This window comes from Streptomyces sp. NPDC085900 (genome assembly GCF_044540925.1).
Lineage (GTDB): Bacteria > Actinomycetota > Actinomycetes > Streptomycetales > Streptomycetaceae > Streptomyces > Streptomyces gilvifuscus.
Window position 1 is genome coordinate 56502 of sequence record NZ_JBITSP010000009.1, and the last position, 57671, is coordinate 114172.

Sequence of the window (57671 nt, forward strand, 5' to 3'; positions counted from 1 at the left end):
GTGCCCTCGCTGCAGGGCGGCGCGAAGGCCGAGACCGAGCGGATCCTGCAGAGCCCGGAGTGGCGGACCGTCCAGGACATCGAGGACCAGGTGCTCGCCGCCCGGCCCGGCGCCGACGGCAGGGCCGCACTGCCCGACGCGCGGGACCGGTGGGCGGCCTCCTTCGCGACGGTCGGCGACGAGTACGGGCGGATGATCCGGTCGCAGACGTCGGTCCTGCTCGACCGCAGTGCCGACAAAGCGCACAACCTGCTGCTGACCGCCGCCTCGCTGAGCGCGGGCGGGCTGATCGCCCTGCTGCTGTGCGTCGGCATGTCCTGGCGGATCACCCGCTCGCTGTCCCGGCGGCTGCGGGGCCTGCGGGAGGCCACCCTGAGCCTGGCCGAGGAACGGCTGCCGGACGTGGTGGCGCGGCTGGACCGGGGGGAGAAGGTCGACGCGGACGAGGCGACGCCGCCGCTGGACTACGGGCGGGACGAACTCGGCCAGGTGGCGCGGGCGTTCAACAAGGCGCAGCGGACCGCGGTGCACACCGCCGTCGAACTCGCCGACACCCGGCGCGGGTTCCAGAAGGTCATCCTCGGCATCGCGCGCCAGTCGCAGAACCTGGTCAACCTGCAGCTCACCAAGCTGGACACGCTGGAGCGGGAGCACACCGACCCTGACGTCCTCAAGGGTCTGTACGAACTGGACTCCACGGCGAGCCAGTTGCGGCGGTACGAGGAGAACCTGGTCATCATCAGCGGTGAGCAGCCGCGGCGCAGCTGGCGGGAGCCGGTCGCGCTGATCGACATCATGCGCAGCGCGGTCGGCGAGGTCGCCGAGTACGCCCGCGTGGAGGTGCACACCGACGAGGACGTGTACCTGGCGCCGCCGGCCGTGGCCGACGTGATCCACCTGCTGGCCGAGCTGATCGACAACGCGACCGCGTACTCCCCCGCGCCGGCCCCGGTGTCCGTGCGGGCGGCGCTGGTCGCCAAGGGGCTCGCCGTGGAGATCGAGGACCGCGGGCTCGGCATGTCAGAGGAGGACTACGCCTCCTTCAACGAACAGCTCGCGGTGGAGCCCCAGTTCGACGTCGTGGCGCTCGCGGACGACCTGCGGCTGGGCATGTTCGTCATCGCCCGCCTCGCCACCCGCCACGGCATCGCCGTCACCCTGCGCCCGTCGCCGTACGGCGGCACGACGGCGATCGTCCTGATTCCGCACGACATCGTCGTACGGGAGGCGCCGGAGCCCGGTACCGCGGACGCGGCCCCCGGCCGCGCGCGGCACGGGAGCACCGGGACCGACACGGCGTACGACCAAGCCGGCTACGCCGACGGTGAGCACACCCGGGCGACGGAGAGCGGCCCGTCGGCCGAGCCGGACCACATGGCGCCCCCGTCCCCGGGCACCGCCCGCCCGGCAGTGACGACCGACACGGGCACCCGGCACGCCGAGGCCACCGGATACGCGGATGACGCCCGGCATGCCGAGGCCGCCAGGCACACGGAAGGCACCCGCCACGCCGAGGCCACCGGATACGCGGAAGGCACCTGGCACGCGGGAGGCTCCGAGCACGCGGGCACGGCCGAACGCCCGACGACCACCGGACGGAGAGCGAGCACCAGACCGACGGCGGACGCCGCGCGTTCGGGAGACCCCGACAGCGGGGTGGACGCGCGCGCGGAAGACGCCGATCGCGGGCATTTCGGCGAGCTCGGTGACCTCGGTGACCTCGGTGACCTCAGCGAACTCGGTGCATTCGGCGGCCTGGACGACCCCGGCGATCTGAGCGACCGCGCCGACCGCGCCGAGCGCGGGCCGCTGGGCGCGCACGACGCGGACACCGAACCCGGGCGGGACGCGGAAGGGCCCGACCGCGGGCGTCTGGACAGGCTCACGGCGTACAGCAACCGGCTGGCGAGGACCAGACGGATCGAGGAAGCCGTATGGGCGAGGGACGGCCGGGCCGCGTCGGGTTCCGGCCGGACGGAAGCGGACGACCCGGGCCGCGAGGCCGACACCCACCGCGCGGGCGGAGCCGACGGCAGCGACGGCACCGGACCCTGGCGCGCGGACGGAGGCACGGGCGGACGCTCTCCCGGGCGGAGCGGTGAGGCCGAAGCCGGCCGTCGGCCCGCGTGGCCGGGGGGTTCGGGGCGGCGTCCGGGGCTCGCCCCCTTGCCGCGCCGTGTCCCGCAGTCCAGTCTGGCGGCCGAGTTGCGTGAGGACCTGTCGGGTGAAGAGGAGGGGCAGGCAGGTGAGTTCACCGCGGAACGGGCCGCCTCCTCGCTCGGCGGCTTCCAGCGCGGCACGCTCCGGGCGCGTGACGACGACGCCGGGGCCCACGACGACCGGGAGGAGAACCCCGTACCGCAGGACCAGGCAGAACCGGACGCCGGGCCCGCCGACACAGGCACCGGCACCCATACGCCCTCGCCCCCGCCCGCCGACCGCTGACGAAGGACACGTCATGACACGCCCCATCCCCGCCACCCACACCCAACTCGATCAGTTGCTCACCGGACTGGTGGAGCGGGTCGCCGAGGTGAACCACGCCGTGGTGCTCTCCGAGGACGGCCTCGTCGTCAGCAAGTCCACGGGGTTCCTGCGCGACGACGCCGAGCGGCTCGCCGCCACCGCCTCCGGGCTGATGAGCCTCAGCAAGGGCGTCAGCATGGACTTCCGCGGCGGTCCGGTCCGCCAGGCGCTGATCGAGATGGCCAACAGCTTCCTGATCCTCACCTCGGCCGGCCCCGGCGCCCACCTGGTCGTCCTGACCAGCGCGGGCGCCGACGTCGGCGTGGTGGCGTACCAGATGAACATGCTGGTCAAGAAGATCGGCGAGCACCTCAGCGCGGCGCCGCGGGCCGGCATCGGCCCCACCGTCGACTCCGGCGCGTGAGGTGGCCGGAGGCGACACGGCAGGCCGTCTCGTACGACCCTTCGCGCTGACCGGCGGACGCACCCGGCCGAGCCGTGCCGACTTCACGCTCATCACGACGGTGACCGCGGTGGACCCGCCGCCGACCTGGGCCACCCGACCGCAGCCGGAGCAGCAGCGCATCCTGCGCCACTGCGTCGAGCCGATCGCCGTCGCCGAACTCGCCGCTCTGCTCGACCTCCCGGTGAGTGTGATCGTGATCATGCTGTGCGATCTGCTGGAGGCGGGCCGGATCACGCTCCGCCCGCCGCGCCCGGTGTCCCAGAACCCGGATCTGGACCTGCTGCAGAAAGTGAGGGACGGCCTTGGCCGACTCTGACACCGTCACCCGGGCCGCGCCCGACACGGTGAAGATCCTGATCGCCGGCGGCTTCGGCGTCGGCAAGACCACGATGGTCGGCTCGGTCAGCGAGATCGCTCCGCTGCGCACCGAGGAACCGCTGACCGAGGCCGGCCTGGGCGTCGACGACCTCGAGGGCATCGAGGAGAAGAAGGCCACGACGGTGGCCCTGGACTTCGGCCGTATCACCATCGGCGACGACCTGGTCCTGTACCTCTTCGGTACGCCGGGCCAGCAGCGGTTCTGGTTCATGTGGAACGACCTCGCGCTGGGCGCGCTGGGCGCGGTCGTCCTGATCGACGTCCGCCGCCCGGAGTCCAGCTTCGCCGCGATCGACTTCTTCGAACGCCGGGGCATCCCCTTCGTGGTGGGCGTCAACGGCTTCTACGGCGAACACCCGTATCCGCCCGAGGAGATCCGAGACGCCCTGGCCCTGCCGGACGACGTCCAGGTCCTGCTGTGCGACGCACGGGAGCGCGGCTCGTGCCGGGACGTGCTGATAGCCCTGCTGGACCAGTTGATCGCCGCGGCCGTCAACTAGCGCTCGTCATCGCCCTGTTCACTCGTCGGGCCCGGCTCGCGGCTCGTCCGGCGGGGCGATGACGCATGCCGTCGGGTCCGGGACCGACGAAAACCAGCCAAGCGCGACCGTGTGATTGACGCACACGCGTCACATCCCTACCTTCTGATCGACTTACCGAACTGCGTTCGAAATACCGAAAGTCGGCCACCCCCCACTCCCCCGCTCACCCCCGCCCGCACGCACTGGAGCGCACATGAACGCCAGACCGTCGCACCCCCTCCCCCACCCCTCCCGGCGCCACTTCCTCGGCATGGCCGCGACCGTCCCGCTGGCGGCGACCGGCGCGCTCGCGCTCGGTGCCGGGACCGCCCGCGCGGCCACCGACTCGGCGTACGTCATGTGCTACTTCACCGAGTCCCCGGACATGCTCGCCGCCGACTACGGCCTGCATCTGGCCGTCAGCACCGACGGCCTGGAGTGGACCCCGCTGAACCAGAACGCCCCGGTCGCCACCCCGACCGCGGGCTCCACCGGTCTGCGCGACCCCTTCGTCCTGCGCAAGCAGGACGGCACGTTCGTGGTGCTCGCCACCGACCTCAAGGGCACCGACTGGACGTACGTCAGCCAGTACATCCACGTCTGGGACTCCACGGACCTGCGCACCTTCACCGGCTACCGGCGGATGAAGCTGCACGACATGAACACCCACAGCTGGGCGCCCGAGGCCTTCTGGGACGCGGGGCGGGGCCAGTACGGCGTGATCTACTCGGCCGTGAACTCCAGCGGCCACAACGTGATCATGATCAACTACACGAGCGACTTCGTGACCGCCGGCGCCCCGCAGGTCTTCTTCGACCCCGGCTACGACGTCATCGACGGCGATCTGGCCGTCGGCGTGAACGGCGTCAACTACCTCTACTTCAAGAAGAACTCGACGCTGGTCGGCGCGAAGTCCACCTCGCTGGACCCGGGCAGCTTCACCGAGTTCAGCACCGCCGTCTCGCACGGCGGCACCGAGGCGCCCACCCTCGTCAAGTCACTGACGTCCGGCTCGACCTGGTACCTGTGGGGCGACACCTGGTCGCCGAACGGCGTCTTCTACGCCTGGCAGACCAGCAATCCGGCCGCCGGCACCTGGACCGCCCTCGACCAGAAGACGTACACCCAGCCCCTCAACTCCAAGCACTGCGGCATCCAGCCGATCACCGCGACCGAGTACGCCAACCTGGTCGCCAAGTGGGGCACCCCGGCCTGGAACCGGCTCAAGTCCTACAACTACCCGGCCCGTTACGTCCGCCACGCGGACTACGTCGGGCGGATCGACGCCTACGCCTTCGACCCCTACACCGACTCGATGTGGAAGCTCGTGCCGGGCCTCGCCGACTCGTCCGGGGTGTCGTTCCAGTCCGTCAACTACCCGACGCGCTACCTGCGGCACTACGACTACCAGTTGCGGCTGGACGTCAACGACGGCACGTCGACGTTCGCCGGTGACGCCACGTTCTACCGGACGGCGGGCCTCGCCGACTCGTCCTGGTCGTCTTTCCGGTCGTACAACTACCCGACCCGCTACATCCGGCACTCCGACTTCGTCCTGCGCATCGACCCGATCTCCAGCGCCACCGACCAGCAGGACGCGACCTTCCGCGTCGGGTACTGAACGGTGTGGGTGCCCTCCGCCGAGGAGGGCACCCACACCGCACCGGTCAGGAGGCCAGGCCCGCCGACTTCAGCCACGCCTTGGCGACGTCCAGCGGGTCCTTGTTGTCGATCTGGACCTGGGAGTCCAGGTCTTGCAGGGTCTTGGTGTCGAGCTTGGCCGAGACCGCGTTCAGGGCCGAGACGCCGGCCGAGGACAGACCGCTCTTGTATACGAGCGGCTGCACGTTCTCGAACCCGAAGAGGTTCTTCGGGTCCTGCAGGACCACGAACTTCTCCTTGGTGATGTGCGCGTCCGTGGTGAAGATGTCCGCGGCCTGCACGGTGTTCTTCTTCAGCGCCGCCAGGGTCAGCGGGCCGCCCGCGTCGAGCGCCTTGAAGGACTTGAACTCCACGCCGTACACGGACTTCAGGCCCACCAGGCCCTGCTGCCGGGTCTGGAACTCCGGCGAGGCGCCGATGGTGAGGTCCTTCGCGACGGCCTTGAGGTCCGCGATGGAGGACTCGGAGGTCAGCTTGTACTTGTCGGCGGTGGCCTTGTTGACCGTCACCGAGTCCTTGTCCTGCGCGGCGGACGGGTCGAGGAGCGTCAGCTTGGAGTCCAGCTTGGCCTCGATGGCCGCCGTGGTGGCCTCCACCGTCTTCGGCGTGGCCTTCGGGTCGAGGTAGGCCAGCAGTGCGCCGTTGTACTCCGGCAGCACGGTGATGGAGCCGTTCTTCAGCAGGCCGTAGGTGGTCTCACGGCTGCCGATGTTCGGCTTGTAGGTGACCTTGACACCCTTGGCCTTGAGGGCCTCGCCGTAGATGTCGGCGATCAGGATGCTCTCGGCGAAGTTGTTGGAGCCGACGACGACCGTCTTGCCGTCGGACTTGCCCCCGTCGAGGGGGTTGGAGGACTTGTCGTCGGAGGAGCCACATCCCGCCAGCAGGGCCGTGGTCGCGGCGAGCGCGACGGCCGCCGCGGGGTAGCTCTTGATGGACCTGCTGCGTGGGGCGTTGGAAGTCACGATTCCCGTTCCGGACTCGGGGGATTGATGAGGAGCAAGCACTGCAACTGATCCAATCCAGCCTGTTCTCACTCAGTCAAGAGCACCCTGGTCACCAATTGGCCTCAATGAGTGATCGGTTGTGAAGGCTGCGTGAACGGATGCAAGTGGAATCGGAGGCGCTTTGTAACGGATTCTTGACGTAGGGCGACGCGCTTGATCGTTCGAAGAGGCGGTAGTCTCACCGAAGTTGGCGTCGGTCACAGCGGTTTACGGGGGCCGCTGCGGTGTCATCCGCACCATTCTTCACGATCCAGCATCGACCAGAATCGGTCATGCGCGTCTCGCGCGACCGAGGATCCCGTGTAAGGAGGCTCGGTGTCCACGAACGAGGTGGACGCGCCGCCCCGGTCGGCTCCGCCGCGGCTCAGGCGCGGTCGTCTCCGGCACTTCGCCGACCGGTGGCCGTTCCGACGGAAGCTCAATCTGCTCGTCGGCATCCCGCTGGCCGTCGTGGCCGTCCTGCTCTCCTACCTCATCGCCGACCAGGTGGGCCAGGCGAGCGACGCGGCGTCGGCGGCCGACCTGGTGCGCAACAGCGAGCAGGTGGCCGGGCTGGTCAACGACCTGGAGAGCGAACACCAGCTGGCCATCCTGCTGTCCGTGCGCTACGAGGCCGGCGGCCGGGGCGTGGAGTCCACGCTCGCCGGCTACCGCAAGGCGCAGGACAAGGTCGACGCGCAGATCGACAAGGTGCGTGAGACCTTCGGCGACGGACTGCCGGACGGCGAGGCACAGGCGCTGAAGGAGGTCGAGGGCCTCACCAGTCTGCGCGGGACGGTCGAGCAGAGCTACCTGCCCGCCAGCAACATCGACCCCGCCTACAACAACGCCGCCAGGACCGTGATCGGCGGGCTCGGCCTGGATCGCAACTCCGAGCTCGCGGCCACGTTCACCGGCAACCTGCTCGACTCGCTGCTGCGGGCCGACGCCGCGCACGGCTCCTTCGAGACCGGCGTGTTCTCCGCGACGACCGGCGACACGAACGCCCAGATCGAGTTCACGACCGCCGTCGGCGCCTACGAGCTGTACAACAACCAGGTCGAGCGCTTCTCCCGGTTCGCCACCGAGGCACAGGCCGACGAGCTGTCGGGCATCGAGCACACCGACGCCCAGCGGGACATCGCCGAGGCGTACGCCGAACTCCAGGTGGCTCCCAGCACGTTGCAGGCCGCGTCCCCTGCCGAGGTCAGGACGGCGTTCCGGGACGCCCTGGGCGACTACCCCGCCTATCCGCGGCAGGCGGAGGCCCGGCTGAAGATCACCTCGTCGCTGATCGGCCAGATCGCCGACCGCGCCGACGCCGCCCGCAGTGACGCCGCCTGGCGCGCCGGACTGCTGCTCACCATCGGTCTGCTCGGCTTCGGCCTGTGGATCGTCTTCTCCGTCATCGTGCGCCGCTCAGTGGTACGGCCCGTGCAGGCCCTCACCGGTGCCGCGCAGGAGGTCGCCGAGGTGGCCGGCCGCGAACTGGCCCGGGTCGCCGACGACGACGAGGACGACAGCCCGCCGATGCTGCGCGAGATGCCGGTCACCGCGGACGACGAGATCGGTGAGCTGGCCGAGGTGTTCAACCGGGTGCAGACCACCGCGATCGCGCTCCTGGAGCGACAGGTGCTCAGCAGGCGCAACGTGGCCGAGATGTTCGGCAACGTCGGCCGCCGCGTCAGCAACCTGACGGCACGTCAGCTGTCGTTGATCGACGCGGTGGAGCGCGGCGAGACGGATCCGGCGCTGCTCGAACGCCTCTACTCCATCGACCACATCGCCGTACGTCTGCGGCGCAACGCGGACAGTCTGATGCTGCTGGCCGGCATCCGCGAGACCGTCCTCGACTCGGGGCCGACGGCACTCACCAACGTCGTACGCGCGGCGCTCGGTCAGATCGAGGGCTTCCGGCGGGTGCAGCTGCACGCGCGCACCGAGGTCATGGTGGAGCCCGACATCATCGGCGACCTCACCCTGATGGTGGCCGAACTCCTGGAGAACGCGGTGTCGTTCTCGCCCGCCGGCAGTCCGGTCGAGGTGTACGTCCGTGACACCTCCGCGGCGGAGGCCGCGGGCGGCGCGACGATCGTCGTCGCCGACCACGGCCTGGGCATGGGCGCCGACCGGCTCGCCGAGGAGAACGCCCGTCTCATCCGCCGCGAGCGGCTGGACGTCGTGCCGACGAAGGTGCTCGGCCTGTTCGTGGTGGGCACGCTGGCCCGCCGTTGGGGCATCGGCGTCGCCCTGTCCCGGACGCCGGGCGGCGGAGTGACGGCGGAGGTGTCGGTGCCGCCCTCGCTGCTGCTGGCGATGAGCCCGGTGGGGGCCGCCGCCGCGGGTACGGCGAGGACACCGGCAGCCGTCGACCGGGCCCCGGGCTCCGTGACGGCGACGGAGCCGGCAGCCGCCCGTACGGCGGTCGCCGAAGCCCCGGACGCCGCCCACGGGTTCGCCGAACCGCCGCTTCCCGGCACCGCCGCAGGCCCGCGCCCGGCGGCCGTCACCCGGGACACCACCACCCGCGACGGCCACCCCGGCCCCCTCCCCCGCCGGGTCCCCCGGCGGGACCCGGACCCCACGGACGCGGCGTCCGCGGACACGGCGTCCGGCACGGAGCCCGCTCCGGCCCCGACCACTCACTCGGTGTCGGCCTACACCGCGCAGGACGAGGAGAGGCCCTTCGTGCCGCGGGCTCGGGGGGAAGCGGAGGCCGGTGTGGTCCACGCCCGGCCCGACGAGTCCACCCCCGCCCGCCCGGGCGAGGTCGGCCGGGAGGTATCGTCCTTCGAGGTCAGGCCCGACGAGACAGCGTTGTCCGACCGGTCGGCCGGCGACTCCCCCCGTCCCCTCCGCCGTCGCGTCCGCGGTGCCACCCTGCGCACGACCGTCGACGCCGCCGCCCAGGCCGCGGCCCGGCAACCCGCCCGCCCCGCCGACGCGGCAGCCGTCCGGGACGCACTCGACGAGTTCGAGGCGGCCGTGGAACGCGCCAACCGCGACAGCCGCGCCTCGGACGACGACGACCGCCCCGGCGGACCCGCCCCGCGTCCGACCACCGACCCGCACCACCAGAACCACCTCCCGGAAGGAGCCGAGCAGTGAGTACGTCGACAGGTGACACTCCCCCCGCGGGAGCCACCACGCCGGCCGAACTGCAGGCCGCCGCAGCCGACTTCACCTGGCTGCTCAACCGTTTCGCGACCGAGACCGCGGGTGTCGTCGACGCCATCGCGGTGTCGTCCGACGGGCTGCTCATCGCGGTGTCCGAGCTGCGCGAGCACGCCGACTCCGAGCGGCTGGCCGCGATCGTCTCCGGCATCACGTCCCTGGCCGCCGGCGCCTCCGGCAACTACGGTCTGGGCGGCCTCAACAAGGTCATCATCGACCTGGAGGGCGGCCATGTCCTGGTCTCCGCCATCGGCAGCGGCGCCGTCCTCGGCGTCGTCACCGACAAGGAGGCCAAACTCGGCAACATCGCCTACGAGATGACGCTGTTCGCCAACCGGGCCGGCAGCGCGCTCAGTCCCCAGCTCGTGCTCCAGCTCAAGAACAACGTCGGCGCCGCTTCCGCGCGCTGACCGGTCGCCGGTCCGAAGCCCTCGGCCGAGGGCGCGGTCGAGGAGGAAGAAGACACCCCATGCCGGACGGCTCCCCACCGCCGGACGGCCCGGAACCGGTCGGTCCCGCCCCCGCCGTACGGCCGTTCCTGGTCACCGCCGGCCGGGTCGCGCCCACCGCGTCCGGCCGGCCGGTACCGGTGGAGACCCAGGTGGTGGCCACCGCCGAGGGTCTCGCCGAACTCGACGACCTCACCTTCGAGCAGCACGACATCGTCGCCGCCTGCCGGCAGCCGCAGTCCGTCGCCGAACTCGCGGCCCGGCTCAGGCTGCACCTCAACGTCGTACGGATCCTCACCGAGGACCTGCGCGCCGCCGGACTCCTGGTGGTGCACGTCCCCGACACCGGAGTCATCCACGACGCCTCCGTCCTGCGCAGGGTCATCGACGCCCTGCGTGCCATCCCCGACTCCCGAGGGGTACTCCGTGACTCCGACTGAACCGGCCGCCCCCGTCGCGGCCGCTCCGGTGGCCGCCGTACGACCGCCGCTGCCGGTCAAGATGGTGATCGCGGGCGGCTTCGGCGTGGGCAAGACCACCGCCGTGGGCTCCATCTCCGAGATCGAGCCGCTGACCACCGAGGCCGCCATCACGGAGGTCGCGGCGGGCGTGGACGACCTCAGCCACACCCCGAGCAAGACCACCACCACCGTGGCGATGGACTTCGGCTGCATCACCATCGACCCGACGCTGAAGCTGTACCTGTTCGGCACGCCCGGCCAGGAGCGGTTCGGCTTCATGTGGGACGACATCGTCGAGGGCGCGGTCGGCGGCCTCGTCATCGTCGACTCCCGCCGCCTCGACGACTGCTACGCCGCCGTCGACTACTTCGAGCACCGGCAGATCCCGTTCGCGGTCGCGGTCAACGCCTTCGACGGCAAGGTGCAGCACAGCCTGGAAGAGGTGCGCTGGGCGCTCGACGTCGCCGAGCGGGTCCCGGTGCTCGTGTTCGACGCCCGCGAGCGGGGCTCGGTGCGGGACGCGCTGCTCGTCGTACTGGAGCTGGCGCTGGCCCGCACGGAGGGCTGACGGACGGGCCCGGGGTCACCGACTCCCGGGCCCCGGGCGTCAGTTGCCGCGCCGTACCCCCGGTGACACGGTCAGCCGTGCCACCGCCCAGAAGAACCCGAGCGTGACCAGGGCCAGTACGGCCACCAAGGTCGCGCCGCCCACCACCTTCTCGTAGTTGAGCTGGTAGAGACCGTCCACGATGTACCGGCCGAGGCCGCCGAGCGACACGTAGGCGGCGATCGTCGCCGTGGAGACGATCTGGATGGCCGCCGAGCGCAGGCCGCTGAGGATCAGCGGGAGCGCGACCGGGAGTTCGACCTGGAACAGGACGCGTGACTCCGACATGCCCATGCCCCGGGCCGCGTCCACCGGAGACGGGTCGACGGAGCGCAGCGCCTCGTAGGTGGTGACCAGGATCGGAGGGACGGCGAGGACGACCAGCGGGATCATCACCGGGGTCAGTCCGAGTCCCAGCAGCACGAACATCAGCACCAGCAGACCGAAGCTGGGCAGGGCGCGCCCCGCCGTGGCGACCAGGGCGAGGGCGTTGCCGCCGCGTCCGGTGTGGCCGGTGACCAGGCCGATCGGCAGGCCGATGGCGGCGGCGATGGCCAGCGCGATCAGCGTGTACTGGACGTGCTCGCGCAGCCGGGTGGGGATGCCGTCGTAGCCGTGCCAGTGGGCGCCGTCGCTGAAGAAGGCGTTGATGAGGTGAAGGACGTTCATCGGGCGGCGTCCTCCAGGGCGGCCGTGAGGGGTTCGGGCTCGTCCACCGGGCGTGGCGCCCGGCCGCCGCGCGGCATCCACGGCGTCACCAGGATGCGTACGACGACGAGCATCGCGTCGGCGAGGACGGCGAGGACGGCCGTACCGATGACGGACAGCCAGATCAGGCGGGGCTGGTTGTAGATCTGGCCGTCGTGGAGCAGGTTGCCCAGCGCGCCCTGGTTGCCGATCAGCATGCCGACGGAGACGAGGGAGATGCTGGAGACCGTCGCGATCCGCAGACCCGCGATGATCGCGGGCGCGGCGATCGGCAACTGGACCTGGAAGTAGCGGCGTACGGGCCCGAGGCCCATCGCGGTGGCCGCGTCGAGCGTCTCCTGCGGCACCGACCGCACACCGTCGACGATCGCCGGGACGAACACCACCAGGCTGTAGACGCCCAGCGGGATCATCACGGTCGTCTCGGTCTGCCCGGTGTAGTCGATCAGCACGACGAAGAAGGCGAGTGAGGGGATGGCGTAGAGGACGGTCGTCACCCACAGCACCGGCGGGTACAACCAGCGCAGCCGCACGCAGAGTTGGGCGATGGGCAGCGCCACCACCAGTCCGACGGCGACCGGGATCAGCGCCTCGCGCAGATGCAGTCCGACCAGACCCCAGTAGGAGTTCTGCAGGTCGCTCGGAATGTCGAACAGGCCGCCGCTCATCCGGCGACCTTCTCGTCGCTGCGGCCCTCGGCGTGCGCGGTGCGGATGGCCTCGCCGATGGCCTGCTGGGACACCACGCCGGTGACCCGGCCGCCGGCGTCCACCGCGACCGCCCAGCCGGTCGGCGACAGGACGGCGCCGTCGAGGGCGGCGCGCAGGGACTCCTTGCCGTGCACGAAGGGCCGCCCGTACGGCAGGAGGCGGGCGGTGTCCACGGCGCCCGCGGTCAGCCGGTCCGGCTCGCTCCAGCCGAGGGGCAGGCCGGCCACGTCGGTGACGAGGAGGTAGGGCACGTCCTTCGAGACGCGGGCGGCGATCTGCTCGGCGGTGGCGTCGACCGCGACGACCGGGGCGGTCAGCAGGTCGAGTCCGGCGGAGGAGAAGAAGGACAGCCGCCTGATGCCGCGGTCGGCGCCGAGGAAGTCCTCGACGAAGGCGTCGGCGGGGTCCGACAGCAGCTCGGCGGGCGGCGCGAACTGGGCGAGGTGGCCGCCGGTGCGCATCACGGCGACCATGGTGCCGATCTTGACGGCCTCGTCGATGTCATGGGTGACGAAGACGATGGTCTTGCCCAACTCGTCCTGGATGCGCAGCAGTTCGTCCTGCAGGCCCTTGCGCACCACCGGGTCGACGGCCGAGAACGGCTCGTCCATCAGCAGCACCGGCGGGTCCGCGGCGAGCGCCCGCGCGACGCCGACGCGCTGCTGCTGGCCGCCGGAGAGCTGGTAGGGGTAGCGCTTGGCGAGGGAGCCGTCGAGCCCGACCCGCTCCATCAGCTCGCGGGCCCGGGCCCGCGCCCTGGCCTTGTCCCAGCCGAGCAGCCGGGGCACGGTGGCGATGTTGTCGAGGATCGTGCGGTGCTGGAAGAGACCGGCGTTCTGGATGACGTAACCCATGGACCGGCGCAGCGTGTTCACCGGCTGCTTGGTGATGTCCTTGCCGTCGATGGTGATCGTGCCCGTGCTCGGCTCGATCATCCGGTTGATCATCCGCAGCGTGGTCGTCTTGCCGCAGCCCGACGGTCCGACGAAGACCGTGATCGCACCATCGGGTATTTCCAGCGACAGGTTGTCGACCGCCACCGTGCCGTCCGGGTAGCGCTTGGTGACTGAATCTATTCGTATCAAAACGCCGAATACCCTTCGGGTCTGGACCGTTGGAAGCCGAGTCTAGACCCCTATTGTTTCGCCACTTCTGCGGGATCATGGCCGGTTCGCTGTGGCCGACCTGTGAGTTCTCTGATTCTCACTCTCCGCTCAGCACCCCCTCAGGGATCGCACAGCCGGGGCGCCGATCGTTGCTGTGCGAACCACCCTCGTCGAACTGCCCATTGGGGCGAACACCCACCTGGAGTACGTGTCATGACGACCCTCGCCCCGCCTCCCGCGCCCGCCCAGGAGGGCAGGCACCGGGCCGCGGCCCCGCCCGCCTCCCGGACGAGAAGGCTGTTCACCGGCGCCCCCGAGGACCCGCGCTGGGCCCGCCCCGCCCTGTTGGCGATCCTGGTCCTCGCGACGGCCCTGTACGCCTGGAACCTCTCCTCCGTCACCGGCAACACCTTCTACAACGCGGCCGTCTACTCCGGGACCAAGAGCTGGAAGGCGTTCTTCTTCGGCGCCTTGGACTCCGGCAGCTTCATCACCGTCGACAAACCGCCGTTCGCGCTGTGGGTGATGGGCCTGTCGGCCCGCGTGCTCGGTTACGGCACCTGGCAGTTGACGCTGCCGATGGTGGCGGTGGGCACCGGCTCCGTGGCCCTGCTGTACCGGCTGGTCAAGCGGGACTTCGGGGTGGTGGCGGGCACGATCGCCGCGCTGACGCTGACGCTCACCCCGATCACGGTCGCCATCGAGCGGGACACCAACCCGGACCCGGTCCTGGTCTTCCTGATGCTGCTCGGCGCGGCGGCCCTGCTGAAGGCCGTGCGCTCCGGCCGGACGATGCCGTTGGTGTGGTCCGCGGTCGCCATCGGCTTCGCGTTCAACACGAAGATGATGCAGGCGTACGTCGTCCTGCCCGCGTTCTTCCTGGTCTACCTGTGGGCCGCGAACACCTCGCCGGTCAGGCGGATCCGCAACCTCGCCGTGGCCACGGTGGCGCTGGTCGTCTCCAGCGCCTGGTGGATGGTGATCGTCGATCTCATCCCGGCGTCCGACCGGCCGTACATCGGCGGCTCGACCGACAACACCGTCTGGGACCTGGTCATCGGCTACAACGGCTTCGGCCGGATCTTCGGGGCGAGCTCGTCGGTGGGCTCGCAGGGCAACGGCGCGAGTTTCGGCGGCAGTTCGGGCATCTACCGGATGTTCAACGACATCATGGGCGGGCAGATCTCCTGGCTGATCCCGTTCGCCGCGATCGCGCTCGTCGGCGGTCTGGTGCTGCGCGGCCGGGCGCCGCGCACGGACGCCCGGCGGGCGGCGCTGATGCTGTGGGGCGGCTGGTTCGTCCTGCACTACCTGACCTTCTCCCTCGCCGAGGGCACCTTCCACCCCTACTACGTCACCGCCATGGCCCCCGGTATCGCGGCGCTGGCGGGTGCGGGCGGGGTCATGCTGTACGGCGCCTTCAAGGAGCGGCCGGCGGTCAAGTGGGGCTGGGTGCTGCCGGGTGCGGTCGCCGTCAGCGCGGTCTGGGCCGTCGTGCTGCTCCGACGGGCCTCGGGCTCCGGCACGGTGTACACGGTCGCCGAGGTCGTGGCCGCCCTCGCCGGTGCGGTCGCGGTGCTCGGGCTGGTGGCCGGGCGGTTCATGCGGCGGCGGGGGCTGATCGGGCTCGCCTCGCTCGCCGCGGTCGTGGCCCTGCTCGCCGGTCCTGCCGCCTACTCGGTCTCGGCGGCGACGACCACGAGCACCAACGGCACCAACCCGACGGCCGGTCCCAGTACCGGCGGGATGGGCGGCGGCCCCGGTGGCGGCGGCAAGGGGGGCGCGCCGAGCATGAGCGGCGGCACGTCGAGCGGCACCAAGCCGAGCGGCGGCGCGCCGAGCGGATCGGGTACCGGTAGTGGGCAGTCGATGGGGCAGCCGCCTTCCGGTACCGGCAGCACGGGTACCGGCAGCACGGGTGCCGACGGCACCAGTACCGGGAACACCGGTACCGGGAGCACCAGTACCGAGAGCGGCAGCCGGTCGCAGGCCGGCCCCGGCGCCGGCGGCATGGGCGGTGAGGTGAGCTCCGCGATGATCACGTACCTGAAGAAGCACCAGGACGGCGCCACCTGGCTGGTGGCGGTGGCCACCGACCAGACCGCGTCCTCGATCATCCTGGAGTCGGGGCAGCCGGTCATCTCCATGGGCGGCTGGTCCGGCAGCGACAACGCGATGACACTGGCCAAGCTCAAGAGCCTGGTGAAGTCGGGCAAGCTGCACTACATCGTGGTCTCCAGCACCGGCGGCCAGGGAACCAGCTCCGAGATCTCCACCTGGGTCAAGGCCCACGGCGCGGCGGTGAGCGCCTACAGCGGCCTGTACCGGCTGGACGCCTCCGACGTCGGCTGACCATGTCCCCCCACTCCATGAGCGGGCGGGCCGCCGGACTCCCCTGCCGGCGGCCCGCCCTTCGGCTCATCCGGGCGCCGGATCCTCCCGCGCGACGGGGAAGCCCTCCGTCCGCAGCACCTGTCCGTCGGCGTCCACGGCGAACACCTCGCACCCCGGCAGGGACGCGGCCCAGCCGACGCCCTCGGTGCCCATCGCGAAGGCGGCCGTGGCCACCGAGTCCGCCTCGGTGAGTGAGGAGGCGACGACCGTCAGGCTCAGCAGTCCGGTCGCCGGGCGTCCGGTCCGGCCGTCGACGATGTGGTCGCCGCGCTCGTAGCGGGCGGAGGTGGCGACGGCGCCGTCGGTCAGCTCCAGCACCGCGCACAGCTTGTCGGCGTGCTCGGGGTGCCGTACCCCCACCCGCCAGGGCCCGCCGACGGCGACAACGTCACCGCCGGCGTTCAGCACGAACCGCCGTGCCCCGGCCGCCCGCAACAGGTCGGCCGCCCGCTGCACGGACCAGCCCTTGACGACCGCGTTGGGGTCGAGCCCCCGCCCCGGCAGCCGCGCGTCGAACGCGCCGCCGGTCGCCCGGCGGTAGTGCTCGCACAGGTCGAGGACCTCGACGAGGTCGTCGCTGAGCTCGTGCCGCTCCAGTTCGCCGCGGTCGTAGCGGCACACCTCGCTGTCGGGCCGGTAGGGGCTGAACCGGGCGTCGACCTCGCGCAGCCACGCGAAGACGTCGTCCGCGGCCCGCTCGGGTACGTCCTCGTCGTCCACCCGCAGCGAGACGGGAAAGCCCATGACGTGTTCGACCCGGTTCACCGGATCAGCCTCTCACGTCGATCGCGGCCTGCAGGGACTCCTTGTAGGCGTCGCTGGTGATCGTCGCGCCGGACACCGTGTCGATGTCCGCGCTCTGCGCCTTCAACGTCTCGGCGACCAGCTTCGGCACGGCGGCCGTCGTCTGCGGGTGGTTCGGCTGCTGGAGCATGCTCACGGCGGTGATCCGGTCGCCGTCGAAGGTGACCTGGACCTGTACCGGACCCTTGTCCGTCCGGATCGTCGTGCCCTTGACGACGGTCCCCGACGAGGTGCCCGGGGAGGCGGACGCGGACGGTGTCGTGGCCGGGGCGGCGGTGGAGGCCGGGGTGCCGGCCGACGGCTCGTAGCGCCAGACCGGGACCAGGCCCGCGATGCTGAGGACGACGACAGGTATGGCTCGCTTCACGATGTCTTTCCCGTCTTCCTCATCCGGCCAGGCTGAAGCGCTCGAAGTGGACCTGCCGCTTGGGCACGCCCAGGTCGTCCAGGGTGCGCAGCACCGCGTTCATCATCGGCGGCGGCCCGCACAGGAAGACGTCCCGCTCGGCGATGTCCGGCACCAGCCGGGCCAGCTCGCTCGGCGCGAGCTTGTCGGGGACCGGCGGCCCGGTCACCAGGTGCAGTTCGGCTCCCTTGGCGAGCGCGAGGTCGCGCAGCTCGTCGTAGAGGACGGCTTCGCGTTCCGAGGCGACCCGGTAGACGACGACCGCGTGGCCCTCGACGTCCTCCAGGATGGCCCGGATGGGGGTGACGCCGACGCCGCCCGCGATGAGCAGGGAGTGGGTCTTGGTGCGGTGCAGGGTGGTGAAGGCGCCGTAGGGGCCCTCGGCGAAGACGCGCGTGCCGACCTTCACGTGGCGCAGGGCGGCGCTGCCCGCGCCGGCCGCCTTGGCGGTCAGGCGCAGGGTGCGGCCGTCGGGGGCGGCGGAGAGGGAGAACGGGTTGGCCTGCCACCAGCGGTCGCGGGTGAGGAAGCGCCACAGGAAGAACTGGCCGGCCTGTGCGGGCAGCTTGTCGAGGTCCTTGCCGGTGATGTGGACGGAGACGACGTTGTCGGACTCGGGGACGACCGCCGACACGCGGAACCGGTGGCGGGAGTTGCGCCACACCGGCAGCACCAGGCGGCCGAGGGCCACCGCGCCCAGCGCCACGGTCCACACCCCGTACCAGTACGTCTTCGCGGCGGACGACGAGGTGAACGTCGTACCGACCGCGACCTGGTGGGTGAGGGCGAGGACCACGGCGACGTAGGTGTAGAGGTGGATGAAGTGCCAGGTCTCGTAGGCGAGTCGGCGGCGGGCGTAGCGCGCGGAGACGGCGCCGACGACGAGGATGATGCCGAGCGCGACGATCGCGCGCAGCACGCCCTCGGTGGTCTCGGCGAGGTCGACGAGCTCGGTGACCGGGCCGACGCCGGCCCCGTCGGCGTATCCGAAGGCGATGAAGACGGCGTGCGCGAGGAGCGTCCACAGCAGGGCGAAGCCGGTCCAGCGGTGCCAGGCGGTCAGCCGGTCCATGCCGATACGGCGGTCCAGCCAGGGCAGCCGGGCCACCAGCACCAGCTGGAAGGCCATGATCAGGGCGCCGTAGAGGCCGGCGAGGCGGCCGATGACGATCAGCGCGTTGGAGGCGAAGCCCGCCTGGGCGAAGAAGTAGGCGACCACGGCCGCGTTCGCGGCCAGCACGGCGTACAGGCCCGTGCGGGCCACCACCCTGGGGCGTATCGCCGTGGGGGGCGCAGGGGGTGATTGGACGGTCGTCACGGGACGGCAGCTCCTTGATCGGTGATCCGGATGACCCGAGCTTCGCTGGCGGGAGCTGTCGAAAACCTGTCGGCGTCCTTACAAGTACCTGTCGATGTGGCGGCCGTCGGCCCCGGAATCCGGCGGCACCGGCGGTGTGCCGCAGTATGAGCGGGTGGAAAAAGTACGTCTCCTCGTCGTCGACGACGACCCGCCCATCGCCGATCTCGTCGCGACCGTCGCCCGCTACGAGGGCTGGGAGGCGGTCACCGCGAACTCCGGTGAGGAGGCGCTGAGGCTGGCCGGCGAGTTCCACCCGGACATCGTGGTGCTGGATCTGATGCTGCCGGACCTGGACGGCTTCGGAGTCCTGGACCGGCTGCGGCGGTCCGGGACGATGGTGCCGGTGGTGTTCCTGACGGCCCGGGACGGGATCGCCGACCGGGTGGCGGGGCTGACCCGCGGCGGGGACGACTACCTGGTCAAACCGTTCGCGGTGGAGGAGCTGATGGCCCGGCTGCGGACGGTGCTGCGGCGCAGCGCCGGGCCCGGCTTCCAGCGCTCGGTGCTGCGGGTGGCGGACCTGACGATGGACGAGGACACCCGGGAGGTCCGCCGCGGCGAGAAGCTGCTGACGCTGACCCCCACCGAGTACGAGGTGCTGCGCTTCCTGATGCGCAAGTCGCCGACCGTGATGACGAAGGCGCAGATCCTCGACCATGTGTGGGAGTACGGCTTCGGGGGGCGCTCGAACGTCGTCGAGCTGGTCGTCAGCCGGCTGCGCCGCAAGCTCGACGACCCCGACGACGGCGCTGCGCCGCTGATCCAGACGGTTCGGGGATTCGGGTACGTCGTCCGGCAGGCGGCCGAGTGATCGGCCGGTTCCTGCGGTCGTACCGGCGGCTGCGGCTGGGCACCCGGCTGGCGCTGGGCCTCGGGGCGCTTGCGCTGGTGGTGTTCGCGGTGGTCGGCACGGCCCTGACGACGTACATGCGGGACTATCTGTCGGCCCAGCTAGACGACCAGCTGGGGCTCGCCCAGGTCGCCCAGTCCAAGAGCATCGCGGAGAACGGCACGCTGGCGGGGAAGAAGTACTACCGCTGGTACTACGCGGTGTACGACGTCTCGGACGGCCGGGCCGTGCTGCGCAAGCCCGAGGAGAGCGGCGACCTGCCCGCCGACATCGCGCCCCTCACCTCCCTGGCCGCGGCGCAGAGCACCTCGAAGACGGAGACGCTGCGCACCGCGAACCTCGCGGGCCAGGGCGAGTACCGGCTGCGGGCCTGCGAGGTCGAGCCCGGGGTGGTGCTGGTCAGCGGGGCGCCGATGGACGACATCGACGCGACGGTACGGCGGCTGATCACGGTCCAGGTGGTGGCGTTCGGGCTGGCGCTGGCCGCGCTGGTGGTGTTCGGCCGGCGGATGCTGCGCCGCGGGCTGAACCCGCTCAGCGACATGGCGCACACCGCGCACGGCATCGCCTCGCACGACCTGACCGAGTCGGCGGCACGGCTGCCGCTGCGCGCGGACGAGCGGGGCGGCGGCCCGGAGGTCGAGGAGCTGCGCACCGCCTTCAACACCATGCTGGAGCACATCGACCACTCGCTGGCGGTGCGCGCGGAGGCGGAGCAGCGGCTGCGCCGGTTCGTCGCGGACGCCTCGCACGAGCTGCGCACGCCCCTGATGTCGGTACGGGGTTACGCGGACCTCTTCCAGTACGCCGCCGCCAACGCCCCCGAGGAACGCGACCGGCATCTGGCCCGGCTGCGCGCCGAGGCGGCCCGCATGGGCGTCCTCCTGGACGACCTGCTGCTGCTCGCCCGGCTGGACGCGGCGGAGGTGGACGCACCGCTGCGGCCGCAGGACACGGACCTGGTGGCGCTGGTGGAGGACGCGGCCGCCGCGTTCCGGGCGAGCCGCCCTGAGCGCCCGCTGACGGTGCGGACCGGTCCGGGCCCGCTGAAGCTGCGCCTGGACCCCCACCGCATCCGGCAGGTGCTGGACAACCTGCTCACCAACGCCGCCGTGCACACCCCGGCCGGTACGCCGGTGTCGGTGGAGGTGGCGCTGGAGGGGGACACGGCCCTGGTCCGGGTGGAGGACGCGGGCCCCGGTATCCCGGCCGAGGACCGGGAGCGGGTCTTCGACCGCTTCTACCGCGTCGACAAGGCCCGCAGCCGCGACCGCGGCGGCAGCGGCCTGGGCCTGTCGGTCGCCGGCGCCCTGGTCCGCGCCCACGGCGGCACCATCGAGCTGCGCGGCGAGCCGGGGGCGACGGTGTTCACCGTGCGGCTGCCGGCGGGGGACGGGGAAGGTCTTGGGGACGGGGAAGGTCTTACGGAGCGGTGACGTGACGGCCGCGCCCGGTCCGCCGCGGCCGCTCGCCGCCCTACGTTGAGCGCATGCGTGTACTGGTCACCGGCGGTGCCGGGTTCATCGGGTCCCATGTCGTGACGGCGCTCGACGCCCACGGGCACGAGCCCGTCGTCTACGACACCCGCGCCGAGCCGCCGTCCGACGTGCGGGATCCCTACGCCCTCCAGCGCGCCCTCGCCGGCGTGGACGCCGTCTGCCATCAGGCGGCCATGGTCGGCCTGGGCGCCGGCTTCTCGGACGCGGCCGAGTACGTCTCCCGCAACGACCTCGGCACGGCGGTGCTGCTCACCGCCATGGCCGAGGCGGGCGTACGGCGGCTGGTGCTGGCCGGGTCGATGGTGGTGTACGGCGAGGGGCGCTACGAGTGCGCCCGGCACGGCGTGGTGCGGCCCGGGCCGCGTGCCGTCGCCGACCTCGACGCGGGCCGCTTCGAGCCGCCGTGCCCGGTGTGCGGCGCCGAGCTGGCGCCGGGGCTGGTCGGCGAGGACGCGCCGGTCGATCCGCGCAACGTGTACGCGACGACCAAGCTGGCCCAGGAGCATCTGGCGGCCGCCTGGGCGCGCGCCACCGGCGGCACGGCGGTGGCCCTGCGCTACCACAACGTGTACGGCCCGGGCATGCCCCGCGACACCCCGTACGCCGGGGTCGCCTCCTTCTTCCGCTCGGCCCTGGCCCGCGGCGAGGCGCCCACCGTGTACGAGGACGGGCGCCAGCGACGGGACTTCGTCCACGTACGGGACGTGGCGGCGGCCAACGTGGCGGCGTTGGAGGCGGGTTCGGCCGAAGGCACGCTGACCGCGTACAACACCGGCAGCGGCGAACCGCACACGGTCGGCGAGATGGCCGACGCCCTGGCCGAGGCCCACGGCGGCCCCGCCCCGGTCGTCACCGGCGAATACCGCCTCGGCGACGTACGCCACATCACGGCAGACTCGGCCCGCCTACGGGCCGAACTGGGCTGGAAGGCGGAGGTCGGATTCACGGAGGGGATGCGGGAGTTCGCGCGGGCGGGGATGCGGGGGGCGCCGGGGGCGCCAGGGGCCGGGATGTGAGCGGCGTTTCAGGCAGGGGCCCGGGGGGCGCCGCAGGGCGGGAGCCAGGAGCGCTGCGGGAGGCCCCTTCGCAGGGCGGGAGCCAGGGGCCTCGTAGGGCGGGGCGCGGGAGGCGCCGGGGGCGGGAAGCCGGGAGCCATGAGCGCCGCGGGCCAGGGCGCGGGAGGCCCGTCGCAGGGCGGGAGTCAGGGGCCTCGTAGGGCGGGGGCGCGGGGACTGAGAGGTTCCCGCACATGTGCTGGTGGTGCTGTTCGTCAATCAGGAAGCGGCGGCGGGCAGCACCACCTCGAAGCGGCAGCCGCCGGGGACGTTGCGGACGGTGGCCGTGCCCTGGTGGGCCTCCACGATGCCGCGGACGATGGCGAGGCCGAGTCCCGCGCCGGCGGGGGGAGTCCGGGCGTGGGTGCCGCGCCAGCCGGTGTCGAAGACCCGCGGCAGGTCCTCCTCGGGGATGCCGCCGCAGCCGTCGGTGACGGACAGGACGACACCGTCCTCGCGCAGCTCCGAGGACACGGCGACGGTTCCGTCGGCGGGCGTCCGGCGGATCGCGTTGACCAGGAGGTTGCCGAGGACGCGGCTCATCTCCTTGCCGTCCACCTCGACCGGCACGGACGTCACCCCGTCGCCGACCAGCCGCACCCCGTGCTCGCGGGCGAGCGGATCGGCGCCCGCGAGCGCGTCGCCGACGAGGTCGTACAGGGAGATCCGGCTCGGGCTCAGCGCCAGCGCGCCCGCGTGGATGCGGGAGAGCTCGAAGAGGTCGCCGACCATGTCGTTGAGGCGCTCGACCTCGGTGCGCATCTGCCTCAGGTAGCGGGGCGGGTCGGCGGCGACGCCGTCCTCCAGGGCCTCGGACATGGCGCGCAGACCCGCCAGCGGGGTGCGCAGGTCGTGGGAGATCCAGGCGACCAGTTCGCGGCGCGAGGACTCCAGGGCACGCTCGCGGTCCCTGGACTCGGCGAGCTTGGCACTGGTGGCCTCCAACTCCCGGCTGAGCGCGGCGAGTTCGGCGGTGGCGGGCCCGTCGGGCGAGGTGAAGTCGCCGCCGTCGCCGAAGGAGCGGGCGGCGAGGGTGAGGGCACGGCTGCGGGCCGCGACCCAGCGGCCGAGCAGGACGGCGGTGGCCAGGGAGACCACGGCGGCCATCGCGACGACGGTCGTGACCACCTTCAGGTCGTGTCCGGACAGGAACATGGCCTGCGCGACCGCGAGCGTGCCCGCGAACATGGCGGTGACGCCGACTCCCGCGACGACGCCGAGGTGCAGGGCGAGCGAGCGGCGCCGGATCAGCAGCAGCACACCGGCGCCGAGCAGGCCGGCCACGGCGGCGCCGAGGAAGGCGAACAGGGCGATGAGCAGGTCGGCGCGCACGGTCAGGCCCCCTGGTCCGCGGCGTCGAAGCGGTAGCCGACGCCCCACACGGTCTGGATCAGCCGGGGCCGCGCCGGATCGTCCTCCACCTTGCCGCGCAGCCGCCGCACATGGACGGTCACGGTCGACAGGTCGCCGAAGTCCCAGCCCCACACCTCGCGCATCAGGTCCTCCCGGCTGAAGACCCGCCCGGGGTGCCGCAGGAAGAAGGCGAGGAGGTCGAACTCCCGGATGGTGAGGGCGAGTTCGGTGCCGTCCTTGAGGGCGCGGCGGGCCGACTGGTCGACCGAGAGGCCGGCCGCGCGCAGGGTGGCGGAGGGCTGGGCGGGGCGGGTGCGGCGCAGCACGGACTCCACGCGCAGCACCAGCTCCCGGGGGCTGAAGGGCTTGGTGACGTAGTCGTCGGCGCCGACCTCCAGGCCGAGGATGCGGTCGTCCTCGTCGCCGCGGGCGGTGAGCATGATGACCGGCACGGGGCCGCGGCCGCGGATGCGCCGGCACACCTCCAGGCCGTCCATGCCCGGCAGCATGAGGTCGAGGACGACGAGGTCGGGCCAGTGGGCCTCGGCCCGGGCGAGGGCGTCGGGGCCGTCACCGGCCCGGTCGACGACATATCCGGCCCGGTCGAGATAGCCGGTGACCACCTCGGCGACGGTGGGGTCGTCGTCGACGACGAGGACCCGGGCCCCGCCCCGCCCGTGTTGCTGCAGCTCCATACCGCCAGCCTCGCATCCCCCGCCCCGAGCCGCCGCACCACCGGCCGGACGTCCGGAATCCGTAAGAAACACCCGGCCCGCCGACGGCCTCGCGAGGCGGTCAACTCGCCGTCTCCTCGCGCCTGTCGACGTCCGCGTTTCGTAAGGAGCCGACGCCCTTTTTGTCCGTTTCGTGATCGTAGGGTGAGAGCCGTGACGAGCCCATCCGCTTCCGCACCCCCGACGACGTCCGTGGACGTCGTCCTTCCCTGTCTCGACGAGGCCGAGGCCCTTCCCTGGGTACTGGAACGCATTCCGCCCGGCTGGCGCGCCCTCGTGGTCGACAACGGTTCCACGGACGGCTCGGCCGAGGTCGCCCGTGCCCTCGGCGCGAGCGTGGTGCGCGAGGAACGCCGCGGCTTCGGCGCCGCCTGCCACGCGGGCCTGGCCGCGGCCACGGCGGACGTCGTCTGCTTCTGCGACTGCGACGCCTCCCTCGACCCCGCCGACCTGGTGCCCTTCGTCCGCCGGATCGCCGCGGGCGAGGCCGACCTGGTCCTCGGCCGGCGCCGCCCCGGGAGCCGCGGCACCTGGCCCGCGCACGCCCGCGCCGGCAACCTCGCCCTCACCCGTCTGCTGCGCCGCCGCACCGGTCTCCGCCTGCACGACCTGGGCCCGCTGCGCGCCGCCCGGCGCGAGGCGCTGCTCGGCCTCGGCCTCACCGACCGGCGCAGCGGCTACCCCTTGCAGATGGTCGTCCGCGCCGCCGACGCCGGCTGGCGCATCGCCGAGTACGACGTCCCCTACCTCCCGCGCACCGGCGCCTCCAAGGTGACCGGCACCTGGCGCGGCACCTGGCAGGCGGTGCGGGACATGAGCCGGGTGCTGGCCGAGCCGCCCGTGGCACCGCGGGTAGCGGAAGGATCCCGCCCGTGACGTCACCGGTGACCTTGCTCGTCATCGCCAAGGAGCCCCGGCCGGGACGGGTCAAGACCCGGCTGACGCCGCCGTTCACGCCTCAGGAGGCCGCGGGGCTGGCCGAGGCGGCGCTCGCCGACACGCTGGACGTGGTCGCGCGCACGCCGGCCCGCCGCCGGGTGCTCGTCCTGGAGGGCGCGCCCGGCCCCTGGCTGCCGGCCGGCTTCGAGGTCGTACGGCAGTGCTCGGGCGGTCTGGACGAACGGCTGGCCGCCGCCTTCGCGCACTGCGACGGCCCGGCCCTCCTCATCGGCATGGACACCCCCCAGGTCACCCCCGCCCTCCTCACCGTCGACTTCACCGGCTGCGACGCGTACTTCGGTCCGGCGGCGGACGGCGGCTTCTGGGCCCTGGGCCTGGCCGCGCCCGACCCCGGCCTGCTGCGGGGCGTCCCGATGTCGACGCCGCTCACCGGTGCCGCCCAGCGCGCCCGTCTCACCGGCCTGCGCGTCCGGGAGCTGCCTCGGTTGCGGGACGTGGACACGGCCGGCGACGCCGAGCTGGTCGCGAAGGCGGCACCCCGGGGACGCTTCGCCGCCGAGCTGGCGCGCATGGCGCCGGTGCGCCGATGAGCGGCGTAAGGGAGGCCACGGGGGTCCGGATCGGGCACCAGGCGGACGCCCCGCGGGAGTCCGGCACCTGGTCCAACGACCCCTACTCCCGCGCCCTGCGCACCGGCCGGGGCCCGCTCTTCCTGCGGCGGGCCGACGGCTGGCTGCTGCCGTTGGACGTGGAGCGGTGGTGTGCGGAGGCGGACGCCGTCGATCTGGCGGTGCTGCGGCGCTGCGAGGGCGCCGTGCTGGACGTCGGCTGCGGCCCGGGCCGGCTCGTCGCCGCGCTGGGCGCCCTCGGCCGGCCGGTGCTCGGCATCGACGTGAGCGCGGCGGCCGTCGCCCGCACCAACCGCCTCGGCGGCCAGGCCCTGCGCCGTTCCGTCTTCGAGTCGCTGCCCGGCGAGGGCCGCTGGGGCACCGCGCTGCTGATCGACGGCAACGTGGGCATCGGCGGCGAGCCCGGCGCCCTCCTCGACCGGATGGCTCAACTCCTCCACGCAGACGGCCTGTTGATCGCCGAGACGGCGCCCGGGTCGGACGTCGACGAGCGGGTGCGGGTGCGGGTCACCGACGCCCGGGGAGGCGTCGGCAGCCCGTTCCCCTGGGCACGGATCGGCACGCCGGCCCTGCTGCGGCTCGCGGAGCGCGCGGGCTGGCGTGCCGTCGATCAGTGGGCGGCCGGCGGCCGCTGCTTCGTCGCCCTGCGCCGGTGCGACGCCCGCAGCACGAACAGCAGCGCCGAGCCGCCGAACAGTGCCGCGGTCACCAGCAGCCAGCGGGCCGGGTAGCCGTCCGGGGACAGGCCGGTGGCACGGCCGTATCGGCCTGCCACCCGCCCGCTGATCAGCGGGAACCACACGAGCAGGAGCAGCAGCGAGAGCGCGGCGGGCACGCGCACCCAGGCCACCGCCCGCCGCCCGCGCGCTCCGGCGCCCTGCACCAGGGCGCGGTCCGCCGCCGCGTACAGCGGAAGCAGCACCAGGTCGTGCAGGAGTGCCGCGCCCACGAACCACAGTGCGACGCCGAACCAGTCACCGCCCAGCAGTCGCACCCCCGCGTACACGGCGAGTGCGAACGAGCAGATGAGCAGCAGGAGTTGGAAGGGGCTGCCGATGACGATCCTGGGGCGCATCACAGGTCTCCGAAGGTCAGTTCGGCCACCCACTTGGTGTTGAGCACACCGGGTGCCGCGGGCACGATGATCCGCGCCGGGTGGCCGTGGTCGGGGGTGAGGTCCTCGCCGTTGACGGACAGGGCGAGCAGGGAACGGGGATCGGCGACCTGGTTGGCCCGCAGGGCGGCCCGGCGGAACGCGCCGTGCCGTTGCAGCGACTCGACGAGGACGTCGGGCGGATCGGCGTCGTGGCCGACGAGCGCGGCGAGGTCCCGCAGCCGTACGCCACGCCACCACTGGTCGGAGGTCGACCAGCCCTCGACGCAGGCGATGGGCAACGCGGCACTGTGCAGGGGCAGTCGAAGCAGCTCGGCCCGGCTGAGCCGGACGGTCCCGGCGCGCCCCCGCACCACCAGCCGCCAGGTGTCCTCGCCGGTCTCGGCGGGGCGGATTCCGGCGTAGGCGGCGGTCTTGTTGATCTGGAAGCCGCCGGGTCCGCCGCCCGGGTCGCGGCGGCCGTGCGGGGCGAAGAGCGCCGTCCAGCGCAGCCCGTCGACGCTCTGCCCGGCCGTGGTGGCGAACAGCAGCAGCGAGCCGCCGCCGACCAGTCCGAGCGCGCCGCGCCGGGAGACGGTCGGCGGGTCCGGGTCCGGAGCGGTCAACCCGGTCGGCTCGGACCGCTCGGTCCGCTCGGTCGTCTGGGCGGGCTCGTCCCGCATGCGCCGCAGATTGCGCAAGGCGGCCGGCGTCTTCAGCACGGCGTGGGCGGCGAACGCGGCGAAGAAGACCCAGGCGCCGTAGAAGTGCAGCGGGTAGAAGGAACCGGGGAAGACGTAGTCCAGCTGGACGTTGAGGACGCCGGTGACGAACTCGAACAGGCCTCCGCCGACGAGCAGCAGCAGGGAGAGCCGTTCCAGGGCGTGGGTCAGGGAGCGGGCCGGCGGCAGCGTGAACAGCCGGGGCACCACCGACCACAGTTTGGCCAGCAGGACGGGGATCAGGGTGATCCCGAGGGTGACGTGGACGCCCTGGGTGAGCCGGTACAGCCAGTGCGGGTCGGTCGGCCAGGCGAAGAGGTAGAAGCCGAGGACGCCCTTGTCCGGCGTCTTGTCGTTGACCGGGGACAGGCCCGGGTTGTACGCGGCGTAGGACAGCAGCCCGGTCACGAACAGCACGGTGATCCCGACGAGCAGGACGACGCCGAGCACCGAGGTGAGCCAGGGGCCCCGCAGCGGGCTGCGCCAGAAGCTGGGGGAGAAGGGTGAGAAACGCGACGGTTCCATGTCCCGACCGTAGGTCCGCGCGACCTCTGGAAGGGGTATGCGAACCATGACGAAACTCTGACGTCCGCGCATGTCAGCGGTCCGGTCGGCCCCGCGCGCCCTAGCGTCGTCGTCGTGTCCCCACCTCCTCCTCACGCCTCCCGCCGTGATCTGCGCCGAGACCTGTACGCGGTCGGGGCGGCCGCGCTCCTCGTCCTGGCGGCGGCGACGATCGGCACCGCGATCGAGCACCGTGACGGTTCGCTCCGCGTGGGCTGGCCGCCGCTCCTGGCGACCTGGGACCCGCATGTGGGCCCGGGCACCCCGGCCGCGCTCGCCGTGGCGGTCGCGGCCGTCGCCTACGGCCCCTCGCTCGCCGCCCGTCTCCCCTGGCGTCCGCTGCTCCTGGCCGTCTGGGGCGCGTCGATGGCCTGGACGTGGTCGCTCGCGCTCGTCGACGGCTGGTACCGGGGTGTCGCCGAGCAGCTGACGACGCGCAACGAGTACCTCCGGGTGGTCGACCGCTTCCACGACATCCCGCGCGCGCTGCGGGACTTCGACCGGCACATCCTGATCGACGCGCCCGCCAACTGGCCCGCCCACGTCGCCGGCCACCCGCCGGGCGCCACCCTCACCTTCGTCCTCCTGGACCACGCGGGCCTGCGCGGCGGCGGCTGGGCGGGCGCGTTCGTGATCACGGTCGGTACGACCGCCGCGGTGGCGGTCCTGATCGCCGTGCGCGCGCTCGCCGACGAGCAACGGGCCCGCCGCGCCGCGCCCTTCCTGGTGCTGACGCCGGGCGCGGTGTGGGTGGGCACGTCGGCCGACGGGTACTTCACCGCGGTCGCCGCCTGGGCGGTGGCGTTCCTCGCGCTGGCGGGGACCGGCCGCCGCCCGGCCGCGGCGGGCTTCGCGTCGGGGCTCCTCCTCGGGCTGACCGCCTACCTCTCCTACGGCCTCACGCTCTTCGCGCTGATCGCGGCGGCCGTCCTTCTCCTGGGCCCGCACCGCACCCGTCCCCTGCCCTTCCTCCTCGCCGGACTCGCCGTCGTCCCGGCCGTGTTCACCGCGCTGGGCTTCGACTGGTTGGAGGCGTACCGCCTGTTGGTCACCCGCTACCACCAAGGAGCGGGCGGGGTACGGCCCTACGGCTACTGGGTGTGGGCCAACCTGGCCTGCACGGTGTTCATCGTCGGCCCGGCGACGGTGGCGGGCCTGCGCCGGACGCGGGTCTCGCGCGCCGACCCGCTGGGGACGCTCGTGGCCGCCGCGCTCCTCGCGCTGCTGGTGGCCGACGTGTCCGGGATGAGCAAGGCGGAGACGGAGCGCATCTGGCTGCCGTTCGCGATGTGGCTGCTTCCGGCGTGCGCGGCGCTGCCCCGCCCGCGCGTCTGGCTCGCGGCCCAGGCGGTACTGGCCCTCCTCGTCAACCACCTGCTGCTGACGGGCTGGTGAGGGTCACGGCAACGGCTGTTCCGTCCAGATCACCTTGCCCTCCGGCGTGTACCGGGTGCCCCACCGCTCGGTGAGCCGGGCGGCCAGGAACAGGCCGCGGCCGCCCTCGTCCTCGGTGCGGGCCCGGCGCAGCCGGGGGGAGGTGCCGGAGCCGTCGGAGACCTCGCAGATCAGGGCTCGGTCGCGCAACAGGCGTAGCTGGACGGGGCCGTGGGCGTGCCGGATGGCGTTGGTGACCAGCTCGCTGACGACCAGCTCGGTGGTGAAGGCGAGGTCGTCCAGGCCCCAGGCGGTGAGCTGTTCGGTGACGGCGGCGCGGGCGACGGAGACGACCGCGGGCTCGCTGGGCAGGTCCCACTGGGCGACCCGGTCCGGGCCGAGGGCATGGGTGCGGGCGACGAGGAGGGCCACGTCGTCCGCCGGCCGGTCCGGCAGCAGGGCGTCGAGGACGGCCTCGCAGGTCTCCTCAGGCGCCCGCTCGGGCACGGCGAGGACGGTACGCAGCCGGTCCAGTCCGGTGTCGATGTCCCGGAGCCGGTCCTCGACCAACCCGTCGGTGTAGAGCACCAGTTGGCTGCCCTCGGCCAGCTCCAGCTCGACGGTCTCGAAGGGCATGCCGCCCAGGCCCAGGGGCGCCCCGGCGGGCAGGTCGACGAACTCGACGGTGCCGTCCGGCCGTACCACCGCGGGCAGGGGGTGCCCGGCGCGGGTGAGGGTGCAGCGCCGGGACACCGGATCGTAGACGGCGTAGAGGCAGGTCGCTCCGACTATGCCGGAGTCGGCCAGGCCGCTCTCCACCGCCCAGCCCTCGCCCCGGTCCAGGCGCCCGGCGAGGTCGTCGAGGTGGGTGAGGAGTTCGTCGGGCGGCAGGTCCAGGGCGCAGAAGTTGTGCACGGCGGTGCGCAACCGGCCCATGGTGGCGGCCGCGTGCAGGCCGTGCCCGACCACGTCCCCGACGACCAGCGCCACCCGCGCGCCGGAGAGCGGGATCACGTCGAACCAGTCGCCGCCCACGCCCGCCTGCGCGGGCAGATAGCGGTGGGCGACCTCGACGGCGCTCTGTTCCGGCCGCCCCCTGGGCAGCAGGCTGCGCTGCAGGGTGAGGGCGGTGTGGTGCTCGCGGGTGTAGCGGCGGGCGTTGTCGATGCAGATCGCGGCGCGGCTCGCCAGTTCCTGGGCGAGGGAGAGGTCGTCGTCCTCGAAGGGGGCGGGCTTCTCGGAGCGGTAGAAGGAGACCACCCCGAGAGTCGTGCCGCGGGCCCTGAGCGGCACGGTGATCAGCGAGTGTATGCCGGCCGCGAGAGTCCGCTCCAGCCGCGGCGGGTCCTGCGCCTTCCAGCCGCCCGAGTCCGAGAGCACGGGTTCCAGCACGGCCCGTCCGCTCTCCAGGCAGCGGGCCTGCGGCGTCGACGCCACGTAGGCGACGGGGTCGCCCACGGACCACAGATGCGACTCCTCGTGTACGGCGCCCAGGGCCACCCGGCGCAGCCGGGTCCGCGCGCCGAGCGGTCCGGGCTCCTCGCCCCTCAGCAGCGCGTCGGGCAGGTCCACGGCGACGAAGTCGGCGAATTCGGGGGCGGTCACCTCCGTCAGCTCCTCGGCGGTGCGCGCCACGTCGAGGGTGGTGCCGATGCGCACGCCGGCCTCGTGCAGCAGCTCCAGCCGCCTGCGCGCCAGCACGGCCAGCCGCCCGACACCGGGCTCCCCCACCAGCAACAGCCGGCTGCCGTCGCCGCCGAGGATGTCCCCGACGGTCTCGGGAGGTGCGGTGCCGACCGGAGCAGCCGACACGGGCTTGGTGACCAGGCGTGCGGACACGGCGGACGGCTTCGGCGCGCGTACCCCGTCACGGGCGCCCGTGTCCGTCACGACCGCCGTCCCGCCCAGTCCCGTCACTCGGGTCCCGCCGGAAACACGCGCCTCGACCGCCACGCCCAACTCCCCGTCGGCGCTGCGGACCAGGCGTCGCAGCAGCATGGCCACGCGGCCGCCGGGCAGTGCGACCTCGTCCAGGGTGCCGCGGGGGGAGGCGAGCAGTTCCTCGGCGCGTTCGCGCAGCAGGGCGAGGTCGATGCGGTTCAGTGCCTCGCCGTCGGTGTCACCGCGCTCGTCCCGTCGCCCCGCGCCGTCCGGCTGCGGCCCGGCCCGCCGGTACGCGGCGAGCAGCGCCCGTTCGCGTCGCGTCGCCTGTTCCAGCAGCCGGGCCTCGATGTCGCGGGCGGCCTCGCGGACCAGCCGCAGCATGGTGGGGTCGCCGTCGTCCCGCAGACAGGTCAGGTCAAGGACGGCCTCGATGCGCCCGCTGAGCGGATCGCGGACGGGGGCGCCCGCGCAGGCGAAGGGCTGAAGGCAGTCGGCGAAGTGCTCGCGGCCGACGACGTAGACGGGGCCGCGTTCGGCGAGGGCGGTGCCGACGCCGTTGGTTCCGACCACCGGTTCGGAGGCGTCGAAGCCTGGGGCGAAGCTCACCGCGTCGAGCCGGTCGCGCAACCGCCGGTCGCCGCCGAACCGGCGCACCATGCGGCCTCGCGCGTCGCACAGTGCGATGGCCATGCCCACCTCGGCCAGCGAGGCGGTCAGTCTCCGCAGCACCGGCTCGGCCGCCTGCAGGAACCGCTCGTCCAGGCTCAGGCCGGGCGCGTAGGGAACCAGGAGCCGGTCCGGTTCGAGCCCGGCGGAGCGGCACCGCTTCCAGGAGTCGAGCACCGGGCCCCGGACGTCCGCCTCGACGCGCGCACCGGTCAGGAATCGTTCATGGGCATCGACGAGCCCGCCGATGTCGTCCCAGGGGACGGACAACGAGATCACTTCCCTCACCTGGAGCCGGTCCGGTAACGCGCCGCCACTCGGCTCGCCCCGGCGGAGCCTCCAAGCGCTTTCACCCTAGACCTGGTGTGACCCACGCCACAACACCGAACACTTGTGGCGTGGGGCCCTCGCAGGCACCGGCCCGGGACCGCTCAACGGCGTTCCCCGAGGGCCGAGCGGACAGGCGCACGTGGCCCCGTCCGGGCGGCGGAGCTAACTGGCGGTGCGCCGGATCCGTCCGGCGTACCTCTTCTCCAGCTCGAGGTTGCCCTCGTACCCGCCGGGCACGTTGGCCGAGACGTACACCGGCGGCCGTTCACCGGCGTCGAGCAGCATCCTCGACGCCTCGGCCACCGCCATCTGCACCAGCATCACGCCGGTCAGCGTGGACAGCGCGCACACCGAGCCGCCGCCGGGCAGCTCCAGCAGCGCGTCCCCGCGCGGCGCCCGGTTGTCGAGCACGACGTCGGCGATGTCGGCCAGTTTCTTCCCGCTCGCGTGCCCGGCCGGAACGGCCCTGGTGTGGGTGAGCGAGGTGATGGCCAGCACCCGGTGCCCGTGCTCCTTGGCGAGCAGCGCCGTCTCCACGACGACGTTGTTCACGCCCGAGTTGGAGATGATCACGAACAGGTCCTGGGGGCGTGGCGCGGCGAGGCCGTAGAGCCGCTCGGCCACCCCCGCCCTGCGCTCCAGGAGCGGGTCGTCGAGGACGGCGGGGTCCTCGCCGCCGTAGAGGACGAGGTCGGCGATGCTCAGGCGGTTGGTGGGGACCAACCCGCCCGCGCGGCCCGCGAGTTCGAGGACGATGGCCTGGGAGTGGCCGGTGCCGAAGGCCTGGACGACGCCGTCGGAGCGCACGCAGTCGGCGATCAGTTCGGCGGCGCCCGCGACCTCCTCGCGCGCGGAGGCGGTGATCTGCGTCAGGACGGCCACCGCCTCTCGCGCGAAGCCCTCGCCGCTCACGGACTCGACGGACACGCGGCCCTCCCCACTGGTGGATTGAACCACCCTGTACTACCCAAGTTGTGAATCAATAAATCACACGCCCGGCCGCGCGGGCAATGAGCCACCAAGTGCCGCACGTTTCGGGCCTTGATCCGGTCCTGGTATTCAAACCATGCCATCAAGGGTGGCTGATACCTTCTCCTCATGCCCTCGACGGACGTCACCACACTGATCCGCACCGAGCTGCCGCGCCTGGCCGGCTCCCTGAGGAAGGTCGGCGAGCTGATCCTGGCGGATCCCGCCGCCGTCACCCACTGCTCGGCCGCCGAGCTGGGGCGCCGCACGGGAACCTCGCAGGCCACGGTGACCCGTTTCTGCCGGGCGATCGGCCTCGACTCCTACCAGCACCTGCTGATCGAGCTGGCGCAGGAGCGCGGCCGCGGGGAGGCATCCGACTGGGGTTCCGCCGAGATCATCTCCGAGATCTCGCCCGACGACAGCCTGGAGAAGGTCGTCCAGATCGTCGGCAACGCGGACCTGCGGGCGATCCAGCAGACCGTCGACCGCATCGACCTGGACGCGCTGGAACGCGCGGCCCAGGCGCTGGCCAAGGCCCGCCGCATCGACGTGTACGGCGTCGGCGGCAGCGGCGCGGTGGCGCAGGAGACGGAGACGCGGCTGTTCCGCATCGGCTGCGCGGTGCGCGGCTGGACCGAGGTGCACGGGGCGGCCACCTCCGCGGCCCTGCTCACCCCGGCCGACGTGGCCATAGGGATCTCCCACTCGGGAGCGACCCGAGAGACCCTGGAGCCGTTCGAGATGGCCCGCGAGCGCGGCGCCACCGCGGTCGCCATCACCACCGACCCGCGTTCGCCGCTGGCCCGGGCCGCCGACATCCGGCTGATCTCGGCCACCTCGGAGACCAGCTTCCGCACCGGCAGCATCGGCGGCCGGCACTCGGTCCTGATGATCATCGACTGTCTGTACGTCCGGGTCGCCCAGCTCTCCTACCAGCGCGCGAGCGCCTCCCTGGCGCTGACCGACCACATCACGCCGCAGCACGCGGTGAAGTCGCGCCGGACGAGGTGAGCTGTCCCGGGTCCTTCCCGGGCTGTCCGTGGCCGTCCTTCCCGAGGCCTTCCGCGCCCGGCTTTGTATGGATGAACCACCGAGGAAACGTGAAGATGGTTGTTTGAATCATCCCGGCGATGCCAGGATGGGGCTCCGCCGAGCATCCTCGTAGGAGACCCATGCGCGTCACCTCTGCCGAGTCGACCGAGCTCTTCGCCGGAACAGCCGAGCATCCGCTGCAGATCGTGGCCGTCGACATCGAGCACACGCCGGGCCGGACGGTCCTGCTCACCGTCGAGGGCCCGGGCGTCGCCGGGGACGCGGTGGCCACCACGGGCGACGACGGGACCGTACGCGCCGAGATACCCGTGACGGTCGACGGCCCGGCCCCGGGCGACCGCCGCGAGGTGACGGTCACCGCCGTCGACGGGGACCTGGTGGCCCGGCGCCCGCTCGACTTCACGGCCGCGGAGCCCGGCTGGACCATGTTCATGGTCAGCCACTTCCACTACGACCCCGTGTGGTGGAACACCCAGGGCGCCTACACAGAGACCTGGGACGTCGCCGACGACCCGGCGCGCACGGGACTGCCCGCCCGTACCTTCGACTCGCGCGGCCAGTCCGGGATGAGCCTGGTGCGCGCCCACTGCGACCTGGCCCGGCGGGACCCGGCGTACACCTTCGTGCTCGCGGAGGTCGACTACCTCAAGCCCTACTGGGACTCCTTCCCCGAGGAGCGCGCCTTCCTGCGCGAGCTGATGCGCACCGGCCGCGTCGAGATCATGGGCGGCACCTACAACGAGCCGAACACCAACCTCACCGGCGCCGAGGCGACCGTACGCAACGCGGTGTACGGCGACGGCTTCCAGCGCCGGATCATGGGCGGATCGCCGGAGACGGCCTGGCAGTTGGACGCGTTCGGGCACGATCCGCAGTTCCCGGGACTGATGGCGGACGCGGGCATAGGCTCCAGCTCGTGGGCGCGCGGGCCGTTCCACCAGTGGGGCCCGACCCTCTCCGTCTTCGGCGAGCAGCCGCGCGATCCCGGACGGATGCAGTTCCCGGCCGAGTTCAGCTGGATCGCCCCGTCGGGACGCGGGCTGCTGACGGCGTACATGGTCAACCACTACGGGGCCGGCTGGGCGATCGACAACGCGCCCACGCTCCCCGAGGCGGAGGCGGCGGCGCTGAAGCTGTTCCTGGGCCTGAAGAAGGTCGCGCTCACCCGCAACGTCCTGCTTCCGGTCGGCGGCGACTACGCGCCCCCGTGCCGCTGGGTGATGGCCATCCACCGGGACTGGAACGCCCGTTACGTGTGGCCCCGGTTCGTCAGCGGTGTCCCGAGGGACTTCTTCGCCGCCGTGCGCGCCCAGCTCGACGCCGAGGGGCGCAGGGCCTCGCCGCAGACGCGGGACATGAACCCGGTCTACACCGGCAAGGACGTCTCCTACATCGACACCAAGCAGGCCCAGCGGCACGGCGAGACGCTCCTCGCCGACGCCGAGGCCTGGGCGACGCTCGCCACCCTCGTCACCGGACACCCGTATCCGGACGCGGCCCTGGACAAGGCCTGGCGGCAGCTGATCTACGGCGCCCACCACGACGCCATCACCGGCTCCGAGTCGGACCAGGTCTACATCGACCTGATGACCGGCTGGCGCGAACTGTACGACCTCGCCGAGACCGTGCACGCCGACGCGACCCAGGCCCTCGCCGACCGGGTGGCGCCCGGCGACGGCGCCGACCTGGTGGTGTTCAACCCCTCGACCTGGCAGCGGCGGGACGTGCTCACGGTCGACGACCCGGGACTCGCGCCCGCCGGCCTGCCCGCCGTCCGCGAGAACGGTCAACTGCACGTCGTCGTACCCGAGTTGCCGGGCATGGGCTACCGGACGCTCGCCCTGGAGGAGGGGTCGGTCCCGGAGTGGGTCCCCGGCGAGGGCGTGACCATCCGCAACGAGTTCTACGAGGTGACGGTCGACCCGGCCCGCGGCGGCGGCGTCAGCAGCCTGCGCGCCCTCGCCGAGGGCGGCCGCGAGCTGCTGCGCCCCGGCGACATCGGCAACGAGCTGGTCGTCCAGGAGGAGTACCCGAGACATCCGCGCTTCGGCGAGGGCCCCTGGCACCTCACCCCGACCGGCACCACCGCCGCCCGCGGCCGGGACGTGCGCGCGGACGTCGAGGTCGAGCACTCCCCCGCGGGCTCCCGCCTCACCGTCCGCGCCGACCTCGGCCTCTTCCGCTGCACCCAACGCCTCACCCTGTGGACCGGCGTCCCGCGCGTCGACGCGACCACCACCATCGACGGCTACGACGGCGCCGACCGTCTGATCCGGGTCCGCTGGCCCTCCGACGTGCGGGGCGGCCTGCCCGTGCACGAGGTGGCGGACGCGGTGATCGGCCGCGGCTTCGGGTTCGTGGACGTCGACAGCGAGCGGTTCCCGTGGACGCTCGACAACCCGGCCAACACCTGGTTCGGTCTTGGCTCCACGGCCCGGGTCGAACTGCGCGACCAGGAAGGGCAGTTGCTCGGCTGCCGGTCGATCGGGGTCGCCGAGCTGGTGTACGGCTCCTGGGACGAGGCCGGCGAACTGGGCACCCCGCTGGCCGCCGCCCTCGTCCGCACCGGCGTCACGGCCACCTCGACCATCGCCGACGGCCCGCGCTACGGCGACCTGGAGGTCGACTCCAACCTCCCCGACATCCGCATCGCCGTCGGCGGCCCGGACCGCAACTCCGTCGTCGCCGAGGCGCTGGGCATGGATCCGGCCGCCGCACGCGAACTGCGGCGCCGGCTGGCCGAGGACGGGGTGGCGGCCGTGTGGGTCGCGCCGCGTGCCGGGCTGCGCGAGGAGTGGGTGCCCGGGGCCGACCTGCGCGACCTGGAGCGGCTGCCGCTGCTGGTCGTCGCCGGCGCCGACGCCGCGGGCGACGCGAAGGCCGTCGACGCGCTGATCGCCGACCTGGAGGACGCCGTCGTACGGGCCACCGCGGCGGGCGGCGGGGAGGCGCTGCCGCCCGGCGACGCCTGGGACGGGCGCGGCTTCGCCATTCTGAACCGGGGCACGCCCGGCTGTGTGGTCACCTCCTCCGGCGACCTCTACATGTCCCTGATGCGGTCCTGCACCGGCTGGCCGTCCGGCATCTGGGTCGACCCGCCGCGCCGCACCGCCCCCGACGGCTCGGGCTTCCAGCTCCAACGCTGGTCCCACACCTTCGAGTACGCGGTGGTCGCGAGCGCGGGCGACTGGCGGGAGCAGCAACTGCCGCGGCTCGGGCACGAGTTCAACCACCGGCTCACCGCACGTCCGCGCGGCGACGCGGAAGGCGCCCGGCTGCCGCGGGAGTCGGCCCTGCTCACCGTCGAGCCCGCGGGCGAGGTCCTGCTCGACGCGCTCAAGCCCGCGGGCTCACCGCTGGCCCGCGGCAGCGCGGCGCCCGCCGATCCGGGGCGCGGGGTCGTCGTACGGATGCACGAGGTGAACGGGCGCCCGGTGCGGGCCCGGGTGCGCGGCCCCAAGGGGTGGGTGCGCGGCGCCCGCGCGGACGTGCTGGAGGCACCCCGGGAGTCGCTGGCCCCCGACGGACAGGGGGCACTCGACGTCGGCCTGTCCGGGTTCGAGGTGGCGACGCTGCTGGCCACGCCACCCGAGAGCGGCGGACCGCCGTACGCCCCCGGCGTCGCCGCCCACGAGCCCGCCCAGCCCGTCCACACCCGCTACTGGCTGCACAACTCGGGCCCGGCGCCGCGCGGCAACATGCCGGTGACGGTGTACGTCTCGCCGGCCACGCTCACCGCGTCCGGCGCCCCCGTCACCGCGACGGTCCGCATCGCCTCGGAACTGACCGACGCCCCCGTCTGCGGCACGGTCGACCTCGGTGTGCCGCCCGGCTGGCGGGCCGAGCCCGCTCAGGTGCCGTACGCGCTGGGGCCCGGCGGCTTCACGCTCACCGAGGTCACGGTCACCCCACCGCCCGACGCGGCACCGGGCCGGCACTGGCTGACCGCGCGCCTCGCCTACGAGGGGCAGACGTACGAGGACGTGGTGGGCCTCGACGTACCGGGCGCGCCCGTCGGCCCGACGCTGCTGACGGAGCTGGAGGCCGAGCGGATCACCGTCCGCCGGGGCGAGCGGGCCCGGGTCCCGGTGTCCCTGCGCAACACCACGCTCGGCCCGGTCGACGGCACCCTGTGGGCGGTGTCCTCGTGGGGGACGTGGGCGGGGGTCGGCCCGGCCTGCCAGGGCTTCACGGTGCCCGCCGGGGGCGAGCTGGCGGCCTTCGTCGACGTGGACGCCGGGGCGGTCGCCCCGGGCTCGTACTGGCTGATGGCGAAGGTCGCCTGGCACGGCCGGGTCGCCTACACGAAGGCGATCGCCCTGGAGGTGACCCCGTGACGGAACAGGCGGCCGTGGTGCGGGGCAGGCCGGTCACCACGGCACGCGTGGACACCTTCCTGCGGGGCGCCGCGCCCGCCCGGCAACCCCTCAGCCCCTCCGCCGAACGCCAACGCCGCCGCTGGGCCACCCAGGTCGTCGTGGCCGACGAACTGGCCCGCCGCGCCTGCGAGGAACGGGGACTCACGATCCCGGACGAGGTGTCCCCGGCGAACCTGCTCGCCGTCGCCGAGACGGACGTGGCCGACCTCGGCAGCATCGTCGCCGCCGCCCTCGCCCACTCCCCCGCCGCCCGCCTCCTCCTGGCCGAGCTGGAGTCACGCGAGGTGGTCCCCGAGACGGCCGTACGGGAGTACTACGACCGCAATCGGGACCGCCATCTCACTCCGGACGCCCTGCGGCGCGGCGTGGACCCGTACGGGCGGGCGGCGGCCCCGTCGGACCTCCTGCCGTATCCGGCGGTCCGCGAGGGCATCGAGCGGGAGCTGCGGCGCGCCGCCGGCCGCAGGGCCTTCTTCGACTGGTTCGACCAGGCGCGCGCGGAAGTGACGTACGCAGCCGGGCACGAGCACCCGGGCGACCCGTCCCATCCGGATCACGAACACCGCCACTGAGCAGGGCGGAACCCAAAAGCAACACGGCAACCCATTGACCTCCGATGAATTCTGGTCCACCTTTTCATCAATCGGAGTCGAAGTTGGTTGATTGAACCAGCCGTTCGGCTGGTCCCAGGAGGGTGGACATGCGCGCTGGAAGACTGACCGCATCCGTGGCGGGAATCATCGCCCTGACGCTGACCTCGGCCGGTTGCGGCCTCTCCGGCGGCTCCTCCGGCGGCGACGCGACCGCCGGAGGCTGCAAGGTCGACAAGGCCAACGTCGGCTCCGGGAAACTGACGGGCGAGGTCAAGGGCCGGATCACCTTCCAGACGACGAACTTGAAGAAGGACTTCGGGGCCTTCTTCAACGGGGTGATCAAGTCCTTCGAGAAGGCGCACCCCGGCGCCGAGGTCAAGTGGATCGACGACCCCGGCGACAACACGTTCACCCAGCGCACGGTCGCCGACGCCCAGGCCTGCACGTTGCCGGACGTCGTCAACGTCAACGCCCCGACCGCGACCGCCCTCACCAAGGCGGGCTATCTGCTCGACCTGGGCGCGAAGGACCCCGACGTCGCCAAGCCGTTCGTCCCGTCGTTCTGGAAGTCCGCCACCTTCGAGAACGCCTCCGGCAAGGCGATCCACACCACACTCCCCTGGTACACGGGCGGTGTCCTGCTGACGTACAACAAGGACCTGCTGACCAAGGCCGGCGTCGATCCGGCCGAGCCGCCGACGACGCTCTTCGGACTGTTCGCCGACTACGAGAAGATCGCCAAGGCGGCCAAGGGCAAGTACTTCGCGACGATGGCCAACCCGATCTGGCGCATCCCGGCCGACTTCGACCAGATGAACATCAAGACGCTCTCCGCAGACGGCAAGTCCGCGGTGTTCGCGAACGATCCGCGGACCGTGCAGTGGGTGGCGTGGATGGCGAAGCTGTACAAGGAGGGCGCGATGCCGAAGGACTCGCTGTCCTCCAGCAACGACCCGTCCACGCTCTACAGCCAGGGCAAGGTCGCCTACGGTTCGACGAACCCGAGCTTCGTGCGGTTCGTGAAGCAGAACAGCCCGTCGGTCTACGCGAGGACAGGCGTGGGCCAGCAGCCCTACGACGCGCTCGGCCGCGCCTCCGCCGGTGCCCCGCAGTACATCTCGGTCGCCGCCACCAGCAAGCACGCGCCGGTGGCGCTGTCCTTCGCGGAGTACCTCACCGACGCCGAGAACCAGACGGCCTGGTGCAAGGACCCGGACGTCGTCATCTTCCCGACGACGACCGCCTCCCTGGACGACCCGTTCTTCCAGAACGTCACCGGCGACGACCCCTTCTCGCAGGCCCGCAAGCTCGTCGCCGACCAGCTCAAGACGGCCGACACCAACCAGACCAACCTCTCCCCGGCCGTGCAGAACGCGATAGTGGCGCAGGTGCAGTTGGCGATGCAGGGCAAGAAGTCGCCCGCGCAGGCCGTGAAGGACGCCCAGGCCAAGGCCGACGAGCTGCTGAAGCAGGCGGGTTGATCGTGGCGACCGAGACCGCGAAGCCGGTGTCCGTGCCCGGCGTGGGGCGTGCCGCCTCGGCGCCGGGCGTGGCCCCGTCCCGCACCCGGCGCATCGCCCGGTCCGTGCTGCCCGGCCCCGCTCCCGGCGCCAACGGGGCCGCGCTGTACCGCCGTTGGTGGCTGCCGTGGCTGTGGACGGCCCCCGCGATCGGGTGCGCGGTGGTCTTCGGCGTGTTCCCGTTCCTCAACACGCTTCTGCTGTCGTTCACGAACGCCAGGCCGCTCGGCGGCGCCGCGGGCTTCGTCGGGCTGGACAACTACACCCGGATGCTGCACGACCCGGACTTCTGGCTGGCGACCCGCAACAGCCTGCTGTACGCGCTGATCGTCGTCCCGCTGATGGTGCTGCTGCCGCTGATGCTGGCCGTGCTGGTGGAGAAGAACCTGCCCGGCATCGGCTTCTTCCGCTCCGCCTTCTACACCCCCGTCCTCGCCTCCAGCGTGGTCGTGGGTCTGAGCTGGCAGTGGCTGCTGGCCGACGACGGACTGGTCAACACCTGGCTGCAGCAGGCCCACTTGATCAGATCGGCGATCCCGTTCCTGTCGGACTCCTGGCTGATCCTGTTCTCCGCGATGGGCCTGACGCTGTGGAAGGGCCTGGGCTGGTACATGGTCTTCTACCTGGCCGCGCTCGGGAACGTCCCCAGGGAACTGCACGAGGCGGCCTCCATGGACGGCGCCGGCGCGGTCCGCCGCTTCTGGCACATCACCATGCCGGGAGTGCGCCAGGCGATGATGCTGGTCGGCACCCTCACCGGCATCGGCTCCCTGCGCGTGTTCACCGAGATCTACATGCTGGGCAGCTCCACCGGCGGCCCCGGCGGCGCCGACCGCACCCTGCCCTTCTACATCCGGGACGTCGGCCTGGACCCGCTCACCGGCAACGCCGGCTACGGCTCCGCGGTCAGCGTCGCGCTGTTCCTGCTGACCCTCGGCCTGACCCTGCTGGCGCAGCGCCTGACGAAGGAGGACGAGGCATGACGACCGCCGTCGGCAGGCCGAGGCGGCTGCTGCCGCGCTGGCGGGACCACGGCCGCCCCCGCGAACTCCTCGTCCGCTACCTGCTGTTGCTCCTCGTGCTGGGCCTCACCGTCGGTCCGCTGCTGTGGCAGTTCCTGGCCTCGCTCAAGGGCACCGGCGAGGACGTCTTCGGTGCGAACGCCTCGCTGCTGCCGCACCACCCCACGCTCCGGGCCTACCGGCAGGTCTTCGACCAGGTCCCGGTGGCCACCTACATCCGCAACAGCGTGATCGTGGTCGCCCTGTCGATCACCAGCCAGCTGGTGTTCTCCACCACGGCCGGCTACATGCTCTCCAAGCCCGGCTGGAAGGGCCGGAAGGCGGTCTGGGTGGTGCTGGTCGCCTCCATGATGTTCCCCTTCGAGTCGATCATGGTCTCGCTGTTCCTGAGCATCCGCGACCTGGGCCTGGTCGACAACCTCGTCGGCGTCTGGCTGCCCGGTTTCGTCGGCGCCATCAACGTCCTGCTCATGCGCGGCGCCTTCCTGGCCGTCCCGCGCGAGATCGAGGACTCGGCGATGCTGGACGGCGCGAACGAGTGGCAGCGCTTCCGGTACCTGTATCTGCCGTCCGCGTGGGGCGCGATCATGGTGGTCGTCATCAACACCTTCATCAGCGCCTGGGACGACTTCCTGTGGCCGCTGATCGTGCTGCGCTCCGAGGACCACATGACGCTGACGCTGGGCCTGTCCCGGCTGCAGAGCTCGTCGTTCGGCTACGACCAGCGGGTGGTCATGGCCGGGTCGGTCATCTCGGTCGTCCCGGTGCTGGTGCTGTTCGTGATCACGCAGCGGTGGTTCTACCGGGGCGTCTCCTCGGGGGCTGTCAAGCTCTGAGGTCCAGGACCAGCGGTTCGGCGGCGAGCGCGGCGCGGGAGGAGTCGGCGACCCGGATCTCCACGGTGCCGCCCACCCCTTCCAGTTCGAGGGGCAGGGCGACCGTGCGCCGCTCGCCCGGTGCCAGGCCGACACCCTCGAACGCGCACAGTTCGAGGGTGCGCGGCCAGCTGGCCGTGATCAGGCGCCGCAGATAGACCTGGACGACCGTACGCCCGTACCGGGTACCGGAGTTGGTGACGTCGACGGTGACGGTGCGGCCGTCCGGGCGGGGCGGCCCGTAGTCGAAGGCCGTGTACGACAGCCCGTGCCCGAAGGCGTGCTGCGGCTCGGCGCTCTCGTCGACGTAGCCGCCGTACTCGGTGTCCTTGTGGTTGTAGTGGACGGGGAGCTGGGCCGCCGAGCGCGGGATCGACACGGGGAGCCGTCCGGCCGGTTCGGCGTGTCCGAGCAGCACCTCGGCGATCGCCTCGCCGCCCCAGGGTCCCGGATACCAGGCGGTGAGCACGGCCGCGTCCCCGGTGTCGGGCAGGACGTGCGGGCGCCCCTGGATCAGGACGACGGCCGTCGGCGTGCCCGTCGCGACGACGGCGTCCAGCAGAGCGTACTGCGCCCTGCCCAGCCGCAGTCCGGCGAGGTCGACGCCCTCGCCGCAGGTCATCTCGGACACCACCGTGCGGGCCGCCCCGTTGGCGTCGAAGCCGGTGTCCGGAGTGCGTGCGCTGCTGCCGCCGAGGACGACCACGGCGAGGTCGGAGGCGGCCGCGGCGGCGACCGCCTCGGGCACGCCGGAGAGGTCGCCGCCGGTGAGCGCGCAGCCGCGGGCGTGCCGGATCTCCACGCCGGGCGGGACCAGCCCGCGCAGCCCGTCGAGGACGCTCGCGCCCGTGCCGGGGCGCTGCGGGGCGGTGTAGTCGCCCGACTGGTGGGCGGACGTGGCGGACTGGGGTCCGACGACGGCGATACGGGAGACGCCCGCCGTGCGGACGGGGAGTATCCGTCGGTCGTCGCGCAGCAGGGTCACGGACGCTCTGGCGAGCTCGGTGCTGAGCGCGCGGCCCCGCTCGGGCGGGGGCGTTTCGCAGGCCGCGTAGGGCTGTTCGAAGAGGCCGAGGCGGAACTTCAGGCGCAGGACGCGGGCCACGGCGGCGTCGACGGCGGACTCGTCGACGAGCCCCCTGCCGACGGCTTCCTCCAGGTGGGTGAACGCCTCGTCCCACAGGCTCAGGTCGACACCGGCGCCGAGGGCGAGGGCGCCCGCGGAGACCTTGTCGCCGGTGATGCGGGCGAGCCGGTCCACGGCCAGGCCGTCGGCCATCACCAGGCCCTCGAAGCCCCAGCTCTCCCGCAGCAGTTCGGTGAGCAGGGCGCGGTTCGCGGAACAGGGCAGCCCGTCGACCTCGTTGTACGCGGCCATGACGGCGGCGGCTCCGGCACGGACGCCGGCCCGGGCGGCGGGCAGGTGGATCTCGCGCAGCTCGCGCGGGCCGAGTTCGGACTCGGCGGAGTTGCGGCCGCCGACGGTGGCGCCCTGGCCGGCGAAGTGCTTGAGGACGACGGGGGCCCGGTCGGCGGCGAAGCGCTCCGCGGGCTCGCCCTGCATGCCGCGCACGAGCGCCTCGGTGAGCCGGGCGGCGAGGTGGGGGTCCTCGCCGAAGCACTCCTCGGTACGGCCCCAGCGGGGGTCGCGGACGACGTCGAGCGCCGAGACGAGCGCCACGTGGCCGCCGCGGGCGCGCAGTTCGGCCGCGGCATGGGCGGCGGCGCGCTCGTACAGACCGGGGTCCCAGGAGGCGCCGACGGCGAGGTTGACCGGGAGGACCGTGCCGTCCAGGGCCATGTGCCCGTGCGGCACCTCTTCGACGAACAGGGCGGGTATGCCGAGCCGGCTGCGGCCGACGACGTGCCGCTGCACCAGTTCCGCGAGCGCCGCTCCGTCGTGGGCGTCCGGTCCGTCGCCGTGGCCGACCCCGGACCAGGCGTCGGCGCGCATCAGGCCGTAGAGGGCGCCGAGCCCCTCGAAGCGGTCGGTCTCGGCGTGCAGGGCCTCGGTGAGTTCGAAGCCGCCGTCCGGGGTGCGCCGGTAGGCGTTCCAGCCGTACATCCGCTGGTTGAGCTGGCCGACCTTCTCCCGGAGCGTCATGCGGGACAACAGGTCCCGGACGCGGGCGTCGAGGGGGGCGGCCGGGTCGCGGTAGCGGGGGCGGTCTTCGGGCGCGCGGGCGGCCGCGGGCTGGGCAGTCGGCATGCGGCCGGTCCTTTCGGGGTGCGGTCAGACGGAGAGACGGGCGAGGGCCACGGCCCCCGGGCAGCCGTCGGCGACCAGGTCGAGGGTGAGGCCGAGGGCGACCAGGCGGGCGGTGAGGGGAGCGGTGAGCGGTCCGCCGGGGCCCAGCAGGCCACCGGTCGCGACGACCCGCTCCCCCGCCCGCGGCGCCAAGGCCCGCACGGCATCGGTGAGTTGATCGACGGCTCGATCGAGGATCGCCCGCGCGACGGCGTCCCCCTCCCCGGCCGCCTCGGCCACCAGCGGGGCGAGGCGGGCCAGCCGGGTCGGCGGCTCGGCCATGACGACGGGCAGCAGATGCCCGCGGTAGGCCTCCCGCCCGGCCCGCGTCCAGCCGCCGTACGACGGCTCGTCCGCCCCAGCCCGCCTCCCGTCGCCGTACGACGGCTCGTCCGCCCCGGAACAGGCGGACGAACCGTCGACGTCGGCGCCGCGGGGAGCGGTGGAACCGGACCCCGGCAGCACCCGCGCCGGCAGCCCCAGCGCCTGTCCCACCGCTCCCGCCAGCCGGGTCGCCGCGCCTCGCCCGTCGGCCATCCGCAGCGCGGCCCGTACCGCCTCGCGGCCGATCCAGAAGCCGCTGCCGTCGTCGCCGAGGAGCCAGCCGTCGCCGTCGACCGTGAACGCGCGGCGGCGGTCGGTGATGCGCATCGCGACCGCGCCCGTGCCGGCGACCAGGGCCAGGCCGTCGGCCGGGGCGCCGGGCGCGGAGGCGAAGGCGGCCTCGATGTCGCTGGTGACGGTGAGCCGTTCGGTGAGGATGTCCAGCCGGCGCAGGGCGGCCGTGAGGGCGGTCAGGGCGTTGCGGCGCCCGGGGTCGTCCTCGTCGGCTCCCGTGGCGCCCGCGAAGCCTCCGGCCACGGCCAAGACGGCGCCCCGCGCGGACTCCGGCACCGCGCGGCCGACGGCCTGGGCGAGGTGCTCGGTGAGCCGGGGCAGCGGGACGGTCAGGGCGTTGCCCGGACCGCCGGCGCCCTCGCCGAGGAGGCTGCCGTCGGCGGCGTCGGCCAGCACGGCGCGGGTGCGGGTGCCACCGGCGTCGAGCCCGACCACCAGCGCCGGCTCCCGTCCCGCGCTCGGCATCCGGGCCGAGTCCGGCACCGGCGCGGAATCCGAGCCCAAGCCCGACCCCGATCCACCGATCGCTTGGTTCAAATCGCTATTCATTACCGACCATGGTGGTTGATACATTCAGCAACGACAAGACCCGTCCCATGAGGGACACGCCCCGTTCCGGGACCCGGCCCGAGGAGGATCCCATCCCCGCACTCCGCTTCGGCGTCAACTACACGCCCCGCCGCGGCTGGTTCCACTCCTGGCACGACTTCGACCCGGACCACGCCCGCGAGGACCTCGCCCAGATAGCCGGACTCGGCCTCGACCACGTCCGGGTCTTCCACCTCTGGCCGCTGCTCCAGCCCAACCGCACCCTCATCCGCACGGCCGCCGTCGACCAGCTCCTGCGCCTGGTGGACCTGGCGGCCGAGGCCGGCCTCGACGTCATGGTCGACGGCGTGCAGGGCCATCTGTCGAGCTTCGACTTCTACCCGGAGTGGACCCGCAGCTGGCACCACCGCAACGTCTTCACCGACCCCGAGGCGATCGAGGCCCAGGCACGGCTGCTGCGCACCCTCGGCCAGGCCCTGGCCGACCGCCCGAACCTCATCGGCCTCCAGCTCGGCAACGAGCTCAACAACCTGGTCGAGCACAACCCGGTGACGCCCGTGGAGGTGGACCACTACCTCGACACCCTGCTGGCGGCGGCCCGCGAGGCCCTGCCTCCGGGCCGGTTGGTCACCCACTCCGCGTACGACGCGGCCTGGTACGGCGACGACCACCCCTTCACCCCCGAGGCCTCGGCCCGCAAGGGCGACGTGACGACCGTCCACCCGTGGGTGTTCTCGGCCAACTGCGCCCGCCGCTACGGCCCCCGCTCCTTCGAGGTGCTGCACCTCGTCGAGTACGGCACGGAGCTGGCCAAGGCGTACGCCGACGACCCCGCCCGTCCGGTCTGGGTCCAGGAGACCGGCGCCCCGGAACCACACATCCCGGCGGCCGACGCCCCGCACCTCGCCCGCGCCACCCTCCTCGACGCGGCCGAGTGCGCGGACCTCTGGGGCGTGACGTGGTGGTGCTCGCACGACGTGGACCGGTCCCTGGCCGACTACCCGGAACTGGAGTACACGCTGGGGCTGTTCGACTCCGCGGGCCGCCCGAAGCCCATCGCGGAGGCGCTCGCGCGGACGGTCGCCGAACTGCGGGCCCGGTCCACGGCCCCCCGGCCCCGGACCACCGCACTGGTGCTGGACTGCACGCCCGCCACCCGCTCCGTCTCCGGGCCGGGCGGCGCGTACTTCGAAGCGTGGATGCGACTGCGCGAGGAGGGCGGGCGCCCGGCGGTGGTGCTCGCCGAACGGGCGGAGGACACGCGCCACTTGGCGGCGCGGGGTATCGAGAGGACCGTACGGCTGCCCTGACGGGCACCCTCAGACGCCCGCCAGCACCTCGGCCACGGCCCGCAGGTTGACCCGTCCCCGCCCGTAGGAGCACAGATCGCCGCCCTCCGGCAGCCCGGTGTCCACGCGTACCGCGTCCGGGCGCCGGGCCAGCAGGGCGTCGCGCAGCCGGCTCTGCCAGGGGTGGAGCCCGGCGTCGCAGGTGGCCACGACCAGCGGTGCCCTGGCCGAGATGCGCAGGATGCCGTCGGCGAGGGCGGCGGGGTCGGCCGGCTCACCGCTCACCGCGGTGCCGCCCGCCGCCGGGTCGACCAGCCGCAGCTCGCTCAGCAGGTCCTCGCCGCCCCAGTTGAGGGCGGGGTGCGGCGGCGGGAAGAGGTCGACGAGATGGGCGCCGGGCACCGGGGACGGCAGACCACCCCGGGCGCGTACCGCGCGGCGGGCCGCCTCCGCCCCGGCCCCGGCGTCCCACGCCGCGACCGGTCCCGCGACCGGCTTCGCGTACCGTTCCGCGAGCCGCCGTACCCGGCCGGCCGCCTCCAGGATCCGCTCCTCGGCCAGCCGGCCGGAGCGCAACGCGTCCAGCACCTCGTCACGGCAGCCGAGCGAGACCTCCAGGTCCGGTACGGCCACGACGACCTGGTCCGCGCCCGCGGCGAGCGCGATCCGGGCGCCGGCCGCCTCGCCGTAGCGGTCGGCGATCGCCTTCATCTCCAGGGCGTCGCTGACCAGGACGCCTTCGAAACCGAGGTCGAGGCGGAGGATGTCGCCCAGGATGCGGCGGCTGAGGGTGGCGGGGCGGTTGGTGTCGAGCGCCGGGTAGACGACGTGGGCGCTCATCAGCATCGGCACCCCGGCGGCGACGGCCGCGCGGAACGGTTCGAGGTCGGTGAGCAGTTCGCCGTACGGCCGCGGGTCTACGGCCATGTCGTGGTGGCTGTCGGTCTCGGTGCCGCCGTGGCCGGGGAAGTGCTTGGCGCAGGAGGCGATGGACCGGGCCTCGGTGGCGGCGATCCAGGCCCGCAGGTGGCGGGCGGCGAGCTCGGGGTCGGCGCCGAAGGAGCGGGTGCGCACGATGGGGTTGCGCGCATGGTGCTGGAGGTCGGCGACGGGGGCGTAGGAGGCGGTGATGCCGAGGGTGGCGAGGTGACCGGCGAGGGCGTCCGCGCAGCGGGCGGTGAGGTTGGGGTCGTCGACGACGCCGAGGGCGTAGGAGCCGGGGAGCTCGGGGGCGCCCGCGGTGACCAGGTGGCCGATGCCGCCGCCCTCGTTGTCGATCGCGACCAGCAGGTCGGGCCGGATCGCCCGCAGCGCGTCGGTCAGCTCGCGGACCTGCTCCGCGTCACGGATGTTGCGGGTGAACAGGATGACTCCGCCGAGCCCGCGGTCGATGAGCCGCTTGAGGGTGTCGGGGAAGGTCGTGGTGCCCTCGAATCCGGCGACGAGGCAGCGGTGGACCGCCTCGTCCAGCTCGGAGGAGACGGGAGACGGGGGCCGGGTCTCGTAGATGTGCGCGGAGCTCACCTCTAGGATTCTTCTGACTCAATCATCCAGAAGTCAACCCTTAATTGGATGATTGATTCACAGGACGTGCGGTCCTCGGGACAGTGTCCTCCGTGTCCGCCATGTCCGCCATGTCTGTGACGTCGTCGATTCGCCCGCGCCGCTTCGGCTTCCGGACACCGTGCCGTCACACCGTGCGGGAACGGTTCCGCCGTCCCCTCCGCCTCCCGCACGCCCCGTGCCGCACCGCGGTCCGGGCCCGATGTGAAAGGACGGCGTGCGCCGTGTCCCCACCGCCGCTCGACGAACCCCGCGGACCGCTCCCCACGCCCACTCTCGTCCCGGCCGCCGCCTCCCCCGCGCCCCTCACCGGGGTTCTCCCCTCCCCCCGCCCCCGGCTCCGCCAGGTCCTCGTACTGCTCCCGCTGCTCCTGCTCGGTGTCTGGGCGGCGGTCGACTGGCGGACACTGCGCGACGGCACCGTGCGGCTCGGCTCCGCCGACCCGGGGTGGATGCTGGCCGCGCTGTTCTTCACCTGCCTGACCTGGCTGTCCGCCGCGTGCGTGCGGCAGGGGGCGCTGCCCGAGCGGCTGCCGACGGGGCTGCTGATCGCCTCGCAGTTCGCGGCCGGCGCCGCCAACCACGTGCTGCCGGCGAGCCTCGGCGCCCACGCCGTCACCCTGCGCTTCCTGCGCGGCCGGGGCATCCCCCTGGCCCGGGCCACGGCCTCGCTGGCCCTGTACTCGCTGGTGCGGCCGGTCGCCAAGACGCTGGTGCTGCTCGCCTTCCTGCTGGCCTCGCCCGGGCTGCTGCCGCTCGGCGACCTTCTCCCGGACGGCCGCACGTCGACCCTGATCGTGTCCGGGGCGCTCCTCGGCCTGGTGACGACCGTGGTGCTGGCGACGACCGTGCCGCCGCTGCGCCGCCCGGTCCTGGAGTGCGCCCGGGCGGCGCTGACGGACGTACGCGTGCTGCACTCCCGTCCGGCCCGCGTCCTCGCCCTCTGGGGCGGCGCGGCGGCGGCGCCCGTGCTGCAGGCGACGGTGATCTTCTGTGTGGGTGCCGCGCTGGGCCTGCCGCTGACCTGGGCGCAGGTCACCTTCGGGTTCCTGGCCGCCAGCACCGCGGTCGGTTCCGTCCCGGCGCCCGGCGGTATCGGCCCGGTCGACGCGGCCCTGGTGTTCACCCTCGCCGGCGCCTACGGCGCCCCCGTGGAGCTGGCCGCGACGGCCGTGGTCGGCTACCGGGTCCTGACGGTCTGGCTGCCCCTGCTGCCGGGCGCGCTGCTGCTGTCGGTGCTGGTGCAGCGGAAGGTGCTGTGAACCGGCGGCGGGGAGGGCACCCCGCCGCCGGCCGTCAGCTCAGCTCTCGTCCGGCGTCAGCCGCAGCGAGATGGAGTTGATGCAGTACCGCTGGTCCGTGGGCGTCGGATACCCCTCACCCTCGAAGACGTGCCCGAGGTGCGATCCGCACCGGGCGCAGCGCACCTCGGTCCGCACCATCCCGTGCGAGCGGTCCTCGATGAGCTCCACGGCGTCGGAGTCCTTGGGGTCGTAGAAGGACGGCCAGCCGCAGTGGGACTCGAACTTGGTGGTGGAGGTGAACAGTTCGGCGCCGCAGGCCCGGCAGGAGTAGACGCCCTTGGTCTTGGCGTCGGTGTACTCACCGGTGAACGCCGGCTCCGTGGCGGCCTGCCGCAGGACCGCGTACTCGGCCGGGGTCAGCTCCGCACGCCACTGCTCGTCCGGCTTTTCGACGTCGTACGACATGAAGCTCAGCCCCTTACTTTGCGAGACGGTCCAGAATGCGCGGGCCGAGGTCGGTGACGTCGCCCGCGCCCATGGTGAGAACGAGATCACCGGCCTTCGCCATTCCCGCCACCGTCGCCGGCACCTCCGCCTTGTCGTGGACGGCCGTCACGTCCGCGCCCGCGGCCCGCGCGGCCTCGATGATCAGCTCGCTCGTCACCCCGGGGATCGGGTCCTCGCGGGCCGGGTAGATGTCGAGGACGACGGAGGCGTCCGCCAGCGCGAGCGCCTGCCCCATCTCCTTGCCGAGCTCCTGCGTCCGCGAGAACAGGTGGGGCTGGAAGACGACCAGGATGCGGGAGTCACCGGCCGCCGCGCGCATGGCCTCCAGGTCGGCCGTCATCTCCGTCGGGTGGTGGGCGTAGGAGTCGATCACCTGGACCCCGGCCGCCTCGCCCTTCAGCTGCAGCCGCCGCTTCACACCGGTGTACGCGGCCAGCGCGGGCGCCAGCTCGGCGGCCGGGACGCCCAGCGCGACGCCGGCGGCGAGGGCGGCCACGGCGTTGTGCGCGTAGTGCCGGCCGGGGACGGAGACCGCGAAGGTGAACTCCTCGCCGCCGAGCAGGACGGTGACCTCGCTCTTGAGGCCCTGCGCCCGCACCGCCAGCACGCGGACGTCGGCGTCCTGCGCGTCGCCGTACGTCACGGTCCGCAGCGAACCGGCCAGCCGCCGGGTCAGTTCCCGCGCGCCCTCGTGATCGGCGTTGATCACCAGCGTGCCGCCGGGCACGATCCGTCCGGCGAACGTCTCGAAGGACTCGTAGATCTCGTCCATGGAGGCGTAGTTGGCGTGGTGGTCGAGTTCGACGTTGAGGACGATCGCGACCTCGGGCGCGTACTTGTGGAAGCTGCGGTCCGACTCGTCCGCCTCGGCGACGAAGATCTCGCCCTCGCCGTGCAGCGCGTTGGAGCCGGGCGCGTCCAGGTCGCCGCCGATCGCGTACGAGGGGTCGAGGCCGAGTTCGGACAGGGAGACCGCCAGCATGGAGGTGGTGGTGGTCTTGCCGTGCGTACCGGCGACGGCGATGGGACGCAGGCCGGCCATCAGCGCGGCGAGGGCGTCGGACCGGTGCACGACCGGGATGCCCAGCTCGGCCGCGCGGGCCAGCTCCGGGTTGTCCTTGCGGATCGCCGACGACACGATGACACAGCTCGCGTCGTCGGCGAGGTGCCCGGCCGCGTGCCCGATGTGCACGGTCACGCCCAGCGCCCGCAGCGCCGCCGCGGTCTCGGAGTCCTTGGCGTCGCTGCCCGCCACCTTCGCCCCGCGCTGCGCCAGGATCTTCGCGATCCCCGACATCCCGGCGCCGCCGATGCCGATGAAGTGCGGTCGGTCCATGGCGGGGGGAAGGCCGGGTGCCATGCGGTGTCTCCTGGGGTACGGCGGACTATGAGCCACCCAACCCTATGGCACCCGTCCCGGCGCGAGGGCGAGGCCTCAGGCCTTGCTGTGCGAGAACAGCTTCAGCACCGGCACCCCCACCTTGTGGCGCGCCCTGGACGCCCAGTCGCGGTGGAAGAACTCCTCCACGTAGTGGGGGTCGGTCAGCACGATCACCTCGTCCGCGTTCACCTCGTCGACCAGGGTCTTCAGGGCGTCCAGCGGGTGGTCCTCGATCAGCCGCCCCTCGGCCTCGCTGCCCGAGACGCGCAGCGCCTGCAGGGAGACCTCCAGCGCGCGCTCCCCGAAGGGCCGCGCGGCCTCGCCCTCGGGGACCTCACTTTCCCGTGCGGCCTCGTCCAGCTCGCCGAGCGCCACGTCGTCGATCGCCCGGAGCAGGCGGTCCGCCTGATCGCCACGGGGCTGCAGCAGCACGTGGAAAAACACCTGCTCGTCCCCGTGCAAGCCGGTGACGAACTCCACGTCTGCGGACGTCAGGGCCTTCTCGATCATCAATACGCTTGTGAACAACGGGGGCGCCCCTTCTGCGGAAACCATCCTGCCCCGTCGTGTCACGGGGACTGCGAAAATCAGTGTGCCCGCAGGAACCCAAGCGGAACGGAAGATTCCGCCGTTTCCGGGACCATCGGCACCGCTGAACGAATATCAGGTGCGCTGGTAGCGGCCGTACAGGAACCCCTCCTCCTCCAGGAGGGAGACCAGCGCGAAACGTTGCGGAACCGGAACCGACGGCCCGCCGGCGATGCGCTGGGCGTCCCCGGCGGTGAGCATCGGCGACACGGTCACGCAGAGCTCGTCGAGCACGCCCGCGGCCACCAACTGGCCCAGCAGCCGCGGCCCGCCCTCGGTCAGCAGCCGGGTGTGGCCCAGCTCGGCGAGGGCCCGCACGGCACGGTCGGGCTCGACGCCCATGCCGTCACCGGCGATCACCACGCGCGCTCCGGCCTTCTCCGCCGCCGAAACCCTCTCCGGAGCCGCCGCGGCGCCGGTGAGGACCAGGGTCGGCACCAGCGGCGAGGCGAACAGCGGCAGCGAGAAGTCCAGGTCCAGGCTCGCGCTGACCACGGCGATCGCGGGCGCCGGCGCCTGCCCGGCCGCCTCGCGGGCCGCCGCGAACTCCGCCCGCGCGCGGGCGGGCCGGTACCCCTCCTGACGTACCGTTTCCGCTCCGACGACCACGACATCGGCCAGCGCCCGCAGCGTTCCGAAGATGCGCATGTCGGTCGCGTTGGAGATCGGCTGCGACTTCCCGTCGTGCTGCGCCGCCCCGTCGAGCGTGGAGACCATGTTGGCCCGCAGCCAGGGCACCCGCTCGCCGCCGGGGGCCGGCTCGGGGTAGGCGTAGGCGGCGGCGAGCTCGGCGAGGCTCCACTCGCGGTCGTCCGGGCCGCCGGCACTTCCGCCGGAGGCCGTCGGCACTGTCTGGTCGGTCACAGGGAACAGGCGTCGCATGTCGTGCAGTGTTCCACGACGCTTAGCATGGGTAACCGTGTCGTCCATGCCTTCCGCTCCCGGTATCGATGCGATAGCCGACGCGGCCCCCCTGTCCCTGTGCGCCCGTGAGCCCCATGTCCCCGCGGACCGCCTGGTGGCCGAGATGGTGCCGCCGCCGCGCTTCGACTCGGTGCGCTTCAGCACGTACATCCCGGACCCGAACCAGCCCAGCCAGACCGAGGCCGTGCGGGTCCTGGAGGGCTTCGCGGCCGGGCTCGGCGGAGCCCACGCCGTCGGCGGCGGCAGGCGCGGCTTCCTCGGCCTCGGCAGGGCCAGGGCGCCCAAGACGCCGGCCGGCCCCCGCGGGGTCTACCTCGACGGCGGCTACGGCGTCGGCAAGACCCACCTGCTCGCCTCCCTGTGGCACGCCACCCCGGCGGAACCCGCGCTCAAGGCGTTCGGCACCTTCGTCGAGTTGACCAACCTGGTCGGCGCCCTCGGCTTCCAGAAGACGGTGCAGACCCTCTCCGGTCACCGGCTGCTGTGCATCGACGAGTTCGAGCTCGACGACCCGGGCGACACCGTCCTGGTCTCCACCCTGCTGGGCAAGCTGGTCGAGGCGGGCGTCGCCCTGGCCGCCACCTCCAACACCCTGCCCGGCAAGCTCGGCGAGGGCCGCTTCGCGGCGGCCGACTTCCTGCGCGAGATCCAGGGCCTGTCGGCCCGCTTCCGCACCCTGCGCATCGACGGCGAGGACTACCGCCACCGCGGTCTGCCCGAGGCGCCGGCGCCGTACTCGGACGAGCAGGTGACGAAGGCCGCCCACGCCACCGAGGGCGCCTCGCTCGACGACTTCCCGCGGCTTCTCGGCCACTTGGCGAGGGTTCACCCCAGCCGCTACGGCGCCCTGACCGACGGCCTGAGGGCGGTCTGCCTCACCGGCGTCGAGCCGGTGCCCGACCAGTCGACGGCGCTGCGGCTCGTCGTGCTCGCGGACCGGCTCTACGACCGTGAGGTACCCGTCCTCGCCTCCGGGGCGTCCTTCGACCGGCTGTTCAGCGAGGAGATGCTCAACGGCGGCTACCGCAAGAAGTACTTCCGGGCGATCTCCCGGCTCACCGCCCTGGCCCGGGACGGCGCGCGGCTCGTCACGACCGACTAGATCACGCCATCCCAGCAACGCATTTCAGGCTCTCTTCAGCTGGAAACGTCGAGTTAACCCTGCAAACAACTTTGCAGGGTTAACGTGTTTCTTGACCGATGGTTGACCATCCTTTGGTCGACGCAAAAGCCGTGGTGCGTGGGGAGGGAGGGGCATGTCACGAGGTGGGACGAGGTCGTCCGCGGTGGCCCTGCTCGCCGCCGTCCTGCTCGCCCTCCAGTTCTTCGCACCGACCGCCTCCTTCGCAGCCGCGCACACGGCCCGTCATGCAGTGGCCAAGGACCTGCCCGGAACCAACCCCTCCGGCAAGGCGCTGCGTGACGAGTCGGCCACGTTCCGCCACTGCGACCACTCCGGCGTTCCCACCGGTCCCCTGCGCACCCGCGACCGCCACACGAACACCGGATGCGCTTTCGAGGAGCCCGAGCGCCAGCCCCTGGCCGGGGACCCGGCGTCCGGTCACGAACCCCTCGCGCTGCGCGCCCTTCTTCTGTCGAGACCCTCGACATCCCACTCTCCGGCGGCACTTCAGGTCTTCCGCTGCTGAGAGAGCCGAGCAGAACAGAGCAGTTCCCCCACCCTGTCCTGCCCACACCGACGCGCCCCCCACGGCGCGCCAGGAGGAGACGCCAACATCATGCAGCCCCTCATCGACAACGCCCGTACGTTCGGACAGCGCCCTGAGGAGTTCGCCAAACTCGCCGAAGGCCAGTCCCCGCAGGTGCTGTTCATCACCTGCTCCGACTCCAGGGTCGTACCGGCCCTGATCACCGGCGCCCGCCCGGGCGAGCTCTTCGAGCTGCGCACCGCGGGCAACATCGTCCCCCCGTACGCCTCCGAGCACCCCACCAGCGAGGCCTGCACCATCGAGTACGCCGTGGAGGTCCTCGGCGTCTCCGACGTCGTGGTGTGCGGACACTCGCACTGCGGCGCCGTCGGCGCACTGGTGCGCGGCGACGACCTGGACGCCGTACCCGCCGTGCGCGACTGGCTCTCCCACGCCACCCCGCGACCCTCGGGCACGGTCGAGGACCCGACCGTCGCCGAGGGGGTCCAGAGCCACGTCCTGACCCAGTTGCTGAGGCTGCGCTCGTACCCGTACATCGACAAGAAGCTGGCGGACGGGCGGCTGACCCTGCACGCCTGGTTCTACGAGGTCCACACCGGCGCCGTACTGGCGCACGACCCGGCCGCCGACGCCTTCAAGGCCCTGTGAGCGCGGCGATGACGACCAAATACCCTCACCTGCGGCAGGACTTCCTCGCCTCCATAGTCGTCTTCCTGGTCGCCGTGCCGCTGTGCGTCGGCGTGGCGGTCGCCTCCGGCGTGCCGGCGGAACTGGGCCTGGTCACCGGCATCGTGGGCGGCCTCGTCACCGGGTTCCTGCCCGGCAGCAGCCTCCAGGTCTCGGGGCCGGCCGCCGGTCTGACCGTGCTGGTCTTCGAGGCCGTCAGCGAGTTCGGGGTCGGCACCCTCGGCGTCATCGTGCTGATGGCCGGCCTGTTCCAGCTCGCCATGGGCTTCTTCAAGATAGGCCGCTGGTTCCGGGCGATATCCGTCTCCGTCGTCGAGGGCATGCTCTGCGGCATCGGCCTGGTGATCATCGCCGGGCAGATCTACGCCGCGGCGGGGCTGAAGGCCCCTCAGACCGGCATCGGCAAGATCGCGGGCCTGCCCGGGGCGTTCGCCGACGCCCTCGGCAGCAGCAAGGCCCTGGCCTCGCTCGCCATCGGCGCGGGCACCATCGCCGTCATCGTGCTGTGGAAGAGGCTGCCCAAGGCGGTGCGGTCCGTGCCGGGCGCCCTGGCCGCGGTGGTCCTGGCCACGGTCGCCACGCTCGCCCTTGGCCTGCCCGTCGCCACCGTCGAGGTGGAGGGCCTGTTCGGGGTCGTCCAGCTGCCGGGCGCCGACGCCTTCGGCGAGCTGGCCACCCCGGCCGTCTGGGGCACCATCGTGGCGTTCACGCTGATCGCCTCGGCGGAGAGCCTGTTCAGCGCGGCGGCCGTGGACCGGCTGCACGACGGTCCGCGCACCGAGTACGACAAGGAGATGGTCGCCCAGGGCGTGGGCAACACCGTCTGCGGTCTGCTCGGCGCCCTGCCGATGACCGCGGTGATCGTGCGCAGCTCCGCCAACGTCAACGCGGGCGCCAGGACCAAGGCCTCGCGGGTGCTGCACGGCGCGTGGCTGCTGCTGTTCGCCGCCGCCCTGCCGTCCGCCCTGGCGCTGGTCCCCATCCCGGCCCTGGCCGGCATCCTCGTCCACGCGGGCTGGAAGCTGATCCCGTTCCGCCAGATCACGGCCCTGTGGCGCGGCCACAAGGGCGAGGCGCTGATCCTCGTGGTCACGGCCGTGTCGATCGTCGCGGTGAACATGTTCGAGGGCGTGCTCATCGGTCTGGCCCTGTCCGTGGTCAAGACCGCCTGGGAGGCCTCGCACCTCAAGACCGAGATCGTCGACAAGGGCGCCGGCCCCGTCCAGGTCCATCTGACGGGCAACGCCACCTTCCTGCGGCTGCCGAAGATCCTCGACAGCCTGGAGGCGCTGCCCCAGGACCGCCCGGTGGAGCTGGACCTCTCCGGCCTGCACCACCTGGACCACGCCTGCCGCACGGCGCTGCGGAACTGGGCGGAACGGCACAGCTCGGCCGGCACCGAGCCGGTGCGCGTGACGACGGCGGCCTGACCACCCGATGGCCGGTCCCGGGCCCTTCGTGGCCCGGGACCGGCCATCGGGCATATCGTTGCAGGGGCAGACAGAAAGACCTCTCACAGAGGGGGTCACCATGGTCCCTGAGCTGGTGACGGCAGCCGTCGCGGTGGGGTCCGCCGGCCTCGTCTACGTGGCGGCCGCGGCGCGCGTGGTCAAACAGTACGAGCGCGGGGTGCTCTTCCGGCTCGGGCGGCTCGGCGGTGAGGTGCGCGGCCCCGGGT

Annotated in this window: 48 protein-coding genes and 1 pseudogene (2 of these 49 cut by a window edge); 30 read left to right on the forward strand and 19 right to left on the reverse strand. The window is 72.8% G+C overall.

What is annotated here, in order from left to right:
- The 5 genes and pseudogenes from ACIGDI_RS28670 to ACIGDI_RS28690 form a co-directional block, all read left to right on the forward strand.
- Nucleotides 1-1240 (forward strand): annotated as a pseudogene (locus tag ACIGDI_RS28670) (nitrate- and nitrite sensing domain-containing protein) (its annotated part extends 699 nt beyond the left edge of the window); the annotation flags it as partial.
- Between the two features lie 1218 nt (nt 1241-2458).
- The gene (locus ACIGDI_RS28675; protein ID WP_142143431.1) at nt 2459-2890 is read left to right on the forward strand and encodes a roadblock/LC7 domain-containing protein; all 432 of its coding nucleotides are present in this window, start codon (nt 2459-2461) and stop codon (nt 2888-2890) included.
- A gap of 1 nt (nt 2891) precedes the next feature.
- Nucleotides 2892-3248: a DUF742 domain-containing protein gene (locus ACIGDI_RS28680; protein ID WP_272176249.1), complete on the forward strand. Its 357-nt coding sequence runs from the start codon at nt 2892-2894 to the stop codon at nt 3246-3248.
- Nucleotides 3235-3810, forward strand: a complete 576-nt coding sequence (locus tag ACIGDI_RS28685; protein WP_272176250.1) for an ATP/GTP-binding protein — start codon at nt 3235-3237, stop codon at nt 3808-3810. Before ACIGDI_RS28680 ends, ACIGDI_RS28685 begins: the two co-directional genes overlap by 14 nt.
- Nucleotides 3811-4045: 235 nt before the next feature.
- Complete coding sequence (locus ACIGDI_RS28690) at nt 4046-5452, forward strand: glycoside hydrolase family 43 protein (protein WP_399902407.1); 1407 nt, start codon at nt 4046-4048, stop codon at nt 5450-5452.
- Nucleotides 5453-5498: 46 nt separating this feature from the next.
- Here ACIGDI_RS28690 and ACIGDI_RS28695 read toward each other — a convergent pair whose 3' ends face one another.
- The gene (locus tag ACIGDI_RS28695) at nt 5499-6458 is read right to left on the reverse strand and encodes an ABC transporter substrate-binding protein (protein ID WP_399902410.1); all 960 of its coding nucleotides are present in this window, start codon (nt 6456-6458) and stop codon (nt 5499-5501) included.
- Between the two features lie 357 nt (nt 6459-6815).
- Here ACIGDI_RS28695 and ACIGDI_RS28700 point away from each other — a divergent pair, with 357 nt between their 5' ends.
- The 4 genes from ACIGDI_RS28700 to ACIGDI_RS28715 are packed head-to-tail and all read left to right on the forward strand — an operon-like array spanning nt 6816 to nt 11131.
- Nucleotides 6816-9587, forward strand: coding sequence for an ATP-binding protein (locus ACIGDI_RS28700; RefSeq protein ID WP_399902413.1), 2772 nt, complete (start codon nt 6816-6818; stop codon nt 9585-9587).
- Nucleotides 9584-10063: a roadblock/LC7 domain-containing protein gene (locus ACIGDI_RS28705; protein ID WP_399902416.1), complete on the forward strand. Its 480-nt coding sequence runs from the start codon at nt 9584-9586 to the stop codon at nt 10061-10063. Before ACIGDI_RS28700 ends, ACIGDI_RS28705 begins: the two co-directional genes overlap by 4 nt.
- A gap of 59 nt (nt 10064-10122) precedes the next feature.
- Nucleotides 10123-10542: a DUF742 domain-containing protein gene (locus ACIGDI_RS28710; RefSeq protein WP_399902419.1), complete on the forward strand. Its 420-nt coding sequence runs from the start codon at nt 10123-10125 to the stop codon at nt 10540-10542.
- Nucleotides 10529-11131 (forward strand): GTP-binding protein, encoded by a 603-nt coding sequence (locus tag ACIGDI_RS28715; RefSeq protein ID WP_399902422.1) that lies wholly within the window; start codon nt 10529-10531, stop codon nt 11129-11131. Before ACIGDI_RS28710 ends, ACIGDI_RS28715 begins: the two co-directional genes overlap by 14 nt.
- 39 nt (nt 11132-11170) lie before the next feature.
- On the opposite strand, the gene ACIGDI_RS28720 is transcribed toward ACIGDI_RS28715, so the two are convergent.
- Genes ACIGDI_RS28720 through ACIGDI_RS28730 form a run of 3 tightly spaced genes read right to left on the reverse strand, consistent with a single transcriptional unit; the run spans nt 11171 to nt 13673 of the window.
- On the reverse strand, nt 11171-11839 hold the full coding sequence (locus ACIGDI_RS28720) for an ABC transporter permease (RefSeq protein ID WP_399902425.1): 669 nt from the start codon (nt 11837-11839) through the stop codon (nt 11171-11173).
- Nucleotides 11836-12546 (reverse strand): ABC transporter permease, encoded by a 711-nt coding sequence (locus ACIGDI_RS28725; protein WP_200705184.1) that lies wholly within the window; start codon nt 12544-12546, stop codon nt 11836-11838. Before ACIGDI_RS28725 ends, ACIGDI_RS28720 begins: the two co-directional genes overlap by 4 nt.
- Entirely contained in the window at nt 12543-13673 is a 1131-nt protein-coding gene (locus ACIGDI_RS28730) for an ABC transporter ATP-binding protein (protein WP_399902429.1), read from the reverse strand. The genes ACIGDI_RS28725 and ACIGDI_RS28730 overlap by 4 nt, the downstream gene beginning before the upstream one ends.
- 234 nt (nt 13674-13907) lie before the next feature.
- Here ACIGDI_RS28730 and ACIGDI_RS28735 point away from each other — a divergent pair, with 234 nt between their 5' ends.
- Nucleotides 13908-16046 (forward strand): ArnT family glycosyltransferase, encoded by a 2139-nt coding sequence (locus ACIGDI_RS28735; RefSeq protein ID WP_399902432.1) that lies wholly within the window; start codon nt 13908-13910, stop codon nt 16044-16046.
- A 66-nt stretch (nt 16047-16112) separates the two neighbouring features.
- Here ACIGDI_RS28735 and ACIGDI_RS28740 read toward each other — a convergent pair whose 3' ends face one another.
- From ACIGDI_RS28740 to ACIGDI_RS28750, 3 genes are read right to left on the reverse strand one after another with little or no spacing between them, the layout of a single operon-like run.
- Nucleotides 16113-16832 carry an FAD:protein FMN transferase gene (locus ACIGDI_RS28740; protein ID WP_399903079.1) on the reverse strand — a complete coding sequence of 240 codons (720 nt, stop codon included), beginning with the start codon at nt 16830-16832 and terminating at the stop codon, nt 16113-16115.
- Nucleotides 16833-16857: 25 nt separating this feature from the next.
- Nucleotides 16858-17259 carry an FMN-binding protein gene (locus tag ACIGDI_RS28745; RefSeq protein ID WP_200705181.1) on the reverse strand — a complete coding sequence of 134 codons (402 nt, stop codon included), beginning with the start codon at nt 17257-17259 and terminating at the stop codon, nt 16858-16860.
- 19 nt (nt 17260-17278) lie between these two features.
- Complete coding sequence (locus ACIGDI_RS28750; protein WP_399902436.1) at nt 17279-18616, reverse strand: ferric reductase-like transmembrane domain-containing protein; 1338 nt, start codon at nt 18614-18616, stop codon at nt 17279-17281.
- A 94-nt stretch (nt 18617-18710) separates the two neighbouring features.
- Here ACIGDI_RS28750 and ACIGDI_RS28755 point away from each other — a divergent pair, with 94 nt between their 5' ends.
- Genes ACIGDI_RS28755 through ACIGDI_RS28765 form a run of 3 tightly spaced genes read left to right on the forward strand, consistent with a single transcriptional unit; the run spans nt 18711 to nt 22023 of the window.
- Nucleotides 18711-19469 (forward strand): response regulator transcription factor, encoded by a 759-nt coding sequence (locus ACIGDI_RS28755; RefSeq protein ID WP_399902439.1) that lies wholly within the window; start codon nt 18711-18713, stop codon nt 19467-19469.
- On the forward strand, nt 19466-20944 hold the full coding sequence (locus ACIGDI_RS28760) for a sensor histidine kinase (protein ID WP_390628300.1): 1479 nt from the start codon (nt 19466-19468) through the stop codon (nt 20942-20944). Before ACIGDI_RS28755 ends, ACIGDI_RS28760 begins: the two co-directional genes overlap by 4 nt.
- 53 nt (nt 20945-20997) lie before the next feature.
- Nucleotides 20998-22023: an NAD-dependent epimerase/dehydratase family protein gene (locus tag ACIGDI_RS28765; RefSeq protein ID WP_399902442.1), complete on the forward strand. Its 1026-nt coding sequence runs from the start codon at nt 20998-21000 to the stop codon at nt 22021-22023.
- Between the two features lie 258 nt (nt 22024-22281).
- On the opposite strand, the gene ACIGDI_RS28770 is transcribed toward ACIGDI_RS28765, so the two are convergent.
- A complete protein-coding gene (locus ACIGDI_RS28770) occupies nt 22282-23394 on the reverse strand; it encodes a sensor histidine kinase (protein WP_399902444.1) in 1113 nt (370 codons plus the stop codon).
- A 2-nt stretch (nt 23395-23396) separates the two neighbouring features.
- A complete protein-coding gene (locus ACIGDI_RS28775) occupies nt 23397-24110 on the reverse strand; it encodes a response regulator transcription factor (protein WP_399902447.1) in 714 nt (237 codons plus the stop codon).
- A gap of 183 nt (nt 24111-24293) precedes the next feature.
- Here ACIGDI_RS28775 and ACIGDI_RS28780 point away from each other — a divergent pair, with 183 nt between their 5' ends.
- From ACIGDI_RS28780 to ACIGDI_RS28790, 3 genes are read left to right on the forward strand one after another with little or no spacing between them, the layout of a single operon-like run.
- The gene (locus ACIGDI_RS28780) at nt 24294-25025 is read left to right on the forward strand and encodes a glycosyltransferase family 2 protein (protein WP_399902450.1); all 732 of its coding nucleotides are present in this window, start codon (nt 24294-24296) and stop codon (nt 25023-25025) included.
- Nucleotides 25022-25639, forward strand: a complete 618-nt coding sequence (locus tag ACIGDI_RS28785) for a DUF2064 domain-containing protein (protein ID WP_399902454.1) — start codon at nt 25022-25024, stop codon at nt 25637-25639. The genes ACIGDI_RS28780 and ACIGDI_RS28785 overlap by 4 nt, the downstream gene beginning before the upstream one ends.
- A complete protein-coding gene (locus ACIGDI_RS28790; protein ID WP_399902457.1) occupies nt 25636-26409 on the forward strand; it encodes a class I SAM-dependent methyltransferase in 774 nt (257 codons plus the stop codon). The genes ACIGDI_RS28785 and ACIGDI_RS28790 overlap by 4 nt, the downstream gene beginning before the upstream one ends.
- Nucleotides 26410-26752: 343 nt before the next feature.
- On the opposite strand, the gene ACIGDI_RS28795 is transcribed toward ACIGDI_RS28790, so the two are convergent.
- On the reverse strand, nt 26753-28018 hold the full coding sequence (locus tag ACIGDI_RS28795) for a molybdopterin-dependent oxidoreductase (protein ID WP_399902459.1): 1266 nt from the start codon (nt 28016-28018) through the stop codon (nt 26753-26755).
- A gap of 114 nt (nt 28019-28132) precedes the next feature.
- Here ACIGDI_RS28795 and ACIGDI_RS28800 point away from each other — a divergent pair, with 114 nt between their 5' ends.
- Nucleotides 28133-29452 (forward strand): hypothetical protein, encoded by a 1320-nt coding sequence (locus ACIGDI_RS28800; RefSeq protein WP_399902462.1) that lies wholly within the window; start codon nt 28133-28135, stop codon nt 29450-29452.
- A gap of 3 nt (nt 29453-29455) precedes the next feature.
- On the opposite strand, the gene ACIGDI_RS28805 is transcribed toward ACIGDI_RS28800, so the two are convergent.
- Both ACIGDI_RS28805 and ACIGDI_RS28810 read right to left on the reverse strand, forming a co-directional pair.
- Nucleotides 29456-32260 carry a SpoIIE family protein phosphatase gene (locus ACIGDI_RS28805; protein ID WP_399902465.1) on the reverse strand — a complete coding sequence of 935 codons (2805 nt, stop codon included), beginning with the start codon at nt 32258-32260 and terminating at the stop codon, nt 29456-29458.
- 213 nt (nt 32261-32473) lie between these two features.
- The gene (locus tag ACIGDI_RS28810; RefSeq protein WP_399902467.1) at nt 32474-33238 is read right to left on the reverse strand and encodes a sugar isomerase domain-containing protein; all 765 of its coding nucleotides are present in this window, start codon (nt 33236-33238) and stop codon (nt 32474-32476) included.
- Nucleotides 33239-33409: 171 nt separating this feature from the next.
- On the opposite strand from ACIGDI_RS28810, the gene ACIGDI_RS28815 reads away from it, so the two are divergent.
- From ACIGDI_RS28815 to ACIGDI_RS28840, 6 genes are all read left to right on the forward strand, one after another.
- On the forward strand, nt 33410-34294 hold the full coding sequence (locus tag ACIGDI_RS28815) for a MurR/RpiR family transcriptional regulator (protein WP_399902470.1): 885 nt from the start codon (nt 33410-33412) through the stop codon (nt 34292-34294).
- Between the two features lie 161 nt (nt 34295-34455).
- Nucleotides 34456-38673: an NEW3 domain-containing protein gene (locus ACIGDI_RS28820; protein WP_399902473.1), complete on the forward strand. Its 4218-nt coding sequence runs from the start codon at nt 34456-34458 to the stop codon at nt 38671-38673.
- A complete protein-coding gene (locus ACIGDI_RS28825) occupies nt 38670-39287 on the forward strand; it encodes a peptidyl-prolyl cis-trans isomerase (protein ID WP_399902476.1) in 618 nt (205 codons plus the stop codon). The genes ACIGDI_RS28820 and ACIGDI_RS28825 overlap by 4 nt, the downstream gene beginning before the upstream one ends.
- A 128-nt stretch (nt 39288-39415) precedes the next feature.
- Nucleotides 39416-40789: an extracellular solute-binding protein gene (locus tag ACIGDI_RS28830; RefSeq protein WP_399902479.1), complete on the forward strand. Its 1374-nt coding sequence runs from the start codon at nt 39416-39418 to the stop codon at nt 40787-40789.
- Complete coding sequence (locus ACIGDI_RS28835; RefSeq protein WP_399903082.1) at nt 40789-41811, forward strand: carbohydrate ABC transporter permease; 1023 nt, start codon at nt 40789-40791, stop codon at nt 41809-41811. Before ACIGDI_RS28830 ends, ACIGDI_RS28835 begins: the two co-directional genes overlap by 1 nt.
- On the forward strand, nt 41808-42686 hold the full coding sequence (locus tag ACIGDI_RS28840) for a carbohydrate ABC transporter permease (protein ID WP_399902482.1): 879 nt from the start codon (nt 41808-41810) through the stop codon (nt 42684-42686). Before ACIGDI_RS28835 ends, ACIGDI_RS28840 begins: the two co-directional genes overlap by 4 nt.
- Here the strand turns inward: ACIGDI_RS28840 and ACIGDI_RS28845 are convergent.
- Both ACIGDI_RS28845 and ACIGDI_RS28850 read right to left on the reverse strand, forming a co-directional pair.
- Nucleotides 42676-44934, reverse strand: a complete 2259-nt coding sequence (locus tag ACIGDI_RS28845; protein WP_399902485.1) for a glycoside hydrolase family 3 N-terminal domain-containing protein — start codon at nt 44932-44934, stop codon at nt 42676-42678. The two genes, ACIGDI_RS28840 and ACIGDI_RS28845, sit on opposite strands and share 11 nt — an antisense overlap.
- Before the next feature lie 24 nt (nt 44935-44958).
- Nucleotides 44959-46056: an N-acetylglucosamine kinase gene (locus ACIGDI_RS28850; protein WP_399903085.1), complete on the reverse strand. Its 1098-nt coding sequence runs from the start codon at nt 46054-46056 to the stop codon at nt 44959-44961.
- A gap of 131 nt (nt 46057-46187) precedes the next feature.
- On the opposite strand from ACIGDI_RS28850, the gene ACIGDI_RS28855 reads away from it, so the two are divergent.
- Nucleotides 46188-47450, forward strand: a complete 1263-nt coding sequence (locus tag ACIGDI_RS28855; protein ID WP_399902488.1) for a glycosyl hydrolase — start codon at nt 46188-46190, stop codon at nt 47448-47450.
- 9 nt (nt 47451-47459) lie between these two features.
- On the opposite strand, the gene nagZ is transcribed toward ACIGDI_RS28855, so the two are convergent.
- Complete coding sequence (gene nagZ, locus ACIGDI_RS28860) at nt 47460-48953, reverse strand: beta-N-acetylhexosaminidase (protein ID WP_399902490.1); 1494 nt, start codon at nt 48951-48953, stop codon at nt 47460-47462.
- Nucleotides 48954-49216: 263 nt separating this feature from the next.
- Here nagZ and ACIGDI_RS28865 point away from each other — a divergent pair, with 263 nt between their 5' ends.
- Nucleotides 49217-50254, forward strand: coding sequence for a lysylphosphatidylglycerol synthase transmembrane domain-containing protein (locus tag ACIGDI_RS28865; protein WP_272176277.1), 1038 nt, complete (start codon nt 49217-49219; stop codon nt 50252-50254).
- A 39-nt stretch (nt 50255-50293) separates the two neighbouring features.
- On the opposite strand, the gene msrB is transcribed toward ACIGDI_RS28865, so the two are convergent.
- From msrB to ACIGDI_RS28885, 4 genes are all read right to left on the reverse strand, one after another.
- Nucleotides 50294-50701: a peptide-methionine (R)-S-oxide reductase MsrB gene (gene msrB / locus ACIGDI_RS28870; protein WP_058922403.1), complete on the reverse strand. Its 408-nt coding sequence runs from the start codon at nt 50699-50701 to the stop codon at nt 50294-50296.
- A gap of 13 nt (nt 50702-50714) precedes the next feature.
- The gene (gene murC, locus ACIGDI_RS28875) at nt 50715-52103 is read right to left on the reverse strand and encodes a UDP-N-acetylmuramate--L-alanine ligase (protein ID WP_399902495.1); all 1389 of its coding nucleotides are present in this window, start codon (nt 52101-52103) and stop codon (nt 50715-50717) included.
- Between the two features lie 75 nt (nt 52104-52178).
- Entirely contained in the window at nt 52179-52634 is a 456-nt protein-coding gene (locus ACIGDI_RS28880; protein WP_399902498.1) for an indole-3-glycerol phosphate synthase, read from the reverse strand.
- Between the two features lie 153 nt (nt 52635-52787).
- A complete protein-coding gene (locus ACIGDI_RS28885) occupies nt 52788-53594 on the reverse strand; it encodes a pyrimidine reductase family protein (protein WP_399902501.1) in 807 nt (268 codons plus the stop codon).
- A 37-nt stretch (nt 53595-53631) separates the two neighbouring features.
- On the opposite strand from ACIGDI_RS28885, the gene zapE reads away from it, so the two are divergent.
- The 5 genes from zapE to ACIGDI_RS28910 form a co-directional block, all read left to right on the forward strand.
- Nucleotides 53632-54738 carry a cell division protein ZapE gene (gene zapE / locus ACIGDI_RS28890; protein WP_399902504.1) on the forward strand — a complete coding sequence of 369 codons (1107 nt, stop codon included), beginning with the start codon at nt 53632-53634 and terminating at the stop codon, nt 54736-54738.
- A gap of 154 nt (nt 54739-54892) precedes the next feature.
- Entirely contained in the window at nt 54893-55285 is a 393-nt protein-coding gene (locus tag ACIGDI_RS28895; RefSeq protein WP_399902507.1) for a hypothetical protein, read from the forward strand.
- 90 nt (nt 55286-55375) lie between these two features.
- Nucleotides 55376-55954, forward strand: coding sequence for a carbonic anhydrase (locus tag ACIGDI_RS28900; RefSeq protein WP_399902510.1), 579 nt, complete (start codon nt 55376-55378; stop codon nt 55952-55954).
- An 8-nt stretch (nt 55955-55962) separates the two neighbouring features.
- A complete protein-coding gene (locus tag ACIGDI_RS28905; protein WP_399902513.1) occupies nt 55963-57423 on the forward strand; it encodes a SulP family inorganic anion transporter in 1461 nt (486 codons plus the stop codon).
- Between the two features lie 100 nt (nt 57424-57523).
- Nucleotides 57524-57671 carry the 5' portion of a slipin family protein gene (locus tag ACIGDI_RS28910; protein ID WP_399902516.1) on the forward strand. Its footprint extends 644 nt past the window's final position, so 148 of the gene's 792 nt are visible here — the first part of the coding sequence; it begins with the start codon at nt 57524-57526; its stop codon lies beyond the right edge, outside the window.

Excerpts from the sequence above, each read along its gene's own strand:
- ACIGDI_RS28725 (WP_200705184.1), bottom strand. The coding sequence starts at position 12,546 with ATGAGCGGCGGCCTGTTCGACATTCCGAGCGACCTGCAGAACTCCTAC.
- ACIGDI_RS28735 (WP_399902432.1), top strand. The coding sequence starts at position 13,908 with ATGACGACCCTCGCCCCGCCTCCCGCGCCCGCCCAGGAGGGCAGGCAC.
- msrB (WP_058922403.1), bottom strand. The coding sequence starts at position 50,701 with ATGTCGTACGACGTCGAAAAGCCGGACGAGCAGTGGCGTGCGGAGCTG.
- murC (WP_399902495.1), bottom strand. The coding sequence starts at position 52,103 with ATGGCACCCGGCCTTCCCCCCGCCATGGACCGACCGCACTTCATCGGC.
- ACIGDI_RS28710 (WP_399902419.1), top strand. The coding sequence starts at position 10,123 with ATGCCGGACGGCTCCCCACCGCCGGACGGCCCGGAACCGGTCGGTCCC.
- ACIGDI_RS28765 (WP_399902442.1), top strand. The coding sequence starts at position 20,998 with ATGCGTGTACTGGTCACCGGCGGTGCCGGGTTCATCGGGTCCCATGTC.
- ACIGDI_RS28830 (WP_399902479.1), top strand. The coding sequence starts at position 39,416 with ATGCGCGCTGGAAGACTGACCGCATCCGTGGCGGGAATCATCGCCCTG.
- ACIGDI_RS28850 (WP_399903085.1), bottom strand. The coding sequence starts at position 46,056 with ATGCCGAGCGCGGGACGGGAGCCGGCGCTGGTGGTCGGGCTCGACGCC.
- ACIGDI_RS28855 (WP_399902488.1), top strand. The coding sequence starts at position 46,188 with ATGAGGGACACGCCCCGTTCCGGGACCCGGCCCGAGGAGGATCCCATC.
- ACIGDI_RS28795 (WP_399902459.1), bottom strand. The coding sequence starts at position 28,018 with ATGGAACCGTCGCGTTTCTCACCCTTCTCCCCCAGCTTCTGGCGCAGC.
- ACIGDI_RS28790 (WP_399902457.1), top strand. The coding sequence starts at position 25,636 with ATGAGCGGCGTAAGGGAGGCCACGGGGGTCCGGATCGGGCACCAGGCG.
- ACIGDI_RS28775 (WP_399902447.1), bottom strand. The coding sequence starts at position 24,110 with ATGGAGCTGCAGCAACACGGGCGGGGCGGGGCCCGGGTCCTCGTCGTC.
- ACIGDI_RS28895 (WP_399902507.1), top strand. The coding sequence starts at position 54,893 with ATGTCACGAGGTGGGACGAGGTCGTCCGCGGTGGCCCTGCTCGCCGCC.
- ACIGDI_RS28815 (WP_399902470.1), top strand. The coding sequence starts at position 33,410 with ATGCCCTCGACGGACGTCACCACACTGATCCGCACCGAGCTGCCGCGC.
- ACIGDI_RS28755 (WP_399902439.1), top strand. The coding sequence starts at position 18,711 with ATGTGGCGGCCGTCGGCCCCGGAATCCGGCGGCACCGGCGGTGTGCCG.
- ACIGDI_RS28720 (WP_399902425.1), bottom strand. The coding sequence starts at position 11,839 with ATGAACGTCCTTCACCTCATCAACGCCTTCTTCAGCGACGGCGCCCAC.
- ACIGDI_RS28820 (WP_399902473.1), top strand. The coding sequence starts at position 34,456 with ATGCGCGTCACCTCTGCCGAGTCGACCGAGCTCTTCGCCGGAACAGCC.
- ACIGDI_RS28675 (WP_142143431.1), top strand. The coding sequence starts at position 2,459 with ATGACACGCCCCATCCCCGCCACCCACACCCAACTCGATCAGTTGCTC.
- ACIGDI_RS28845 (WP_399902485.1), bottom strand. The coding sequence starts at position 44,934 with ATGCCGACTGCCCAGCCCGCGGCCGCCCGCGCGCCCGAAGACCGCCCC.
- ACIGDI_RS28880 (WP_399902498.1), bottom strand. The coding sequence starts at position 52,634 with ATGATCGAGAAGGCCCTGACGTCCGCAGACGTGGAGTTCGTCACCGGC.
- ACIGDI_RS28900 (WP_399902510.1), top strand. The coding sequence starts at position 55,376 with ATGCAGCCCCTCATCGACAACGCCCGTACGTTCGGACAGCGCCCTGAG.
- ACIGDI_RS28885 (WP_399902501.1), bottom strand. The coding sequence starts at position 53,594 with ATGCGACGCCTGTTCCCTGTGACCGACCAGACAGTGCCGACGGCCTCC.
- ACIGDI_RS28905 (WP_399902513.1), top strand. The coding sequence starts at position 55,963 with ATGACGACCAAATACCCTCACCTGCGGCAGGACTTCCTCGCCTCCATA.
- ACIGDI_RS28840 (WP_399902482.1), top strand. The coding sequence starts at position 41,808 with ATGACGACCGCCGTCGGCAGGCCGAGGCGGCTGCTGCCGCGCTGGCGG.
- ACIGDI_RS28690 (WP_399902407.1), top strand. The coding sequence starts at position 4,046 with ATGAACGCCAGACCGTCGCACCCCCTCCCCCACCCCTCCCGGCGCCAC.
- ACIGDI_RS28740 (WP_399903079.1), bottom strand. The coding sequence starts at position 16,832 with ATGGGCTTTCCCGTCTCGCTGCGGGTGGACGACGAGGACGTACCCGAG.